Here is a 57671-nt window from a genome sequence, read left to right as displayed (position 1 = left end):
CAAGTACAAAGATCTAAATGGTGATGGTAAAATCGACTCGTTCGATAAAACGGTAATTGGCAGGGGCGATATCCCAAGTACCACTTATGGTTTCGGTTTCTCATTAACCTATAAAAACTTCGATTTTGGTCTGTTCTTCCAGGGACAGGATAATGCAGATATCTTATTGAACATCCCGTCATTCGCCAATTCGGGCGGTTTGGGCAACATGTTAGCAGTGGCTGCTGATCGCTGGACCCCAACTAATCCCCGTCAGGATGCAGTGTATCCACGTTTATCTTATGGTGGTACCAATAGCAACAACTACCAGCCCAGTACCTGGTGGAAACGTGATATCAGTTTCTTGAGGTTGAAAAATGCCGACTTAGGCTATACCCTTAAAAATGGGATCAAATCCATTGGTGTTAAGCGCATGAGGATTTATGCAATGGGCTATAACGTATTTACCATCAGCAAATTCAAACTATGGGATCCCGAATTAGGTACAGATAACGGTACCAGATATCCATTAACGTCTAATTATTCTTTGGGTATTACCGCTAATTTTTAAAATAAAAAGGATGAAAAAAATATTGATATATACAGTTGGCGCATTGCTGGTAGTAGGCAATTATGGCTGTAAGAAATTTTTAAACCAGGTGCCTGACGATAGGCTAACCTTCGATCAGATGTATCAGAAAAAGGCTACTGTGGAGCAGGCATTAGCAAACGTTTATTCTACTATTCCAGATCAGGATCAGGACCGTTCGCCATCGGCATTGGGTAATATTGGTCCTTGGACAGCAGCTTCTGATGAAGCTGATTATACTTTGCCAAACTTTAGCGAAAATGTAAATACAGGTGCATGGGATGCAACAAGTGGCTCCGTAAATTATCACTGGCAGAACTTTTACCGTGGTATTCAGGCAGCTAGTTCTTTTATGGCTAATGTAACCAAATGTACCGACTGTAATCTTGGTGGTATTGATATTGTTAACCGCTATTACAATGAGGCCAGGGCTTTAAGAGCCATCTATTATTACTATCTCGTAAGACAGTATGGGCCGGTAGTTTTGCTGGGAAATGATCCTATTGCGTCTGATGCACCATTAGCGGCAATCAGTAAACCACGTAATTCAATGGATGAGTGTATCGAGTACATCGTAAGTGAATTAGATGCGGTAAGCACTAAACTTCCAGCTACGCCGCAAGCGGCCGAAGACTATGGTCATATTACAGGCTCTGTTGCAGATGCTTACAAAATTAAAGCTTTGTTAACGGCGGCCCGTCCGTTGTTTAATGGAAATACAGATTATGCAAACCTTAAAAATCAGGACGGCAAGCAATTGATCAACCAAACCTATAGTGTTGCAAAATGGACAAGATTAGCTACTGCCGCTAAGGCATTTTTAAATAATGCTAATTATGCTAATTATGCGCTGTACAGTGTTACTTCTACACCTAATGGTTTGCAAAATAATGCTTTCAATAGAGCCTTTATAGCAACAAGGGATGTGTTTTTAAACGGATGGAACTCTGAGATTATTTTTGGTAGGGGAGGAGATGTAACGCTTTATCAATACTCATTAGCCCCGAATCATAGTGGAGCTTCAGGTGGTGATAAAGGTGGCTCTTTCCTTTCTCCATCTCAACAATTAGTTGATGCTTACTTTACTGCCAATGGTTTGCCAATCGAAAACGATCCGTCATATTCTGCTACTGGTACCTCCGCTTATCAGGCACCAGATCCCAACGATCAGGGGGCAGCAAGAGCAATTAGTAATATGTATGTGAACCGTGAGCCACGTTTTTATGCCAACATTACTTATTCTGGCCGTAAATGGATCAACACTTCTTCAAATATCATTACCAGTTTTGAGTTTAATGGCAATGCCGGAAAAAGTGGTATTCCTAATAACGATTATACCAAAACAGGTTACACTTCAAGAAAACACTTAACCGTTGCCGGTTGGACAAGTGGTAGAACCATTTTTACCATGATCAGGTTAGCTGAGATTTATTTAGATTATATCGAGGCATTACAGGAGTCGAATCCATCAGACCCAGATATTCTGGTTTATTTAAACAGGATCCGTACAAGGGCTGGTATTCCTGCTTATGGAACCGGTGGACTTCCAGTGCCAACCGATATGAAAGATGCGATCCGTAGAGAGCGCCGTGTAGAATTGGCTTTCGAATTAGACCGTTATTTCTATACCAGAGAATGGAAAATTGCCGAAACTACCGATACACAGATCAGGGGTTTAAATATTTCCCAAAATGCCCCTGGATTTTTCACGCCTGTGGTTACGGAAAACAGGGTTTTCCAAAAGAAACACTACCTATGGCCAATACCAAGTAACGAAATTCAAAAAGTTCCGGTAATTGTACAAAATACAGGCTGGTAAAATATAAAAAGCACCGGGTATTCTACTCGGTGCTTTTTTTGAACCCATTAATATGAAAACTATGAAAAACATTTTCCCATTATCAGCAATAATGTTATTTGCACTTTTGGCTTGCAATAGCAAAAATGCTCCTGTAGAAACGGCAGAACCTGCACCTCCGCTTGTAGAAGCAGTAGATCCGCCAGATGCACCGCCAAAAACCTGGAAAGAACATTGGTTTGAACACGTTCAGCTGCTTAACCGAGTGGCTTATGATACCAGTGTGGTGGTTTATTACGACGGTGATGTTAAACCCACCATTGTTTGGCCAAAAACCTATATGGCTGAGGCCTGGAATTACACTAAAAAAGCTTATGGTAAATTTGGTGATGATAGCCGTTTATTTGTGATTTATCATGCAGGTAAATATGGTGGCGGCCATCCGGGTACTTATCTTGATGCCGGGCACGATTACAGAAATGTAACCGATTGTGGTTCTAACGATTTAAATGCCTGGGTTACTGGCGTAGATAACGACATTGATTTATCAACCCACGAAATTGGCCACATAGTTGAGGGAGCATCAAAAGGTGTTAAAGAATCGCCAGCTTTCGATATCTGGCATGACAGTAAATGGATGGAGATTTATCAGTATGATGTGTATTTAGGTTTAAACAGAACCGCCGATGCACAACGCTGGTTGAACAAAATGATGACCACAACCGATAGTTACCCAAGAGGAGGTACACAATGGTTTAAAAACTGGTTTCTTCCAATTTATGAAAACTATGGTAAAACAAAGGTTTTAAACGGTTTCTTTACCCTGTTGTCGCAACAATTTCCTAAACAGGTTATTACCGTTCAGGGCAAAAGTTATCAGCAATATACCAGGAAAATGAATTTTGGCGAGTTTATCCATTTCTGGAGTGGCGCAGCCAAAGCAGACCTGGCGCCATTGGCATTATCTGCTTTCGGATCAAAAGATGAAAAAGGGGCAGACTGGGCGCCAATGCTGGCAAAAGCTAAAACCGATTTCCCAAATATTACCTATTAAATTTATTATAATGAAAGATTCAGAATGATAACTCTGGATCTTTCATTTTTTATCACCCACACAAATAAAACAAATGACCAGGAAATTTTTAACCCTTGCATTGGTGTCATTTTTAGCAACCAGTGCTTTCGCTCAAAACAGAGAATATAAAATTACCATTAACGACAAAGACAGTGCAACAAATGCCATTGTAGATGCTAAACTGAAAGCCGCTTTTTTTGAGGTTTACCCAGGCTTTGCCCAGGCAGATGGCTACAGAACGAAAAGAAATGTTGTGCTTGATTTTGTAACCGACGAAACACCAACCATTATCGCTAAAGCAGGAGAAATTAAAGTAAACGGCGAATGGGTTAAAAATAAATCTCAAAAGAAAATCCAGAAAGAGCTATTTACAGCACTTTCAAAAAACTGGGTTTCTTACAGTATAGAAAAACATAAGGGATATACTTTAACTTTCATTAGTAAAGACCCAAATTTAGATCCAACAGTTAGGAAAAACTTAATCTCTACTTATTTTGAGATTTATCCAACTTTGGTGAAAACATTTAACGATAAATCTACACATGATGTACTTTTTGTAGTAGATACCGCCTATAAAGCCGTAGCTGAGGCCAGTGGAAACAGGATTTTGTTCAGCGCGGGTTATATGAAGGCACATCCAACCGATATTGATGTAGTAACACATGAAACCATGCACATTGTACAGGGATATGGTTACAGCGCCGGTCCGGTTTGGTTAACAGAGGGTATTGCCGATTATGTACGTTATAAATATGGGGTAGATAATGTAGGCTCGAAATGGAGTTTGCCAGCTTACAATGAAAAACAAAATTATACCAACAGCTACCGGATTACCGCCCGCTTTTTTGCCTGGTTAGAACAAAATGTAAAACCGGGACTAATTGCCACATTAGATCAGCAATTAAGGGCGCATCAGTACACGGCACAATCATGGGAAACCCTAACAGGAAAAACCCTTGATCAACTTTGGGCCGATTATGGCAAAGAACCCCAAAAAGTAAGCCTTACGTATAGCAGTAAGAAATAATTACCTAAGGGCCGTCATCTCGATCCGATAGCTATCGGATGAAACGAAGTGGAATGGAGATCCTTCGACTCCGCTCAGGATGACAACTTTTTGCGGCGTGTCCGTCACCCTGAATTCATCTCAGGGTCTATGGTTGCACTGTCTTGGTTTAGACTTTCTTCAATCGTCGTCATCTCGACTGAAGCGCAGTCCCGAATATTCGGGAGAGAGATCTACCTCGAGATAGATTTCTCGGCTCCGTTGCACTTTGCTCGAAATGACGGTACCTTTTAAGCCTGTTTTGTAAAAATATTCATCACTAAAGTAAAATTTTTGATCATTTACTAAAACGTTTTACATAAAATATTTAATTTGCAGAATCAAACAGGCTAACCAAAAAAAATAATTTCCCATATCAATGAAAAAAATATCAATTCTTTCCGTTTTCTTAATGCTTGTTTCTGCTTTTTCATTGCAGTTAAAAGCGCAGGAAATCACTAAAAAGAGCGGTTACACTTTATCGTTCGAAAGCAATTTTGCGGCATTGGATCCGCAATTGAAAAAACGTTTAATCAAAACATTTTTCGAGGTTTATCCCAAACTGGCAAAAGAATACAATCCATCTACCATTAAAGAAGTGAAGTTTTTTGTGGATACAGCTTACAAAGGAGTGGCTGCAACTGCCGATGGTAAAGTAACCTTCAGTTCGATATGGATGGTTAAACATCCTGAGGATATTGATGTAGTTACCCACGAAGTGATGCATATTGTACAGGATTATGGTCGTAGTGTTGGCCCGGGTTGGTTAACCGAAGGTATTGCCGATTATGCCCGTTATAAATTCGGCGTAGATAATGCAGGTGCTAAATGGTCTTTACCTGCTTTAAAACCAGATCATTCTTATAAAAACAGCTACCGCATTACCGCTGCATTTTTTGCGTGGATCGAAAAAAGTGCAAAACCAGGTACTATTAAAGCGGTTGATGCTTCTTTAAGAGATCATACCTATTCTAAAGAAATCTGGACAAAATTAACAGGTAAAGATTTAGATGCACTTTGGGCAGATTACGTTAAAAATTCGCAAGTTTAAAAATAATTACACGCATATAAAAAAACACAAACACAACAAATGAAACGATTATTTATAGCCTTATTGGGTTTTGCAGCAACAACCAGCTTCGCTCAAACCATAGGCAAAGTTACAGATCCGGTAGACTGGATAAATCCTTTAATGGGAACGGCATCCAAACCGTCATTATCTAACGGAAATACCTATCCGGCAATTGGCTTGCCATGGGGAATGAACATGTGGACCCCACAGACCGGTAAAAGTGGCGATGGATGGGCATATACTTACGACGCCGATAAAATCCGCGGTTTTAAACAAACCCACCAGCCATCACCATGGATGAACGATTACGGTGCTTTTTCCATCATGCCTGTTACCGGAAAATTAAAATTTACAGATGACGACCGTGCCAGTTGGTTCAGCCACAAAGCAGAGGTTTCAAAACCATACTATTATAGCGTTTATTTAGCAGATGCTGATGTAACCACCGAAATTACCCCAACAGAAAGAGCTGCACAGTTCAGGTTTACTTTTCCTAAAACCGATAGTTCTTATGTAGTTGTAGATGCCCAGAACAAGGGATCGTACATTAAAATCATTCCGGCAGAAAGAAAAATCATTGGTTATACCACTAAATATGCCCGTGGTCCGCTGCCTAAAAATTTCAAAAACTATTTTGTAATCTATTTCAATAAAGATTTCAAACTGGCTAAAACCTGGGATGATAAAAAATTGAATGATAAAGATTTAGAATTAACTGTCGATCACGCAGGCGCTGTTATTGGTTTCGCTACACAAAAGGGTGAGCAGGTAATTGCTAAAGTTGCTTCATCTTTTATAAGCTTCGAACAGGCTGATTTAAACTTAAAAAGAGAATTGGCTAATGATGGTTTCGATGCTACTAAATCAAAAGGCAGGGCAATCTGGAACAAAACGTTAAGCAAAATTTCTGTTGAAGGGGGTACCATCGATCAGGCCCGTACTTTTTACTCGGCCATGTACCGTACGTTGTTCTTCCCGAACAAATTGTACGAAGTTGATGCACAGAACCAGATTGTACACTGGAGTCCGTATAACGGTCAGGTTTTACCAGGTTATATGTTCGCTGGTACTGGTTTTTGGGATACTTTCAGGGCATTATATCCTTTCTTAAACCTGGTTTATCCTTCTATCAATAAAGAAATGCAACAGGGTTTAATCAACGACTACAAAGAAGGTGGTTGGTTGCCAGAGTGGAGCAGCCCGGGTTATGCCAACATTATGGTGGGTAATAACTCTGCTTCGGTAGTTTCTGATGCCTACATTAAAGGCATGCGCGGTTACGATATCGAAACTTTATGGTCTGCTTTAAAACATGGGGCCAACAACGAAGGTCCTATGGAAGCTGTTGGCCGCGACGGGGTTAAATATTACAACGAATTGGGTTATGTGCCTTTCGATGTGAAAAAGAACGAAAATGCTGCTAAAACTTTAGAATATTCTTATGATGACTTTACCATCTACCAATTGGGCAGGGCTTTAGGTAAACCTGCATCAGAAATCGATATCTATAAGAAAAGAGCCATGAATTATAAAAATCTTTTCGATCCGGCTTCTGGCTTAATGCGTGGTAAAAACCAGGATGGAACTTTCCAAAGCCCGTTCAGTCCATTTAAATGGGGTGGTGCCTTTACCGAAGGTAACAGCTGGCACTATACCTGGTCGGTTTTCCAGGATGTTGATGGTTTAGCTAAATTAATGGGCGGTCACGATAAATTTGTAACCAAACTCGATTCAGTTTTCTCTATGCCTCCGGTATTTGATGAAAGTGCTTATGGTGGTGTAATCCACGAAATCCGTGAAATGCAGATCGCCAATATGGGCCAGTATGCACATGGTAACCAGCCTATCCAACACATGATTTACCTGTACAACTACGGTGGTGCGCCTTACAAAACGCAATATTGGGTGCGCGAAACCATGAACAGGATGTATAAAGCTACGCCAGATGGTTATTGTGGTGATGAAGATAACGGCCAAACTTCTGCCTGGTATGTTTTCTCGGCAATGGGTTTCTATCCGGTAACTCCAGCAGTTGATCAGTATGTTTTAGGTGCGCCATTATTTAAAAAAGTAACCATTACTTTAGAAAACGGTAAAACTGTAGTGATCAATGCACCGGCAAACAGCGATAACAACCGTTACGTGCAAACCTTGCAGATGAACGGTAAACCTTATTCTAAAAACTGGATCAGCCACAGCGGTTTGCAAAAAGGTGCGGTGTTAAACTTTAACATGTCGGCAACGCCAAATAAAACAAGGGGTTCAAATCCAGCTGATTTCCCTTATTCGTTATCAACAGAAAAATAGAAAAACAATAAAGAGGGTATATCATAAAATAGATAATTGTCATCCTGAGCTTGTCGAAGGACCTATCATAAAATTATGTAAGGCATTTCGACAGGCTCAATGTGACAAGTTTCTAGAGCAACTAAGCTTATTGATACAGCCTAATATTTAAGGAAACCTTAGTCCCAAAAAGGATTAAACTAACAAACCAAATATATGAACATCAACGTCTCTAAGACGGGGTTTACAGCCATCATCTGGCTATGCGGAACCCTGCTGGCATTTGGTCAGCGTATCGATCTCAAAGATCTTTCTGCCTTTAAAAATCCTTCAAATTCATGGTCGCTTGCTCAAAATGTTCTGGCAGATCTTAATGCCGGAAATGTTTTAAAAACAACCAAAGGCGAAGGTATTTTAGTCAATCAATCTACCGCGAAAAAAGCAGGATCTGATTTATACACCGCAAACGAATATGGCGATGTAGCCGTAGAGTTAGATTATTTAACCGCAAAAGGAACCAATTCTGGTATTTACCTTCAGGGAAATTACGAAATCCAGATTGATGACGCCTGGGGATTAAAAAACGCCAGTTCATCAAATAATGGCGGGATCTACCAACGCTGGGACGACAGCAAACCCGAAGCCGAAAAAGGTTTTGGTGGTGTTGCTCCCCGTCAGAATGCAAGTAAAGCACCTGGTTTATGGCAACATATCAAAATTATCTTCCAGGCGCCAAAATTTGATGCCTCCGGAACAAAAACTCAAAATGCAAAAATCATCAGCATAGAACTAAACGGTGTATTGATCCATGAAAATGTTGAACTTTTTGGCGCAACAAGAGGTGCTGCCGGAGCCGAAAAAGCAAAAGGCCCTTTACGTTTACAGGGCGACCATGGTTCAGTGGCTTTTAAAAATATCTCCATCACCGAATTATCAGATATCCCTAAGTCAGACCAAAGGGGAGGTGCCGATCCGATTTATATCGAAGCAGCAAGCAACAACATGATCAGAAGTTTTGTTGATGTGGTTCCGGGCGTACGTTCGGTACATGCCATTTCGGTAGGCGGACCAGAAAAAACAGCTTACAGCTACGATCTCGAAAACGGAACCTTATTACAGGGCTGGCACGGCGATTTCATCGATGCTACGCCAATGTGGGATGGCCGCGGTAACGGAACTTCACGTCCATTGGGCAGCATTACCCGCTTTACCAAAAAACCGGTTTTAGCGATTTCAAAACTGGCAAATGATAAGGCTGTCTGGATTGCCGATACAACAGGTACCGGCTTCAGAACCAAGGGTTACGTAATGGATAAACAGGATCGTCCGGAGTTTAAATACATCATTAACGGAACAAATGTTACCGATGCGGTTAAGGTAATGGAAAACGGACAGGGTTTAAGCCGCGAAATTTCGGTTGATAAAACATCAAAAGACCTGTATTTCTTATTGGCAACTGCTTCAAACATTGAAGAAGCTGGCAAAGGTTTGTATTTAATTGATGATAAAGCGTATTACATACAGCTTGGTGAAGGCACCGCAAAACCGATTATTAGAAATATTGATGGCAAATGGGAAATAATTGCAGCCATTGGAAGTAAGTTAAATTATACCATTTTGTTTTAATTGTGATGACAATGAGAAATGCATTCAAAAAATTAGCAATACTGGCATTAAGTTTTAGCTTTTCCGCAGTTTTTGCTCAGGAAACCCCGAAAGAAGAAGATTTTTTCAAAATAAATAAAGTACGCGTACCCGAAGGACCGATTTTAGAAGTTGGTGGTTTGATTACCATGCCAAATGGCGATTTAGCCATTTCTACCCGTAGGGGAGAAGTGTTTATTGTAGAAAACCCTACCAGTGCCAAACCTTACTGGCGCAGATTTGCCTATGGACTGCACGAAATTTTAGGTATTGCCTATAAAAATGGTGCATTGTACGTGGCGCAACGTGGCGAATTGACTAAACTGGTTGATAAAGATCAGGATGGCAAAGCCGATGTATACGAAACCATTTACGCATGGCCTTTAAGCGGGCATTATCACGAATATAGCTTCGGACCTAAATTAATGCCTGATGGTACCTTTATGGTTACCGCAAACGTTGCCTTTGGTGATGAAGAATGGTGGCGTGCCGAAAGTCGTGTTCCGATGCGTGGTTGGGCGATGAACATTACCGAAGATGGTAAAATGAGTCCTTATGCTGCGGGTTTCCGTTCTCCTGCCGGGATCGGTAGCATCGATGGTCAGTTTTATTATACCGAAAACCAGGGCGACTGGGTAGGATCAGGTGGTTTGTGGAAAGTAAACAAAGGCGATTTTATGGGCCATCCTGCAAGTTTAAGGTGGACTAATCTGCCTAACTCTCCTGTTAAACTACAATCCGATTTCTTCTATTCTCAAATGGACGAACGCCGTATTAAAAACGAACAGGGCAGATACATTAAACCAGAAAACAGGGTAAATGAGACCTTCAAAACCTTGTTCGAAATGAAAAAAGTATTTCCTGAACTGCGTTTACCTTCAGTTTGGTTGCCTTATGGTATTTTGGGTATCTCATCTGCAGAACCTGTTAAAATTCCTGCCAATACATTCGGCCCTTTTGCAGGACAGATTTTAGTTGGCGACCAGGGGATGAGTATCATCTCGAGGATTTTTATGGAGACTATAAAAGGTGAAGAGCAGGGTGCTGCCTTCCTTTTCCGTAAAGGTTTCCGTTCTGGTGTGTTAAGATTAGAGTGGGGTACCGATGGATCATTATTTGTGGGCGAAACCAATCGTGGTTGGGGATCGGCGGGTGATGCCAACGAAGGTTTGGAAAGATTGGTGTACAATAACAAAACCCCTTTCGAAATGAAAGCTGTAAGGGCAATGCCTGATGGTTTCGAAATAGAATTTACCATGCCTGTTGACCGTAAATCTGCAGAAGACCTGGCATCTTACAATGCAGAAAGCTTCATTTATAAATATCATCCGGTTTATGGTTCACCTCCTGTAAATACCGAGAAATTAAAAATCGCTGGTGTTAAAGTTTCGGCCGATGGATTAAAAGCAAGGATTATTGTGAAAAACCTTCGTCAGTATTACATTCATACCTTAACATTAGATGGTTTGAGGTCGCAGGATGGTTTTTATTCTTTGGTTCACCCGGTAGCTTATTACACGTTGAACCAGATTCCTGATGGAAATAAACTTTCTGCCAATGAGGTGAGCACCAAAAACTCGGCAGAAGCACCAGCTGCTCCTGCAAAGAAAACAGCTGTGCCAAAAGGAACTACAGGTAAAGCACCTGAAGCAAAAGGAGCAGCTGCAAGTGAAGCTAAACCAGCTACCACAATGGCAAAAGCACCTACTTTTAAAGAAGTGGAAGGTTTGTTAACCAAAAACACCTGTTTGGCCTGCCACAACCAGACCAAAAGACAGATTGGGCCACCGTTTGCAGAAATTGCCAAACGTAAATATTCACCAGAAAAAATATTTCAGTTGATCCATAATCCACAACCACAAAACTGGCCGGGTTATTCAACAGAAATGCCTCCAATGCCGCAGGTGACCAAAGCAGAAGCTTTAAAAATTGCGGGCTGGATCAATTCTTTAAACAAATAAGTTAGTTAGTATAGTTGTTAGGAACGGTTAGTAGAAATGCTAGCCGTTTTTTTAATTTTACAAGAAAAAGATGAAGAACATTTTACTGTTAATGGGCGCATTCCTGTTAACCTGCTTTGCAGCCGATGCACAGCAAAATAAAATATCAGGTACGATAAAAGATAATAAAAATGAAGCCATTGCCAGCGTAACCGTGCAGGTATTGAATACCAATTTATCTGCGGTAAGTAATGCTAATGGCGATTTCGAAATCACAAATGCTCCTGCCGGAAAATTGACCTTAAAATTTAGTGCCATAGGTTATGCTACTGCCATTAAAAATATCTCCGGTGATCAAAATCTGGACATTGTATTGGCAGAAAGTAATTCCAGATTGGATGAGGTAACTGTATCAGCACAAAAAACCGAAGAAAATGTACAGAACATTCCAGCTGCAGTTAGTGTGTTTTCAGCTTCAAAAATCAGCAATTACCGTATTCTGAATACCAGGGATTTAGCTACGTTAGTACCCAACTTATACAGCAGTAATCCTGGCGATGGCAGAAACGTGACTTCCATACGTGGAATCGGTACTACCTCCTACGATCCGGCTATTGCGACCTACATTGATGGCGTAAACCAGTTTGGTTTAGATACCTACATTTCTTCTTTATTTGATGTTGAAAGAATTGAAGTGCTTCGCGGTCCGCAGGGGACCTTGTATGGCCGCAATGCGATGGGAGGGGTGATCAACATCATCACCAAACAGCCCACTAACTCAACTACAGGTTTTGCCGGAATTGATGTGGGTAACTATGGTCAGCAACGTTATAGCCTGGGCATCCGCACTGCTCTGATAAAAGACAAACTCTTTTTTGGTGCTGCCGGATTGTACAACAAACAAAATGGCTTTTATACCAATACTTTTAATAACACAAAATTTGATAAGTTGCATGGCTTTTTGGGTAACTATTACCTGAAATTTTTGGCTTCATCAAAATTCGCACTCACATTAAATGTAAAACATAACGAAAACAGAAATAACGGAACTTTTCCTTTAACCGGTTCGGTGGACGAAGCCTTAGCCAATCCATTCCAACTATCCCAAAACTCGACGACAGAAATGGTGGATAACCTTTTTAATGCGTCACTATCAGCGAACTATGCCGGCGATGATTTTAATTTTACTTCGCAAACTGCTTATCAATCCAATTACAGATATTATAAACAACCAATTGATGGTGATTTCTCACCCGCCGATATCGTTTCTATTGTAAATAATTATGGTAAAGACTGGAATAAGGTGAAGGTATATACGCAGGAATTTAAATTCAGTTCGCCTGCTTCCAATACTTCAAAATTTAAATGGCTAGCCGGTTTATATGGTTTTTATCAGAAAAATCCGGTTAAACAAGGTTCCTATTTTGGTACTGATGGAGCCGTTTATGGTGCGGAACCCAATACAACAGCTGTAAATATTAATTCGGGGAAAAGCCATGGTTTTGCTGCATTCGGACAGTTTTCTTACCAGATAATAGAACATTTAACGGCTACTGCAGGCTTGCGGTATGATTACGAGCATAAAAGATTACTGGCTTCTGGCGAATACCTGATTCCGACAATGGATCCGATCATTACACAGGGTGATACTTTGGCCAAAGCAAATTTTAATGCCATCTCGCCCAAATTTAGCCTGGCTTATGCCGTAAGCAACAATAACAATGTTTATACAACATATAGCCGCGGTTACCGTGCCGGTGGAATAACGCAACTGGCTTCTGATCCAACAACAAAACCACTTGACACCTATAAACCGGAATACAGTAATAACTTCGAAATTGGTACAAAAAATACCTTTTTCGATCAGCGTTTAATCGCAAACATTGCAGCCTTCTATGTAAATGTAACCGATGCGCAAATTCCTGTCCTGATTTTACCTGATGCCCTTACCACCACACGAAATGCCGGTAAATTGGTGAGTAAAGGTGTCGAACTTGAGCTTTCCGCCCGCCCGCTTAAAGGCTTAAGTATCGATTATAACTTTGGCTATACAGATGCTTCTTACAAATCTTTAAATGTTTCTAAAAATGGCGCAACGGTTGATTTGGCTGGTAATAAACAGATTTATACCCCTGAAACCACTTCGATGTTTGCCTTGCAGTATAGTTACGAGATTGATAAAGCCTCAAAGTTAAATGCCATTGCCCGTGGAGAATGGTTATTTACCGGAAATCAGTTTTATGATCTAGGTAATCAGATTCAACAAAAAGGTTATAGTGTTTATAATGCGAAGATTGGTTTTTCGGCTAAAAAATACGATCTGTTTTTCTGGGGACGAAACCTATCCAATAAAACCTATATCGATTATGCCTACGATTTTGGAGCCGCCCATTTAGGCAACCCGAAAACTTATGGTGTGAGTTTGGCAGGGAGGTTTTAAATTTAATTAGTCGTTTTTGCCTGTCGTCGTCATTTCGACTGAAGCGCAGCGAAACGGAGAAAATCTATTTAAGCGATCCTTCGACTGCGCTCAGGATGACACAACGCTTATAAAAAAGAAATGGGGATTCCACATTGCAGAATCCCCATCATCTAAATTAACGCTCTCATATATACAAACGCTGTAAATAGGATTTATTGTATAAGCAGTAAATTTTTTTTTCATTATTATATATCGTCATTTCGACTGGAGCGCAGCGAAACGGAGAAATCTGTTAAAGAAATCCTTCGACTACGCTCAGGATGACATAACGCCTGTAAAAAAGAAATGGGGATTCCACTATTGCAGAATCCCCATCATCTAAATTAACGCTCTCATATACATAAACGCTATAAATAAGATTTATTGCATTGGTTGTGATTTTTTTTCGTCTTGGTTCGTGTCTCCACGAACCAATTATTTCCCAACATCTATTTTTTGCGATGTTATCATTTAAACCTATTTTTACTTTATGGCTACGATAGATAAAACCCAACAAGATGCAGAAAAACTTGCGGCAGCCCTTTCTGCAGTAAAATTTGTAAAAGATGGCGATGTTGTAGGCCTTGGCACAGGATCTACTACTACCTTTGCCATTAAAGAATTGGGCAAACGAGTAAAAGAAGGACTCAAAATCACTGCAGCTGCAAGTTCTATCCGCACAGAAGAACTCGCAAAATCTCTAGGTATCGAAATCCTCAGTCTGGGTAGTTTAAGCTCAATTGATATCAGTATTGATGGTGCCGATGAGTTTACCGAAACACTCGATCTGATCAAAGGTGGGGGTGGTGCGCTGTTCAGGGAAAAAATTATTGCCTCATTAAGTAAAAATGCCATCATCATTACCGATGCTTCTAAAAAAGTAAAAAAATTGGGCGCTTTTACTGTACCCATTGAAGTAATTCCATTGGCTTATCAATACGTTTTCGATCAGATTACTAGACTCGGCGGAAAAGGCCTGTTAAGGTCGGTAGAAAACAAAACATTCATTACCGACAACGGAAACCTGATTATTGATGCCGACTTTGGTCTTATTGATAATCCTGTCAAATTATCTTCAGAACTCAACCAAATTAACGGATTATTGGCCCATGGCCTATTCATCAATCTCACCTCGAAGGTAGTTATGAGTGAAGGAACGGATATTATTATTTTTGAATGAAGTTAGTTCATTGGTTCATTAGTCATTAGTTCATTAGTCTGGTTAATCGGTTAATTGTATAAATTGTTTAACTGTAAACTGCAAATTGTAAACTGGGTATTGGTCATTAGTTCATAGCCCAATCCGTCATTGCGAACCGAAGGTATGGGATAAGTGGGTAGTGTGAAGCAATCTTTTAATGGTTCATTTGTTAATTAGTATGGTTAATCGGTTAATTGTATAAATTGTTTAACTATAAACTGCAAATTGGATTATTGATTCAATAGCTTATAGCCTAATCCATCATTGCGAACCGAAGGTATGGGGTAAGTGAGGCAGTGTGAAGCAATCTTTTTATACGGTCACTTGTTTATTGGTAGGATTAATTCTTAAAATCGGTTAATCGACTCCAGACTTCGGACTGCCGACTCCTGACTAATCACCAATTTCACCGATAAATTCCTCTTCCTTCAAATTCCCCAAAATTTTTTACCGACAATTTTATTTCACTCACCGATAAAACCTCACAACTGAGGGAAAAGCCATTCCCTGGCGTGGGTTTCTGTGCTACATTTAAATCATAAAACAAGCAGTCATGGAAACTTTAATCAACAAAAATCGCGCAGATAAACAATTAGGTTTAGGCATTTTAATCTTAGTAATCGGTTCAGTGTTCTTCCTTAGAAGCACAGGGGTAGATGTTCCACATTGGATATTGAGCTGGCACACCATCATGCTGGGTGCAGGGTTATGGATGGGTTATCGCAAAAATTTCCAGGGAAATGGCTGGTTGGCATTAACCATTATTGGTGGCATATTTACCCTTAGGGACATCAGCATTTTTGATTTTGATTTATCAGGAATCAGTGTTCCAGTTGCCTTAATCGGATTGGGTTTATATGTAATCTTAAAACCTAAAAAAGTTCAAAACTTTGATCAGTATTTCCAAAAGAAACCAGTTGATTTTACTGAGAAAGAAAGCTAAAATTCTTAACTCCATCATATATCTTAAAAAGGGACATTTTTTAACAATGTCCCTTTTTTGTGCTTAATCGCAGAGGGTATTGAGCATGGAGCTCTGAATGCCTTTAGGCATTGCCCCATGCACTTTGCACACCTGCTAAAAAAAGAAACGGGGATTCCACCCTTAGGCAGTATCCCCGTCATCTAAATTAACGCTCTCACATACATAAACGCTATAAATGGAATATATTGTGTTGAACTTAATTTTTTTTTATTTTTTTGCTAAACCTGTAAAACAGGTGCCGCTTTATGGTATTTATTCCGGTATTCAATCGGGGTTAAACCCGTTATTTTTTTGAAAACATCCCTGAACGATTTGGTATCGGTATAACCAACATCAAACATCACTTCGGTAATATTTTTTCTGCTCGATTCGAAACTGCGTTTTGCTGCTTCAATTTTAACCCTTTGAATGTATTCGATTACGGTATTTTTAGTAGCACTTTTGAACCTCCGTTCGAAACTCCTTCTGCCCAGCGCCAGCATATCCGCCAGTTGATCTACCGTAATCCGCTCCTGATAATTTCCGTCAATAAATTCCTGGGCCTTTTTAATTTTTGCATCCTCATGCCCTTTTTGTCCCTGGAACATCATAAAAGCCAGCTGACTTTCGCGATCGATATCAATGGCGAAATATTTTGCCGCTAAAATAGCCGTGTCACGATCTGTATACTTCTCTACCAGGTATAAAAGCAGGTTCCAGTAAGAATTTGCCCCACCGCTCGAATATAATCCCTGTGCATCGGTAATAATGCTGCCATCAACCAATTCTACATCAGGAAACATTTCCCTGAACTGATTAGCAAATAACCAATGTGTAGAACATTTCCGTCCGTTTAACAAACCTGTAGCAGCCAATATAAAGGCACCTAAGCAAAGGGAGGCTACTTCTGCACCTTTTGCATGCTGTTTTACAATCCATGGAATCAGATCTTCGTTTGCCTCCATCGCATAACCTACATTGCCGCTTATTGCCGGGACGAAAATGAGATCGGTATGTTCCACCTCGTGCAATAGTTTATCAGCATGCACAGAGAAAAGGCTATTGTTCAGTCTTACCTCTTTTGTCATAGCTACAAGTTCAACTTTAAAAAGTGGCAACTTGCCCGACGCCTGTAAAAATTCATTAACAGCGGTAAATAAATAGCGTGGATCTGCTATGGCCTCAATCACGGCAGTCTCTGGAATTAAGATAGATACATGTTTCATATCTCAAATATAGCGAGCCTATTTGTCGTAAACAACCCCTGCAATTGACGTTTCTCCATGTTTAGCTTTTTGCAATCTCCGCGTATGTTTGTGTTATTAATGGGCTGATGCCAAAATGTATAATAGAGGAAACCGATTGCTGCAGGGCATCAAAAAAATAGGATCAAATGGCTAGTATAAATTCATACCTCACATTTAATGGCAACTGCCGGGAAGCGATGATCTTTTACCGGGATTGCCTGGGTGGCGAACTAACACTCGAAACCATTGGAGAATCGTGGGCTGAGGATAAAATGCCCAGTGTTATGAAGCGAAGTATTATGCATGCCATTTTAGCTAAAGATGAACTGGTGATTATGGGTACTGATATGGTCGAAGAACGCGGACTGATCAAAGGAAATTCGATATCCCTAATGCTCAACTGCAACTCTGAAGAAGAGGCAAAAGCTTATTACCATAAACTTTCGGCAGGGGGGAGAGCGTCACACCCGTTACAGGAAACCTTTGGGGGAGCACTTTTTGGTGATTTAACTGACCGTTTCGGGAATAACTGGTTAATTAATTACGATAAAAACAGATAAACATGAAAAAGTTAAAAACGTGGTATTGGATTGCGACCATTATTTTCGCATTAATGATGATTATGGATGGTTTTGGTGGAGTAACACAACAGGAAGCAGGTAAAGAAGTGTTTAAACACCTTGGTTACCCTATGTATATGCTTATTATTGTTGGCATAGCAAAACTGCTTGGCGCGGTATCAATTTTGCAGAATAAATATACTGCCATTAAAGAATGGGCTTATGCAGGTTTTGCCATCAATTTTATTGGCGCTTTTGCTTCAAGGGCATTTATTGGCGATGGTATATCCCTATTGATTCCACCCGTTGTTGCCTTATGTATTATGTTTATTCCCTACATTTTATGGAAGAATTTAGGAGGAAATGTTAAAAATAGTTAAAACTAAATAATTAGTTTTAATAAAGGCTTTTCAGAACCAAATATTGTTAACTTTGGGTATTGTAAACAAGCAAACACAACTGTGGAACTACCATGATTTCAGTTCGGATCATGATCGTTTCGCCATCCCTAAAAACAATTTATACGAATGAAAAAGAGCCTTTTATTCATAATCGCTTTATTATTTACCACTTCTGCATTTTCTCAAAATGTGATCCAGCTGTTCAACAGTGCAAACGATTTTTTCAAATTATTGCAGGAAGAGAAATTTACCGGTGCACATGCATTTTTTGACGATACCTTAAAAACCAAATTACCGGAAGAAAGCTTAAAGAAACTTTGGAGCGATATCGGCAATAAATTCGGTAAAGCAGAATCTTTTGATGCCATTCAGAGCAAGGCAGAAGGCGAATTTTTTGCCGTAACTGTTGAAGGTAAATTTGCCAAAGGAGACCAGAACTTTATTATTGGTTTTAACAAAATGCAAAAGATCGTAGGGATTTTTCTGGCGCCGTCCAAAAAAGTAACCACCTATTTAAAACCTGCTTATGTGGATACGGCTTTGTATGCAGAAAAGTCGGTTTATATCGGTCCTCCGGGAAAACAGTTGGCAGCCATTATTACCACGCCGAAAAATGTTAAAAACTTTCCGATGGTTGTTTTTGTACATGGCTCCGGACCGGGCGATATGGACGAAACCGTAGGTGCCAATAAACCATTTAAAGATCTGGCTGGTGGATTGGCTTCTAAAGGCATTGGTTCTGTTCGCTACGTGAAAAGAACACTCATTTATCCCAATGAATTTGCTGGCCCTTACACGGTAAAAGAAGAGGTTTTGGATGATGAGGCTGCTGCTATTGCTGCTGCAAAAACAACTGTTGGCGCCGATCCGAAAAATGTTTATGTATTCGGCCATAGTTTAGGTGGCATGCTGGCCCCAAAAATGGCAACGCTTTCTCCTGATTTAGCTGGGATTATTTTAGCGGCTGCACCGGCAAGAAAGCTAACGGATATCATAGTTGATCAAAATAAATACATGTTCGAACAGGCGAATGATACATCTGCCGTATTTAAACAACAACTTGCCAATGCCATTGTAGAAATTGATAAAAGCAGGATTTCGCAATTAGGAACAACCATAAAACCGGATTCGGTAATATTAGGTTTACCTGCAAAATACTGGGCCGATTTAAACAGTTACGATCAGGTAGCAGTAGCGAAAACTTTATCAAAACCAAGGATTTATGTCGTACAGGGAGGGAATGACTTTCAGGTAAGCAAAACAGATTTCGATTTATGGAATGAAGCTTTGAGCAAAAAGAAAAATGTTACCCTTAAATTCTATCCGGATTTAAACCATTTATTAAGTTCGCAGACAGGAAAAGGCACCATGGCGCAATACCAGGCTGCAGCAAGTGTTTCAGATGTTCTTGTGAACGATCTTATTACCTGGATCAAAGCAAAATAAATATATTTAAATCTTATTTAATTCATACAGGCTCCGGTTGTACCGGAGCTTTTTTTGTGGCCCTTACAGGATAATAAAAAACAATTCAAAAAATAAGCGGTTTAATTTACAGCATCTCACCTTAACCGTTTATTATGGCAAAGAATAAAATCACTTTAAAAGGAATATGGACTGTTTTAAAAGCTTCATTTACAGGGTTTAATGATCATAAAGTAACCAAATTAAGTGGCTCATTAGCTTACTATACCGTTTTTTCTATGGCTCCTTTGTTGGTGGTGATTATTTCTTTATGTGGCATATTTTTAGGTAGAGAAATTGCAGAAGGTCAGGTTTATGCGCAATTGGAAGGTTTTTTAGGAAGAGAATCTGCCACTTCTTTACAGCAGTTGATTAAAAATGCTTATTTGGATGGAAAAAGTACCATAGCCTTAATTATAGGTGTTTTTACGTTGTTGCTTGGGGCTACTACTGTTTTTGGAGATATTCAGGATTCCATCAATACCATCTGGGGTTTAAAACCAAAACCTAAAAGGGGCTGGGTAAAGATGCTGCAAAATCGTTTCCTGTCGTTCTCCGTGATTATAAGCCTTGGTTTTGTATTATTGGTATCACTCGCCGTAACTTCTGTACTGGATGCTTTTAGCGGCCGCTTACAGGCCAGGTTTGCAGAAGTATCGGTTATTGTATTTTACATTATTAATCAAGTAGTTACCCTTGCTGTTATCTCTTTAATATTTGGGGTGATTTTTAAAGTATTACCTGATGCAATTATTAAGTGGCGCGATGTTATTGCTGGTGCAATTGTAACAGCGGTACTTTTTATGATCGGCAAATTTGCCATTTCGCTTTATATCGGGCAAAGTAATGTGGGTGGCACTTATGGTGCAACAGGATCGTTAGTCGTGGTGCTCTTATGGACGTATTATTCTTCAATTATTTTATATTTTGGTGCCGAATTTACCAAGGCATATGCTGTTGCTTTTGGGTCAGAGATTTATCCTTCACATTATGCGGTTACCACCAAAGAAATTGAAGTGGAAACAGAAGGCAAGTCCATTCAGGATAACCACCCTGAAATTAAAGAAGAAGTAAAAAAATCATAAGGTTATTCTCCCCAGGCAGTAATAATCAATCGCCTTTGTCCGCCACGGTTGCGGTGTTCACAAAGGTAAATGCCCTGCCAGGTGCCAAGAGCCAATCTGCCATTTCTGATTGGAATTGTAACCGAGCTCCCTAAAATTGCCGATTTTAAATGAGCAGGCATATCATCTGATCCTTCGTAATCGTGCTCATAATCGGGATCATTTTCTTTAACGGTTTTATTAAAGAACATTTCAAAATCCATTCGGACCGTAGGATCAGCATTTTCGTTAATGGTAAGCGAAGCAGAAGTATGCTGGATAAAAACCTGGCAGATGCCAACATTAATCTCATCAAGCTGGGGTAGCGCATCCTCAACCTCATCAGTAATGATATGGAAGCCCCTTCTTCTTTCTCCAAGTGTTAAAGCTTGTTGGTATATTTTCATTGGTTTAGTAAATAATTCGTTATCTCTCCATTTCGCTGTACTCTGCTAACATTGACAGACTCCAATAGAAAACTCGTCATTGCGAGGAGGTACGACGAAGCAATCTTTCCTACCAGCGATTCTTGCAAGAAAGATTGCTTCGTCGGCTGAAAAAGCCTTCTCGCAATGACGACTCTTCGCGGCCTATCAAACGCTTTAAGATTCCCATCCGATAGCTACCTGATCAAGTTGGGTGATTTCCGAGGTAGCGTTTCGGAAATTTCTTCATTTTTGAATTCGTCAGACAGTGTCTGACCTTTTCCTAATTGCGCAGACACTGTCTGCGTAATTTAACTTGTAACATTCGGTGTCTCTTAGTGATAAGTTATATTAAAAAACTCGTCATCTCGACCGAAACGCAGTGGAGCGGAGAGATCTATCTCGAGACAGATTTCTCGACTACGCTGCACTCCGCTCGAAATGACGGCACCTGTATTTGAAATTACTACTTCAAAAACTCCACATTCCATATCTTCTCCGCTTTTCTGCCGATCAACCAAAAGGAAGCGGCTAACACAGAAAAGAATAAAGCTTTATGCCAGCTATCCCAAAAATATTCGAAATAACGTGTATACAGGTTGATGAAGAGAAATGTAATGCCGAATTCCCTTGCAATATCATCATGGTATTTTAAGCCAAATAAAGTGCTTCCTACACAGATTGCTGCCGAAATTAAGGCCCAATAAAACAAACTTAACTGCCTCACGGTATACCATTCTTCTAAGCTGGCGAAATTGCCGAACACCGATAAAGCCCAAAGTGATACAAACAAGTAAACCATCCCTGCCATATAGGTAACCTGAAAGAAGTTTTGCGTTTTAGGAATAGCTTTCATAATGAAAGATGCTGCGGTTAAGGTAGCACCAAAAACGACAAATCGTAAAGGATAATTCATGCCCAGGAAATAATAATTCCACCTGCTGAGGTACCCTGTTTCGGTACCAAACCAGGCGCCTAATGATATTAAGGCAAAAATCCAGATCAACCGGGAGTTGAATACAAAACCTAAAGCGCCATAAATAAATACTGAAGCCAGTATCAGAATAGAGAAATTGCCTGAACCATTATCAAATGCCTTTCCGAAATAAGCAACAGCATTTGCAGTAAGTAAAATCGCTGAAAAAACGATGGCTTCGTTGCTGAATTTTAAATGTGCCAGTTTCTTTTTCCGCCTGAAGCCAAGCATATAAAGCCATGCCGCCAATCCACCAGAAACAATAGCAATAACGATATTTGGTGTATTGTAAACCCTTTTTAAGTAGTTTAAAATTGAATTGTCAATTAATAGCGAACCAAGCGCAATAAAACCACAGGCCAGCGCTACCCAAAAAGCATATTGCGCCAGTCGAAGCCAATCGAAATTTTTAGCCTCATAACTTTTGCGGAGTTTATTTCCTGTTTCTTGGTTAATGATGCCGTCGCTTTGCCACTGCTCAATCATATCATCAAGAAATTCACTCTTTTCTCTGTCGACTTTCATAGGTTAGGTTATATACGAAGATAGCTTTTTTTAGTCTTTAGTCAAAAGTCCTCAGTCAGTAGTCTATATCGACTAAAAACTACGGACTAACTAAATCACCTCCTTAATCTTCTTATTATTCCCTACAATCCAGATGACATCGCCATTATCAAAGATAAAATCAGAAGAGGGATTCAGTATCCGATCTGTACCGCGCTCAATACCAACAATTAAAGCCTGTGCTTTTTCACGGATTCCTGCATTTCTAATGCTTAATCCATAAACCGGCGATTCGGTATGAACCACCACTTTTTGTAAGGTCATTTCCTTATTCGGGAAGTTATCTTCTTCGGCAATTTCTGGGGTGTCAATTTCTAACAATGCTTTAACAGCAGCCAACTGATCATCAGCGCCAATCACCAGTAATTTATCGTTAGGGTATAGCCTTTCGTCTCTTCCAGGCGTTGGAATGTTATTCCTTCCACGTTCAATTAAAGCGATGTTTACGCCATATTTTTCCCGGATCATCAATTCGGTCAATGTTTTTCCAACTACTTCCGATTCGGGAGAAACCGTAAGTTCTGTTAAGTGGGTATCCCAAGGCAAAATATCAGGTTTTTGGTTTTCACGTGCATTTAAATTTAACATAAAACGTCTTTCCAGTTTATCGTAAAAGGATTGAAGTTTTCTGGAGAAAATCACCATCCCAAGAATAATTAATCCGAGTGCAATCACGGCAGCAACCCAGGTATCGAAAAACTCATACATCAAAAAACCTACAAAGAAAATCCCCAATGCAACCCTGAAAAATTCGATCGCTATTAATGGTCCTCGGGTATATTTTTTATTTAGCCAAAGGTGAGAATAAGCCGTTCTTTGAATCCTTCGGATAGATAGAGCCCATAAAAATGGCGACATTAATATGAACGAAACGACAACACTGATGATAATAGAAGTTAAGCTATTTGCAATATTGCTCACAATAAAGGGCTGTACGTACCGATAAGCCAAAAATATGATCGCAATAATAATTACCGAGTGGATGATGGTATTAAATATGTACGACCGCAATAAAACCTTCCAATCGCTTAAGGTGGTAATCCCTTCGGTACTCGAACTGTACCTTTCAATGCCGTCTAACCATTTTTTTGGTAAAACGCGGTTTAAGTATTGATAAAAAGGCTCTGATAGTTTGATCAGGTATGGCGTGGTAAATGTAGTAATTGCTGCCGCTGCTACCGCGATAGGGTATAAGAAGTCGCTGGTTACTTTAAGGGTTAAGCCTAGTGAAGCGATAATGAAAGAGAACTCACCAATCTGGGCCAAACTCATGCCCGATTGTACCGAGGTTTTTAACGGCTGGCCAGATAATAATGCACCTAAAATGGTGAATAAGATTTTACCAAAGATAATAACCGTGGTAGCCACTAAGATTGGAACAGCATATTTAACCAGCATAGATGGATCAATGAGCATCCCGACAGAAACAAAAAATACAGCAGCAAATAAATCCTTTACTGATTTAGTTAAATGTTCAATCCTTTCGGCCTGTGTGGTTTCGGCTAAAATGGAGCCCATAATAAATGCGCCAAGGGCAGGAGAGAAGCCAACCTTATCGGCCAATAAAACCATTACTAAACATAAGGCCAATGATACCACGAGCATGGTTTCATCATTCATTAATTTTTTGGTGGCTTTAAGAAACGATGGAACTACAAATATTCCACCCAAAAACCATAGTACAAGGAAAAAAGCCAATTTTAAAATAGAATATAACATTTCTGTACCAGCTGATTGCTGACTAACCGCCAGGGTAGAGAACAGTACCAATAAGAGGATAGCAACTAAATCCTCCACAATCAAAACACCGAACACCAGACCCGCAAATTTTTTATGTTTTAAGCCCAGTTCTTCAAAAGCCTTAATGGTGATCATGGTTGATGAAATAGATAAAATCCCACCTAAAAACAAGCTGTCCATATCTTTCCAGCCCATGGCCTTACCCACGAGGTAGCCGGCCAGAATGATAAATAAAACCTTTACAATGGCTGTGATGGAGGCAGAGCCACCTACTTTAACCAGCTTTTTAAAACTGAATTCTAAACCTAAACTGAACAAAAGGAAAATAACACCGATTTCGCCCCAGATATTAATGCTTTTGGTATCGGTAACGGAGGGAAAAAAATCTAAGTGAGAACCAACCAATAGGCCAGCCAGTATATAGCCCAAAACGAGGGGCTGTTTAATTCTTTTAAATATAAGTGTGGTGATCCCTGCTGCGGCAAGGATTAAGCCTAAATCGGCAATTAAATCAGGTAAATGCATCTATAAAAAATGGGTAACGATGTTAAATAATATATTTCCGGACCTAATATGTGCCCGACATGTATTAAAATTCCAATAAAATGGAATTACTTACCAAAAAACATGTTTTGGATAGAGCATCTTAAACAGGCACCAATAATTATATTTTAATCTCTTGATTACAAATTGGTTGCTAACAGGTTTGTTCTTTAAAAAAAGGAACAGCAAAAAAGACAGGAGGATACAGGCACTTGAAGCTATTTTTACAATAGAACTGTTAATAAAATCCTTTTGTAAACTCTCATTGTCCTGATTAAAACCAAGATTGATCCGGGTGTTTTTTTTACAGGAAAAGAAACTGATTTTGGTGTTTTTTAATGTTGCATCATTTCTTTTTTCCTGCGATGCGATGGCCGCAAAATTTATGGAGATGGAAAGTAAGAAGATGATGTAAAAAAGCCTCATTGCCGCTAATATAACGAAAATAAGGCTTTTTTGAAAGAAAAAACTGATTAAAATGGACTTGAACTTTCGATATTGATACCCATTTGACATCGGATATAGACGTGTTTATTCTAAAAAATATTGATTAAATTTGTGTATACATCAAAAAATAAATCTAATGAAAGAAGTAACCATCAAATATAAAAGTAATAAAACACTGGAGGCGCTTAAGAAATTAAGTAAATATTTAAATTTCTCAGTTTCGGATCATACAGTTAAAAAAGTGACTGAAAAAGAAGCTAGTATCAATGGCATTCCAATTGTTGTTGGAGACCCTAGCGTCGATATTGGGAAATTGCATGATGTTTTTACAGGAAAGGACCTGAATGCTGAAGAATTGAGGAATGCGGCATGGCAAAGGAAAAAGTAATTTGTGACTGATGTATTGATAGATTATTTTGATAGAAATAAAAATCGAAATGCATCTGTAACGGCGATATTAGAAACGCATATCGGGTTGGATAATGTGATCATTTCGTCCATTACCAAAATGGAGTTGTTGTTTGGCGCTACCAATAAACTTGATCTTAGCATTATCAATAGAAAATTAAGCAGGTTTAGTGTCATTTTGATCAATGAAAGGGTAAACCTTACTGCCATTGGGTTAATGCAGGATTTTAAATTAAGCCATGGTCTTGCGATAGCCGACTCATTAATTGCAGCTACCGCAATTGAAACTAAATTAAGACTGTTTACTTATAATTTAAAAGATTTTAAATTCATTAATGATCTGACTTTATATTCAGAAAAATAAATCTACCCGTTAAAATAAGCTAAGGTCGATTCCTTATCTTTTTGTAATTGAATGGTTAAAGCCTCTAATCCGGTAAATTTTACATCATGGCGGAGGAACTTTAAAAAATTCATCTTGATATCCTGTCCGTAAATTTCCTGGTTGAAATCAAAAATGTTCACTTCGATATTCCTCGTCATCCCATTAATGGTTGGACGCTGACCGATGTAGGCCATACCTTTGTAAGTCCAAAGTCCGGAGTCCGAAGTCGGAAGTCCACTTGTCGATTGCAAATCCTCTTTAAATTCTGGGCTCATCTCAACTGTTACGGCGTAAATGCCATCGCCTGGAATCAATTTGTAGGTTTCTTCGACGAAGATATTTGCTGTAGGGAAGCCAATTGTTCTGCCGATTTTGTCGCCCTTGATTACCCTGCCGAAGATGGAAAACGGATAACCCAGATAATCGTTGGCCAAACCAACATCTCCGGCTAAAAGCGCCTGACGGATTTTAGTAGAGCTTACCGCAACATCGTGGATATCCTGCTCCATAATTTCCTCAACAGTAAAACCAAAGTGTAAGCCGGCAGCTTTTAAATCACTCAAATTACCCGAACGATCTTTCCCAAAACGGTGATCGTAACCAATAATGATGTGTTTGGTACCAATATTATCAACCAGGGTATTTTTGATATAATCTTCCGGAAGCTGGTTAGAGAAATCGCGGGTAAAAGGCGTAATAATCAAATGATCTACACCTAAACTTTTTAAAATTTCAGCTTTTTCATTAATGGTATTGATCATTTTCAAATCCTGATTTTCAGGGTCGATGATCATCCTTGGGTGCGGGAAAAAAGTTAAAATTACACTTTCACCATTATCGGCTTTTGCCTTTTCTACCAGCTGTTTAATGATTTTTTGATGTCCGAAATGCACACCGTCAAAAGTGCCAATGGTAACAATGGCATTATCTAATTTTTTAAATTCCGAAAGGTTATTGTATATCTTCAATGGGATAATAAATTAATGTAAAGCATGGCGTTTTACTACGCCGCCTTTTAAATCGGCAATTTGTTGCTGTATCACAAAAGCATCAGAATCGATCTGTCGGATAGCTGTCTGCAATTTGCTCATTTCTAGTTTGGTAACCACGGTGAAAATGATATCGATATCTTTCTTTTCTCCGTATCCGCCCTCACCTTTATAAATGGTAACACCACGTTTCATTTCGTTGATGATGAAACCTTTAATGGCATCCTGATGTTCTGAAATGATGGTTACACCAGTATATTGTTCTATGCCATTCACTATAAAGTCGATCGTGCTGGATGCTGATAAATAAGTTAAAATAGCATATAATGCCGTTTCGATATTCAGAAAATAAGCTGCGAAAGCAAAAATAATGATATTTAGTATCAGGATGATATTTCCAACGGTTAAAATGCTGTTTTTACTGATGTAAAGTGCTAAAACTTCTGTTCCATCAATTACACAGCCACCACGCATGGCCAGACCGATCCCTCCACCTAAAAACAACCCCCCAAAAAAAGCAATAAGCAATTTATCATGCGTAATGGGCTGGAAAGGCAGAAAAATCAGGGCTATGGAAAGTGCTGCAATAGCAATGGCTGTTTTAAGTGCAAAACCTTTGCCAATCTGCCGGTAACCTAAAATAACGAACGGGATGTTAATGATGGCAATCAGGTATGATAAATTCCATCCTGTTAATGTGCTTAATAACAATGAAATACCAGTAACTCCACCGTCGATAAAATGGCTCGGCATTAAAAAGCTTTTTAGGCCAAAACACGCCGAAGTTACACCCGCAATAATTAAAAGAATTTCTTTTATAAACCTGGTGTGCCTGTTTTTGATGTGGTTCATGCTTCTGCTTCAGTTTTGGCTTCTTCTTTCTTGCTACGAATATAATTAACAAGTTCTAATACCTCAAACGCATCTTTAAGTAAAAAGTTTCCGCTTCGGGTACGGGTAAGTTTAGATAGATAAGCGCCATTGTTTAAAGCCTTGCCAAAATCGGATACCAGCGAACGGATGTAAGTGCCTTTACTGCATACAATCCTGAAATCGATTTCCGGAAGTTCGATCCTGGTGATTTCAAATTCAGGAACATTTACAAAGCGTTTACGCAATTCAACCTCTTCGCCTAAGCGTGCTTTTACATATAAACGCTCTCCGTTTACCTTTACAGCAGAGTGTGCTGGTGGATATTGCTCGATATCGCCAATAAAAGGTTTGCAGGCAGCATAAATTTCTTCTTCGGTAATATTGCTAATGTCGAAAGTTTCGTCTACCTCAGTTTCCATATCGAAAGATGGGGTAGAAGCGCCAAGAACCATCGTTCCGGTATATTCTTTCTCCTCAGCCTGGAAGGTGTCTATCTGTTTGGTTAACTTGCCGGTACAGATGATTAACAGGCCTGTTGCAAGGGGATCTAAAGTGCCGGCATGACCAACCTTTAATTTTAGCGGTTTTAAAGAATTACGGATTTTGCCTACCACATCAAATGAAGTCCATTTATATGGTTTATTGATTAAAAGCAATTCGCCTTCAGCAAAATTGAAATCTTTAAATTTTGAATTTTCAGTACTCACAAATCTTTTTTGCGCAAAGATACGGATTCAATGTGGTTTACTTAATTTTTTTAACCACAGATAAAAAGGATGCACACAGATAAAAATCATCAATATAAATCTGTGCTTAATATTTTACGGATTATATAATCTGTAAGTTGTGGCCGCTCAATAACAAAATGATAATGATTAAACCTGCGGCAATTCTGTACCAGCCAAAAACCTTAAAACCATGTTTGTTCAGGTACCCGATAAAACTTTTAATAGCCAGGAGTGCTACCACAAAAGCAATAACGTTACCGATAATTAGAAGATTGGTTTGATCATGGGTAATGGTATGCCCTTCTTTGTAAAAATCGTACAATTTTTTCGCCGTTGCAGCAAACATCGTAGGCACTGCAAGGAAAAATGAAAACTCAGCAGCAACTTTTCGGCTTAATTTCTGACTCATACCACCTACAATAGTTGCCCCAGAACGAGATACACCTGGTAACATGGCGATACATTGAAAAAATCCGATTTTTAAAGCGGTTAGATAAGTTACCTTTTCTTCTTCGAGTACGGTTGGTTTATTAAACCATTTATCAACAAATAATAAGATAACACCTCCAACAAGCAACGAAATGCCAACGGCCATTGGGCTTTCCAATAATTCGTCGATTTTTTTGCTCAATAACAGGCCAAATACTGCCGCAGGAATAAAGGCAACGAGCAATTTAATGTAGAAATTTATTGACTTGAAGAATCTTTTAAAATAGAGTACAACTACAGAAAGTATCGCGCCAAGTTGGATTACAATGGTAAAAAGTTTTACAAATGGTTCTGATGCAATGCCCATCAATGATGATGCAATAATCATGTGACCAGTGCTCGATACCGGCAAAAATTCAGTTAATCCTTCAACAACTGCAAGGACAATGGCTTCAAAAGCGTTCATATTGTTTAGTTAATGGGTTATTCCCACTGTAATTTTACTTTATAGTTTTTTAATTTTTTGTCTCTTGAAATCAAGACCAAATCTTCTGAAATGGCTTGCGATACAATAATCCGATCAAAAGGATCATTGTTAATGAATTCGAGGTTTAGTAATGTTGTAAGATGGGTTTCATTAATGGAGACAATCTCAATTTGGTTTCTTTCTGCAAATCTAAAAAGCTCTTCAAAACCGATTTTTAAATCGAGCTTTCCAATCTGTTTTTTAATGGCAATTTCCCAAAAAGAAGCAATGCTTAAGAAGCAGGATATATTAATATCAGATAGCCTTTTTTTTACTGAAACTGGCAATTGATCATCACCTGATACAAACCATAAAAAGGTATGCGTGTCTAATAAGTAGGCCATTAAATGTAATCAGCAAACATTTCTAAAGGCTCATCAAAATCATCTGCTAGTTTGATCTTACCTTTTGCATACCCAAATTCACGTGATTTTAATTTCGGCTTGTTCTTGTGTTTTGTTTTTAAGAATTCAACAAAATCCGCAACTTCCTGCCTAAGGTTTAGGGGAAGCGAATTAATTTCAATCTGCAAATTTGTTGTTGTCATATTATAAAGTTAAAAAACACTTTACTGAATACAAAACATTTATTTTTTTAAGATAGCATAAATACCAAAAGCAAAACCTGCCAAAACCACTATCGGAGCCAATAAAGTTCTTCTGAAGTCGTATATGTCACCAGTGGTGCCCATCATCAGGATAAAACCAAATGCAACAATTGCAATGCTGATTAATAATAACTGGTAGTTTTTTTTGGTAAAAACCAATTCGCTTTTAACGTCCTTAACAACCGGACTTGTTTTTTTTTCTGCCATTATCTATAAAGATGATAAGATTTTAAACGTAAATATCTGCTTACTGCAAACCATGTACTAATGCCTGTTATAAAAATACCAACAATTAAAAGGCCGATAAATACAAAGCCAAATTCCTGGTAGTTATTTAAAATAATAATTTCCGGTACTTCTTTGCGGGCATAAATCAAGGTTGCCAATAAAATAATAATGGCTATAAACGCAGCAATTAGGCCGTGCAAAGCAGCGTACAGTAAGAAAGGACGTCGGATAAAATTTTTCGTTGCACCAACCAGCTGCATACTTTTAATTAAAAAGCGCTGTGAATAAATGGCTAATCGTATGGTGTTGTTAATCAGTGCAATAGAGATGATTAAAAGTAGTACTGCAAAAGCAAAAATAATCAACCCGATGGTATTGATGTTCTTGTTAACCATATCAATTAAAGAACTTTGGTAAACTACTTCTTTAACAACAGGGTTTTTAGAAATACTCGCTTTTAGTGCATCGATGCTTTTATTGTTCGCATATTCTGCTTTTAAGTACACATCGAAGGTAGAAGTTAGCGGGTTGTAACCTAAGAAGTTAACAAAATCTTCACCTAAATCCTGGGTTAAATTTCTGGCAGCAAGCTCTTTATTTACATATTGCGTCTGCTTTACAGCAGGGTTTGTATTTAATTCTTTCTGGAAAGCCAATACATCAGCTTCTTTTGCACCTTCATCAACAATAATGTTTAAAACAATGTTTTCTTTAACGTAGTTAGACAGGTTTTTGGCATGTACAAGTACCAACCCAAGTAGTCCCAGCATTAATAAAACCAATGCAATACTAATTATAGTAGAGATATAAACGGTTTTGGTTTTCTTAGATGCATCACTTACTTCGAATTCTTCCATGTATTTCATTTTTGTTTCTGCGAAAATATAAATTATACCTGATAAACACCAATTAATGATTGCTAAATGAATATTAACGGATAGGATTAGCTTTTAGTTTGAGGATCAGATTCTTCGTATAGATTTTACTTTTTCACTAAATACGGTACGAAATTTGTTAAAAGGGCGTTAAATAGATATTCTTAAAACAAAATTTACTATGAAAAGACAAATTACCATCCTTAGTCTGTTAATGCTCTTCACCTCAACCATTATTTCCTGCAAAAAAGATGAAACTTCGTTAAAAGCTCAAATGATGGGCCGTTGGACGTTAAATAGGGTTGTAACTACAGGTTATACTGATGATAAACTAAATGGAGATGTGAATTATGGCAAAACCACTGATTATATTGATTACAAATCGAATAATGACGATCAGGTGGAGATAAGTTTGTCCGGAAATAGGACAATTGGTGAATATTCGATCATTTATTCGGATCAATTCACTATGAGTATCAATGATGGTTTAAATTATTGCAGAATAAATAGTATTTCTGCGAATAAATTGCAATTTACTGCTAAAATCGATAAAACAAACGTTACTAAGGTGTATTATTTGACAAGATAAGAGCTTAATCCCCGATTATTTGCCTGCGCCATTGGTTTTAGATCAATGGCGCATTTTTTTATATTAAATTTGGATAGATCGTCATCCCCAACCCGATTGGGGATCGTAATGCTCTATATGCATTAAGATTCCCGCCTGCGCGGGAATGACGTAACGCTGAATAAATTTTCTTTAAAAAAATATATTTGAAAAAATACTTAATCAGTTAGATGGTAACATCTGACTCCGCAAAAAGACGATATTTTAAACTTAACTTCTTCTTATTCTGTATTTCTGTTGGCAAAATAATATCATGAATCTCCTTTTTTAAGCCCCTTAATTTCCGTATTTTCGCACCTTTAAAAATTTAAAACTTGCAATGGATTACCAATTCAAAGAAATAGAACAAAAGTGGCAGAAATTCTGGGCAGATCATCAAACATTTAAAGCCGAAAGCAATTCTGATAAACCAAAATACTATGTGTTAGATATGTTTCCTTACCCATCAGGAGCAGGTTTACACGTTGGTCACCCACTGGGTTACATTGCATCAGATATTTTTTCGAGATACAAACGCCTTAAAGGCTTTAACGTATTGCACCCAATGGGATACGATTCTTTCGGATTACCAGCAGAGCAATATGCGATACAAACAGGACAGCATCCGGCCATCACCACTGAGGCAAACATTGCAACTTATCGCCGTCAGTTAGATCAGATTGGTTTTTCTTTTGATTGGAGCAGGGAAGTGCGCACTAGTGAACCATCTTATTACAAATGGACACAGTGGATTTTTATGCAGTTGTTTAACTCGTGGTACAACATCGAAAACGACAGGGCAGAAGATATTACCACCCTGATCGAAAAATTCAATGCATCTGGCACAGCTGATGTAAAAGCGGTTTGCGATGAAGATACCAAAGCATTTATGCCAAGCGACTGGGCAACATTTTCGGATGAAGAGAAACAAATCGAATTGTTAAAATACCGCTTAACTTATCTTCGCGAGAGTACGGTAAACTGGTGCGCAGCTTTAGGTACCGTTTTGGCGAATGATGAGGTAAAAGATGGTTTCTCTGAGCGTGGCGGTTTTCCGGTTGAGCAAAAGAAAATGATGCAGTGGAGTATGCGGATTACCGCTTATTCAGAAAGGCTTTTGCAAGGTTTAGATACCATCGACTGGCCAGAGCCGATTAAAGAAATGCAACGCAACTGGATCGGTAAGAGTGTTGGCGCATCTGTTAAATTTCAGGTGGAAGGAAACGATAAACAAATCGAAGTCTTTACCACCCGCGTAGATACTATTTTTGGTGTTTCTTACCTGGTTTTGGCTCCGGAACATGAATGGGTTGCAGAATTGACCACTCCTGAACAAAAAGAGGACATTGCAAATTATATCGCCTTAACCAAAAAGAAATCGGAATTAGACCGTATGGCTGATACCAAAACGGTTTCAGGTGCTTTTACAGGTACTTATGTGATAAATCCGGTAAGTGGCGAGCGTGTTCAACTGTGGATTGCTGATTATGTATTGGCTGGTTACGGAACAGGTGCGGTAATGGGTGTGCCAAGTGGCGATCAACGCGATTGGTTATTCGCAACACACTTTAATTTACCGATTATCCAGATTTTGGACGGACAAAAAGATATTGATGTGCAGGCTGATCCAACAAAAGAAGGAAAGTACATCAACTCTGGCTTTATTAACGGATTAACTTATAAAGAAGCTGTAGCATTCTTGAATAATTGGTTAGAGGTTGAAAAAGTTGGAAAAGCCAAAGTGAATTTCCGTCAGCGCGATGCGATTTTCGGTCGCCAGCGTTATTGGGGTGAGCCGATTCCGGTTTATTTTAAGGATGGATTGCCTTATCTGGTTAAAGAAGAAGAATTGCCATTATTGCTTCCCGAAATTGATAAATATTTACCGACCGAAACAGGTGAGCCACCATTGGCCAGGGCCGAAAACTGGTTGCCAAATGATGGCGGTCATTACGAATTAAGCACCATGCCGGGCTGGGCAGGAAGCAGCTGGTACTGGTACCGTTACATGGATGCCAACAACAATAACGATTTTGCTTCAAAAGAGGCGGTTGAATACTGGAAAGATGTGGATTTATACATCGGCGGTTCTGAACATGCAACCGGTCACTTATTGTATAGCCGTTTCTGGAATAAATTTTTGAAGGATTTAGGTTATACCAAAGAGGAAGAGCCTTTCAAAAAACTGATCAACCAAGGGATGATTCAGGGTAGAAGTAATTTTGTTTACCGCATTAATGATGAGAACGGAAAACCTACCAATACCTATGTTTCTGCTGGCTTAAGAAAAGAATATAAAACTTCGGCGTTACATGTTGATGTAAATATCGTTGAAAACGATACTTTAGATCTGACTAAGTTCAAAGCCTGGAGAGAAGAATATGCCAATGCAGAATTTATTCTTGAAGGTGGAAAATACATCTGCGGCGTGGAAGTGGAGAAAATGTCGAAATCAAAATTCAACGTGGTTAACCCAGATGATTTGATTGAACGTTATGGTGCCGATACTTTGCGTATGTACGAAATGTTCTTAGGTCCGTTGGAGCAGAGCAAACCCTGGAATACGAATGGTATTGAAGGTGTATTTAAGTTCTTGCGTAAGTTCTGGCGTTTGTTCCACAACGAAGACTGGACTTTCCATGTAAACAATAACGTACCTACCAAAGCAGAGCTGAAATCGCTGCATAAAATCATTAAAAAAGTACAGGATGATATCGAGCGTTTCTCGTTCAATACTTCTGTATCTAGCTTTATGATTGCGGTAAATGAATTAACTGATCTGAAATGTAAAAACCGTCAGATTCTGGAAGATATGGTGATTATCCTTTCGCCTTATGCGCCACATATCTGCGAAGAACTTTGGGTACAATTGGGTAACGAAGCCGGAACTTTATCTTATACGGCTTTCCCAACATTTAAACCAGAATATCTGGTAGAAGATGAGTTTGCTTATCCGGTTTCCATCAACGGTAAAATGAAAATGAACCTGAACTTGAGTTTAACTTTAGCCCAACCAGAAGCAGAAGCAATTCTATTCGCAGATGAGCAGTTCCAGAAATTTTTGGATGGAAAACCGACTAAAAAAATCATTTTCGTTAAAGGAAAGATTATTAATGTAGTTGTTTAAGGTAGAAGGTATAAGGCGTAAGGTTTAGGGTTTTCCTTTCTCTTGCCTTAAAAATAGAAAAACCCGATTTGTCTTTTGCAAATCGGGTTTTTTGTTGAAAGTTATTTTAAGGTGGGTTTTCAGACCTTAAGCCTTCCTGCCTTAAACCTTCTACCTTTTTTATCTATCTCCTCTTTTCCTGTTTCCGCCGAACCTTCTGTTATTGCTGGCGTTGCGTGGTTTGCCGCTCATGTTGCCATCACCACTTTTTTTAGCGCCGCCGCCACCTTTAGATTGAGCTTGTGGTTTACGTTTAACCTGGTTTTTAGCCAACATACTTTCCCAGCTTAATGGATAAGGGTGGTCATCAACAACAGGAAGTGTGATTTTAATCAGCTTTTGGATATCCAATAAATACTCGTTTTCTTCCGCATCACAGAAAGAAATCGCAATACCGTTGGCACCTGCTCTACCTGTACGACCAATCCTGTGTACGTAAGATTCGGGGATATTAGGTAATTCGAAATTAAAAACATGTGATAACTGATCGATATCAATACCACGGGCAGCAATATCAGTCGCTACTAAAACGCGGATTTTCCTGTCTTTAAAATCGGTTAATGCTCTTTGACGGGCATTTTGTGATTTGTTACCATGAATGGCAGCAGCTTTAATACCGGCATGCGCTAAATCTTTCACAATCCTGTCAGCACCATGTTTGGTACGCGTAAAAACTAGAGCAGTCTGGATATTTTTATCTTCCAATAAATGGATCAATAACTTCTTTTTATCAGGCTTATCCACAAAATAAACCGATTGTACAATGGTTTCGGCAGTAGAAGAAATAGGGGTAACCTCTACTTTAGTTGGACTAGATAAAATGGTGTTGGCCAACTTCTGGATTTCATCTGGCATGGTTGCCGAGAAAAACAAAGTCTGGCGTTTTGTTGGCAATTTAGCCACCACTCTTTTCACATCATGAATAAAGCCCATATCCAGCATCCTGTCAGCCTCATCCAGTACAAATAACTCAATGGTGTTTAAGTTGATAAAACCCTGGTTCATTAAGTCTAACAAACGGCCAGGAGTAGCCACTAAGATATCGATACCTTTTTTAAGTGCTTCAACCTGCGAGTGTTGATTTACCCCGCCAAAAATTACTAAATGGCGTAAGTTTAAATTACGGCCATAAGCTTTAAAACTTTCTTCAATCTGGATGGCAAGCTCGCGTGTTGGTGTTAAAATTAATGCCTTTATGTTTTTGGTTGCTTTGGTATTGATGTGTTTTTCGTGCAATAACTGCAACATCGGGATGGCAAAGGCAGCGGTTTTCCCGGTACCAGTTTGAGCGCAGCCCAATAAATCTTTACCTTTTAATATCGTTGGGATGGATTGCTCCTGTATAGGTGTAGGTTGTGTATAACCTTCGGTCTCAAGGGCCTTTAAAATTGGCTCAATGAGGTTTAATTCTTTGAATAACATGTATGTTTCTATGTAATATTTATCGAAGAAGCTAGAACGATCATTTATTGAAGGACTAACTTGCGGAGAGAATATGCCATTCAGAATGGCAAGCCCTTATTCCTGCTTCAGCGGCAAAGATACAAATTAAATTTGGAAAATGTATATAGGTGCAATACTTGCCATTACAGCCTGGAACAACATTTTACTGCCATACATCAAATCATAATGTTTAACTGCTATTGTTTAAAGATAAAGTGTGATAAAATTTTGTGTATCTGTTGTTATTATTTTTTGTATATTTATTTTATGTTAAATGTATTTGTTACGTTTATTTTTTTGTATTATAAATTAATGAAGTAAATAATATAATTTTCTAACCAACTATCTAACCAATTACTACACGATGAAAAAAACAGTACATCCCATTTATGAGCATTCGATCCTGATTTATTTGCCCCAGATTTAAAAAGGCAAAAAACCGGTCAACCTTAAATTATTACTGAAAAAATTGCAGCAAGTTAAATTGTTGTGTGCTCCGCATTGCCATTTTTTTTAGTTCAGTACCCTAAGTATCATTAACTATCATTATAACCTATGAAACAAAAACTATCTTTCTTCAGGAGGAGTTATGTTCTCTTGTGCCTGAGTATGCTGTTCGCAATCAAGGCAAATGCCCAAACCAAAGTAACCGGGAAAGTTACCGCGAGTGACGACAAACTCCCTATAGTTGGGGCAACCATAAAAATCAAAAACGGTCCTGGCGGTACCACTACCGATGCAAATGGTACATTTTCTATTGCTGCAAAACCCGCCGACGTATTGGTGGTTTCATTTATTGGTTACGGATCAAAAGAAGTTACCGTAGGCAGCCAAACCAATATAGCGATTGTTTTATTGGCCGAAAACAACAAATTATCAGAGGTGGTAGTAACCGGTTATTCGAGCCAGCGAAAAAAGGATCTTACGGGTGCTGTGGCCGTGGTGAGCATGGGCCTGTTAAAAGCCCAGCCTGCCGCCAGTGCAGTAGAAGCTTTACAGGGTAAAGCTACCGGGGTACAGATTATAAACGACGGAGCGCCAGGTTCTACGCCGCAGATCCGCATCAGAGGTATTAGTACCATCAATAACAATGAACCACTTTATGTGATTGATGGTGTTCCTTTCGAGGGTAAATTATCCTGGCTTAACCAAAATGATATCGAAAGTATGCAGGTATTGAAGGATGCTTCCTCAGCCTCTATTTACGGATCACGGGCCAATAATGGTGTAGTAATTATCACTACCAAAAAAGGCGTGGCAGGACCACCAAAAATTACGCTCGATTCTTATTATGGTACACAAGCCCCACGAAAAGGCAGTTTCCCTGAAATGATGAATCCACAACAATATGCTCAATATGTATTTGATGGATATAAAAATGCCGGGAAAACAGTTGCCGCTGGTAAAAATTATGGTTCAGGGCCAACTCCTGTATTACCCGACTATCTGGTAGCCGGTTCGAAACTGGGCCAGGATGTTACCGCTGCAGATGCCGATCCTTCTAAATATAATTACAGCCGCGACCCTAATCTATTTTATCAGATTACAAGGGCAAATAAGGCAGGTACCAATTGGTTTGATGAGATTACTGAATCGGCACCGATCCAGAATTATCAGATCAGTGCTACAGGTGGTGGCGAAAATGCAACCTATACTTTTTCGGGCGGATACCTGGATCAGAAAGGAACGATCAAATACACTGGTTTTAAAAGGTATAATCTGAGGTCAAATACGAGTATATCTGCTTTTAACAAACATGTTCGTTTTGGCGAAAATGCGCAATACAGTTATTCGGAAGGTTATGGTTTTGGCGTTAATCCCAATACGCCCGGAAGTTATCAGGATCAGGGCAGTGCACTGGGCTGGGCTTACCGTATCCCTACCATTATCCCGGTTTACGATATTGCCGGAAATTTTGCCGGTAGCCGTGGAAGTCAGTTGGGAAATGCTGAAAACCCGCTTGCTTTCCTTTACCGCGCCAAGGATAATAAAAACAAGAGTAATTTCTTCTTCGGAAATGTTTTCGCTGAGGGCGACATCCTTCCAGGCCTTGTATTAAGAACCAATTTTGGTTTGCGCTATGAAAACTTTAATGGTCTGTCTATGCGTTATCCGAACTTAGAATTTTCTGAAGGTAACAACTCCAATAACCTGAACGAATATCAGGGATATAATACCGAATGGACCTGGAGCAATACTTTAAACTACAGCAAGGTTTTTAATGAGTTGCATCGTGTAAATGTACTGGTTGGTACAGAGGCAATCAGATCAAGATCCCGCCAGTTAAATGCGGGCAGAAATGATTTCTTTATTCTGGGCAATCAGGATTATTATTACCTGAGTACGGGTTCTTCCAATATCAGCAATACCAGTTTTGGCTCTATCGGTTCACTATTCTCTTTATTTGGAAAGGTAGATTATTCTTACCATGACCGTTATCTGGCAAGTATTACGTTCAGGCGTGACGGATCTTCGAACTTTGGTCCGAACAATAAATACGGTAATTACCCGGCGGCAAGTGTGGCCTGGAGATTATCGGAAGAGGAATTTATGAAGAGCATTAAATGGGTTAGCGATTTAAAACTTCGTGTAGGTTATGGTCAAACCGGAAATCAGCGGATACCGCCATACCAGTATATTAACCGTTTCCAAAGTTCTATCATCAATTCTGCTTATGCTGTTGGTGGGGCTAATGGCTTAACTACCGGGGTATGGCAAAATGCCTATCAAAATGCCGATGTAAAATGGGAATCGTTAAAGGCGCTAAACATTGGACTTGATTTTAGCCTTTTGGGTGGTGCTGTAGACGGATCGGTTGATTGGTACAGTAAAAAGACTTCCGATATGCTTTATAACCTTCCTTTACCATCTAGTGTGGTTGGTTTAGGCAGCTCACCATTTGTGAATATTGGTGATATGAGCAATAAGGGGATCGAATTTAATGTTGCTTATCATTATGGCATCAAAGACAATAATCCGTTTAAATTTGATATTGGACTGAATTTCTCTAAAAACAAAAATGAGATTGTAAGATTGGCCCCTGGTATTTTTAATCAGATTTATGGTAACTACAGAAGTTTACAAACCAGTGTATTGCAGGAAGGCGCTCCATTTGGTTCGTTTTTCGGGTATAAAACTGCCGGAATTTACCAAAGTACTGCAGATATTCAGGCTAATCCATCTTACGCAGGGGCCAGGGTTGGTGGTTTGCGTTATCAGGACATTAATGGCGATGGGGTAATCGATCCTAAAGACCGAACCATTATCGGAGATCCCAATCCTAATTTTACCGCTGGGATAAACTTAAACGCATCTTACAAAAACTTTGATATTGCTGCATTTATTTATGGCGTTCAGGGCAATGATATTTTCCAGGCTACACGCTACTTCACCGATTTCCCTTCTTTTGATGGCGCTAAAAGTACAAGATTGCTAAATGCATGGAGTCCTTCAAATCCAAGCAGTCTTACGCCTTCTGCTTATGCCGGTGCTTCAGATCTGGAGTTTGCCTCATCAAGCTATTACATTCAGGACGGAAGTTTTTTAAGGTTAAAAAATATACAGCTTGGCTACTCAATCCCTACTGCCAAAGCATTTGGTGCCAATTCGCCAATCAGTAAATTGAGGGTATATGTAAGTGCAACCAATTTATTCACAATAACGAAATATACTGGTATGGACCCGGAGGTGAGCCAAATTACAGATACTTTCTCTGCTCCAGGGGTAGATCAGGGTGTTTATCCTTCTCCCCGTCAGTTTTTAATTGGTATTAATGTTGGATTTTAATTAAAAGAAATAAAGATGAAACATATAAAATATATCCTGCTCTCCTTCCTGATCTTTTCTACTTTCTCGTGTAAGAAGGAATTTTTGAACCTGCAACCTCAAGGCGAGCTTACAGAATCGCAGTTAACCACACAAGATGGGGTAGAGGGTTTACTGGTAGGTGCTTATGGACTACTAAACGGTAATGTGAATGGTACTTATGGCAATTATGGTGCTGCACCGAGCCAATGGCTGTTTGGAGAAGTAGCTTCAGATAATGCCCATAAAGGCAGTAGTGTTGGCGATCAGCCCCCTATGAATGCCATTGAACAGCATTCGCCAACCAGTACCAATGATAATTTATCCAACCTTTGGGACAGGTGTTTTGAAGGTATTCAACGTTGTAACAACACCCTTAAAATATTGGCTAATTTACAGGCAGGTAATGGTTCAGCCAAGTTTGATGATGCCCGTGCTAAAGAAATCCAGGGTGAAGCCCGTTTATTACGTGCGCATTATTATTTCTTTTTGGTAAGGGTATTTAAATCGGTTCCTTATGTTACCGAAGCCACTAGTGGTACATTTGTTCCAAACGATAAAGACATATATCCAAATATTGTGACTGATCTTCAGTTTGCTGTAGCCAACCTAAGTACAACCAAACCAAAAAACCAAAAAGGAAGGGTTGATAAATATGCTGCACAGGCTTATTTGGGGAAAGTTTTCTTATATCAGAAAAAATATACAGAAGCTTATGATCTGCTGAATGCGGTAATTTTGGCTAAAGCAGATCTAACCACCATGCCTTATGCGGATAATTTCGATATTACCAAAGAAGACGGACCAGAAACCATTATGTCTGTTCAACATTCGGTTGGTACTGATGGTACAGGTGGTGATAATGGAAACGTTGGCGATATCCTGAATTTCCCTTACGGAAATACCCCGATCAATTGCTGCGGTTTCTTTCAGCCTTCTATTGATCTGGCCAATTCATTCAAAGTGGATATAGCTGGTTTGCCATTGTTAGATGGTAGTTACCGTACCAACCCATACAAATCAGATTTCGGATTAACCGGCGCTGCAAAAGACAATTATGTGGTAGATAAAACCCTTCCATTAGATCCGCGTATAGAATCGACTATTGGCAGGCGTGGTGTTCCTTACCGCGATTGGGGTATAATGGCCGGCGATACCTGGATTCGTGATGCTTCCAATGGAGGTCCGTTTGTTGCCGTTAAAAATACAATAGAGGCTGCGCAGATTGCCAGCGGAACTGCACCGGGTACCACCAATGTAACCGGATTAAATGTAAACCTGATCCGCCTGGGTGATGTTTACCTCATGGCTGCAGAGTGTGCAGTAGAAAAAGGCGATCTGCCAAGGGCTTTAACCTTAGTTAACGCTGTAAGAGCCAGGGCAGCTAAAATAACACCTCAATCTATAAACGGGGTGCCAGCTGCGGCTTACAAGGTTAGTCAGTATGCCTCATTTCCAAATGATACCTACGCCAGAAATGCGGTACGTTTTGAACGCAGATTAGAATTGGCTATGGAAGGCCATCGTTTTTTCGATCTTGTGCGCTGGGGCATAGCCAAACAAACGCTGGAGAGCTATTTCTCATTTGAAGGTGGATATTTCGACTATTTAAAAGGAATTAGTATAGAAAGCAGAGATGAGTATTTCCCTTTACCTCAGGACCAGATTGACAGGAGTAAAGGAACACTTAAACAAAGTCCGGGTTATTAGGATTTAGTTATGAATAAGGTACATGAGTGGGGTGATGGTCGTAAATAGGCCATCACTCTATTCATGTATTTTTTTGTTAGCAAACTCCAAACTTATTTTTCCTCTTTAAACCTGCTAAAAAATAACAATGCTATTAAGCAGAGTCCGAAACCTACAATTCCGTTCAACCGTAAGCCAAAATCATTTCCCGGATCTTTGCCATAAATGGTAAGCATAGCAAAAATGGCAATGCCAAAGGTTTGACCAAGTTTTACAAAAAGGTATTTCACTGCGAAGAACATACCTTCGTGGTTTTCGCCGGTTTCTAGAGTATCTTTCTGGGCAATATCGGCTAAGATAGCCGTAGGTAAAATACCCAGTGCTGCCAATGGAAAAGAAGCTGATAATACCAGGATATAAATCTGCGTATGCGGGCCAAATGGTAGTTTTCCTAAAAAGAAAATGGTGACGAAGATTAAGCAGAGTACCCCAAAAGCAAGCAAAACAAAAGGTTTTTTACCAATTTTAGCTGATCCAAAATTTACAATCGGGTAAAATAGCAAAGATGCTAAAACCATTGCGCCCATAAATTTCCCCCCTTCTGATTCGGGTAAACCCAATAATACGGTGCAGAAGAACAATAAACCACTCGAAATAATGCTCAGTGCTGTATAAAACGCGAAATCAGAGATCAGGTAATATTTAAAATTACTATTCTTAAAGGTACTCTTAATGGCTGGCCACAAAGGTATATGGGTAGGTTTGGCTACCGAAAATTCTTTTTCGTTAATGAAAAAAATCGGCAGTAACATCACCAGTCCGGATAAAATACACAAGCCCCATATAGCAATCTGAATGGCTTCGCTGCGGTTGGCTACATGAAAATTAGCGGCTACCAGATCGGCAAAATTATTGGTACAGGCGGATAAAATAATCCCGATAACAAAGCCGACCTGCTGGTAACTTGAAAGTTTAACTTTTTGCCTTGGGGTATTGGTTACTTCGGCTAGTAAAGCATTATAAGGAATAATATAAGTGGTTACCGATACGAAAAACAAACAAAGTGTGATGGTTAACCACCAGGCATTGTGAAGGCTTTCTGTTTTTTGGATGGGGTAGAAAACCAGTCCGCAGAAAACCATGGCCGGAATAATGGCCCATTTCATAAAAGGCATTCTTCGGCCGTTTTTATTGGTGCTGGCATCACTTTTAGAGGCAATAAACGGATCGTAAATGGCATCTACCAGCCTGCCCGATGCAGCGATAATGGAAAGGATATTAAAAGCACCCAATAAAACAAGTTGCGGCACCAATGGAGGTAAACCGGCATTGCTGGGTGGTAAGTAAAAATAGGGAAGCATTACGATGATAATGTTTGTCATCGTACTCCAGCCAATCATACCGGCAGCATAAGCAATTTCTTGTTTTAAGGAGAGTGTTTTGTTCATTAATTTTTTAAAAGTGTTTTCTAAACCTCTCAGGTTTTAAAAACCTGAGAGGTTTGAACCGTGAATAAACTATTTCTTATTAAACCACCTGCTCACAAAATAGATCGCCAGAAAGCCAACAAAAATATATAAACCATTCAGTGCAGCGTTCTGATCGTCAGCATAAATGCTAAAGGCAACAAAAGTGTAAGCCGCAATAAATATAATAGGCAATATAGGATATAATGGCACAGTGTAGATGGTTTTTTTATCAAGATGTGCCGTTCTTTTTCTCAGGATAAAAATGGTTGCTGCAGAACTGGCCATACTGATGCTTTCTAAGAAAATGGTGTAGTTTAAAATCTTATCAAAGGTTTTCGCATAAAAAATAATCACCACTGCAATTAAGGTGAAAACCGTTAAGCTTATGGTAATTACCTCTGTTTTTTTATTCATTCTGCTGAATATTTTCGGCAGGGCACCTTCTTCGCCCATGGCAAACATGGCTCTTGGGTTGCTCAGCAGGTTTACATTTACATAACCCATAACCGAGAAAAAGATGATCACGGAAAGTGCATTGAAGCCGGCAGGACCGAATATTTTGGATGCCAGTATCGCAGCTATACTTTCGGCCGATTTTAGTTCTTCGAAACCGATTACCTTTACATACACATAATTAATGGCCAGGTAAAGGATTACAATAATGGTTAAACCAATAATAATGGAGCGTGGGATTACTTTTTTGGCTTCTTTAACCTCGCCACCAAAGTTGATGGTTTGGGCATAACCCGCATACGAAAAAGAAACCGCGATTAAACACAAACCCAAAGCTTTCCCATAATCGCTCCAGGTAGGTAAAGCACCTGTTGCGGTTTTAAAAACAGGAGTAACCGTCTCTGTTTGTCCACCGAAAAATGCCGCGCAAATTAGCGTTAAAATCATCCCTATCTTAATTACCGTTAATACATTCTGCGTTTTAGAACTTGCTTTTAAGCCTAAAAGGTTAATGAAATAGAATGTTAAAATGGTGGTGATGGCAATGGCTACCCGATAAGTTTCTGTTTGTTTATCAAGCGGCAGTATAATTTTACTCAGGTATTCAGCACCAATAATCGAAATCGCCGCTACAGAAGCCGCACTCGAAATAATAACGATGCAGTTAATGGCAAAAGCAATGGAGGGATGGTAGGCCGAAGAAAATATTTTATAATAACCGCCTGTAACCGGATACCGCGAACCAATTTCGGCGTAGGTTAAGGCACCACAAAAGGCCACAAAACCACCGATAAACCAGGCGAGGTAAAAAAGTTCGGGAATTTGCGCTTTTGCAGCTACGTTTACAGGCGTACGAAACACACCCATTCCAATGACCAAACTCACCACAATCATGGATAAATCGAAGAGCGAAAGCTGTTTCTTTTGTTGCATTAAATAGAATTTTGAATAATGGGATGAAGATAGGGAAATTATGTAAAGATGTAAGATGGATGATGGGAGATGGATGATGAATTTATGGCAAATGGTTGATAGTCTATGGGTATATTGACAATCGACTACAAGAGAGTGATCCGTCAACTTCCAGACTATTAACTATCAAACCATGAACTATCAACCACAAAGTGATCACTAACTATTCAACTAATGACAAATGAACTATTGAACCACAATATACCTCTTCCATGCTTTTGTTGAAATTTTCTTTTGCGAGCCTCACAGAATAAATCTATTATTGTATAATAATTCTGGAGAGCTTATTTGAAATTATTTTTATTTCAATCATCAGGGTTATTTCTACAAATTCTTCATCGCTTTGCAAATCAAAAATGTAAAGTTTTCAAATGGAGAACAGATAAACACAGTATGGCAGAAGTAATTTATAACGACGACAGTATCCGTTCATTAGATTGGAAAGAGCACATCAGGCTTCGTCCGGGAATGTACATTGGTAAACTTGGCGATGGTTCTGCGCAGGATGACGGTATTTACGTATTATTAAAGGAAATTGTAGATAACTCCATCGATGAGTTTGTAATGGGTACCGGAAAAACCATCGAAATTACCCTTTCCGAACAGAAAGTTAATGTTCGAGATTATGGCCGTGGGATCCCATTGGGTAAAGTAATCGATTGTGTAAGTAAAATCAATACGGGTGGTAAATATGATAGCAATGCCTTCCAAAAATCTGTTGGTTTAAACGGGGTAGGTACCAAGGCTGTTAATGCGCTTTCTACCAGTTTTACTGTACAATCGTATCGTGATGGAAAAACGAAAAAAGTAGAATTTTCTAAAGGCGAAATTGTAACCGAGCAACCGATAATCGATACTACGCAGCGTAATGGTACCGCAATTACATTTTATCCTGACGAAACCATTTTCAGAAACTACCATTATATTCCTGATTTTGTAGAGAGTATGGTATGGAACTATGTTTTCCTGAACACAGGTTTAACCGTAAACTTTAATAACCAGAAATATTTTTCGGAAAGAGGGTTGTACGATCTGCTTTCTAAATTTAATAAGCCGGAAGAAATCCGTTATCCGATTATCCACATGATTGGGCCGGATATCGAAATTGCAATGACGCACGGCCAGCAATATGGCGAAGATTACCATTCGTTTGTAAACGGACAACATACTACGCAAGGTGGAACACACCAGGCGGCTTTTAGGGCTGCGGTAGTGAAGACTGTCCGTGAGTTTTACAAAAAAGAGTTTGATGCAGCTGATGTCCGTTCTTCGATCATCGCAGCAATTTCTGTCCGCGTGCAGGAACCGGTTTTCGAATCGCAGACTAAAACGAAGCTAGGTTCTCAAAACATGGGACCGGAAGGACCATCAGTAGCTACTTTCATCAACGATTTTGTTAAAAAAGAATTGGATGATTACCTGCATAAAAATAAAGATGTTGCTGATGCCTTAGAGAAAAGGATTCTTCAATCGGAAAGGGAGCGGAAAGATATTGCCGGGATTAAAAAACTGGCAAACGACAGGGCTAAAAAAGCTTCGCTACACAATAAAAAACTCCGTGATTGTAAAGTGCATTTCAATACCACACACGAGAAACGTTACGAAACCACCTTATTTATTACCGAGGGAGATTCTGCATCGGGTTCGATCACAAAATCACGTGATGTAGATTGTCAGGCGGTATTTAGTTTAAAGGGTAAGCCGTTAAACTGTTACGAGCTCACCAAAAAAGTGGTTTACGAAAACGAAGAATTTAACCTTTTACAGCACGCTTTAAATATCGAAGATGGCTTAGAAGGGCTGCACTATAATAATATCGTAATCGCAACTGATGCCGATGTGGATGGGATGCACATCCGTTTATTGATGATGACTTTCTTTCTGCAGTTTTTTCCTGATCTGGTAAAAGCCGGACATGTTTATATTCTACAAACGCCGCTTTTCAGGGTGAGGAATAAAAAAGAAACGATTTATTGTTACAGTGACGAGGAACGTAGAAATGCGATAGAAAAACTAGGCAATAAACCCGAAATTACCCGATTTAAAGGGCTGGGAGAAATTTCGCCAGATGAATTTGGATTGTTTATTGGAAAAGACATCAGGTTAGATCCTGTTATTCTAAAAGATCAGACCATTAAGAGCCTGCTCGAATACTACATGGGCAAAAATACACCAGACAGGCAACAGCACATTATCCGTAACCTGCGTGTTGAAAAGGATGAGGTACAGGAAGAACCTAAAGTAATTACGGAAGAGGTAGCTTAAAAAAGAAAGTCAAGTTTTAAAAAGAACTTGACTTTTTTGTTTTTGTACTTTGCTTAGAAATCGTCCATAAAGGGGTCGTCATTTCGAGGAGGAACTGCGAAACAATCTTTCCCGCTAGCGATCTTTGCTAGAAAGATTGCTTAGGTTCGCTCGAAACCAGCCTCGCAATGATGACATCTTGCAGCCTAACATTTGCCAAAAAAAAATGTCACTAATATTGAATTTTATGAAATAAATATTGCCTGCCGAGATATTTAAATTGGGGAATTGCTTGAAGAGAACTATTCTCCAGCTTCTTTAAGAATTTGTAAAGTCAACCAGTCAGAAATTCTGAAATTAGTTTCCTGTATCTTAATGATGTAAGGTTTAACAGCGGGAATAATGCCATTAAGTTTTGCGCTAAGTATCACGCCAATTGTACCAGTAATATTAAGTTCAAGCTTTTTAGCAAATCTCCTGGCTTTCGCATCATCTATAATAAGTAAATCTGCACGGATTTCTGTTGCAAGAACCATTGCACTCGCTTCCCCAATATCTACAGTTTCAGCATAGTCATACAACAGGTCACGATTCAATACCGCATTCACTTCAACCCAATCAGGTAGTCTTTTGCCAAATTCAGCAGCTATCTCGGGGGTTGTTATTACCTGCTTGTATAGGGAGTGGAGCAAATGTATACCATCTATTTTGTCCAGCGTAATGAAACAGCTGGCATCGGTAATGACAATTTTATCCGCTATGAGCATTTCTGAATGTTTCAAGATCTTCAGCCGCACTTTCATCTAGATAATGGACATTGTACTTGATCAGGATTTCAGCAAAATCCCATTTTTTCATCTGGCACATTTCAGCAGCTTGTGTTAAGGTAAGCTTACCTGCTTCATATAGTTTGGCTGCAATAAGACGCGTTGTCTCCTCATGCTCTTGCTCAAGGGCATCAGGAACTTGTATGGTCATTGTAGTCATATATAAAGATAGATATTATTAAAATTTAAAACAAGATGTATGCTTGTAGGTTTTGTATACCACTTTTAAAAGTAGGTTCAAATAGAAACGTCGTCATATCGACCGAAGTAACGCGGAGTGGAGAGATCTTTGAACCGTGTATATAAAATTTCTTTCTACCCATCAAATCGGAAGTCTTGGTTCGAGGAAACACGAACCAATTAATTATTCCTTATTCACTTCAACCGTATCTTCCGGGTGTTGTGGTGGCAGTACATCTACCTTTTTCTCTACAATAGTAATTTTGGTGAACACCGCATATTTACTAGGAGCGATGCCGTTATCATATTTTTCGGCATAAGCCTGGGTAAATTCTGCCCCAAAATACAAGATAATAGATGTGTAATAAATCCACAGTAAAATTACAATGATCGAACTGGCTGCGCCAAATGCGGAGCCTGGATTGCCTTTTTCGATATAAATTCCAATCAGGTATTTGCCCAAACTAAAAAGAACAGCGGTAAATAATGCCCCAATTATTGCCGATTTCCATCGGATGACAACATCTGGTAATACTTTAAAAATAACAGCAAATACAGCCGTAACAGCCGCAAGTGTAATTACATTGTTTAAGATATAAATAATCAGTGCCATGGTATCATTTGCAACCGGAATTACCTCGTCTATCTTACTTTGGGACAGCAGACCAGCCAATTTAGAACCTAAACCTACTACCACGCTATTTACTACAAGTGATACCAGTAATAAAAAGCCCATCGAAACAATCAATGAAAATGATAATAACCTGTTGGTAAGCATTTTTATCCAGCCTTTTTTGGGTACGGCTTTTACCTTCCAGATCATGTTGATGCTGTCCTGAATTTCGATGAAAATGGCCGTCGAACCGATAATCAGCACCACGATACCTACAATTAAACTAAAAGTAGATTGACCTGTTTTATTGGCGTGCTCTACAAAGCCCTGTATCTGGCCGGCAGCGTCTTTACCTACCAGTTCGGTAACCTGACCAAAAAACTTGCCTCTCGTTTCCTCATTTTTTGCATCACCCAAAAATAGTGTTGCAGCTGAGAGGAGGATAATAATTAAAGGTGTAAGCGAGAAAATAGTGTAATAAGCAAGTGAAGCACTTAATTTAGTTACCCTATCTTCAACAAAACCTTTTCCCGCAGCAATAAAGAGGTGATAAAGCGCTATAAAGAAGTTTTTGATCCTGGTGATTACTTTCATCGAAAAATTAAAACGGATATCCTATTCCTATGTTAAAAATTAAATTCTGTCTGCGCCAATCTTTGTTGCCAAAGGCAATATCATCAAATACCCATCTTTGTCCTTCGGGAAGGTAAGGTTTGCGCACAGGGAAGGCCACATCTAAACGTACTACAAAAATTGTTGCATCTACACGTAAACCTGCACCGGTACCAACGGCCAATTCGTTAAAAGTATTTTTTAACTTAAAGCCGGATCCGAGTCTAGCAGTCTCCGGTTTTCCAGGTTCTCCCAGATCTTCTTTTCTTAACCAGATATTACCTGCATCTACAAACAATGCACCATATAGTACACTCACGATTTTAAACCGAAGTTCTGAATTGAGCATTAATTTAATATCACCACCCTGATCGGCAAAAATGGCATTATCTGGTACCTTGTAAGTACCCGGGCCTAAAGTACGTGCCGGAAAGGCCCTGATATCGTTACTGCCTCCCGCAAAAAACTGTCTTACAAATGGTAATGAAGTACTATTGCCATAGGCATAACCATAACCCAGATTTAAGCGGTTTGCCCAGATCAGGTTGCGGTTAATTTTATAGAAATCTCTAAAATCAGCCTCTGCCCTTATAAACTGGGTAAGCGGTGTGTTAAACAAAGTTTTTTGTCCATTATCATTTTTAGGCGTAAACAGACCCCAAACATTACCACCTGTTTCTAAACCACCATAGAAATAAACATTGTTACGGCGGTTGGTTTCCATTTGGTTGGTATAGGTAAAGTTATAATTACTACCAATGATAAATTGATTTTCGAGTGTACTTCTTAATAATGGATTTGCTTTAAATAAACTATCTCTCCTAAATGTATCAGGAAAACTTGTAGAAATATAACTGATCGATATCGGGTTAAAGTTATGTTCTTTGTATTGATTTTCCTTGAAATTATAACCATATTCACCTTTTATGGCATGTAAGGTATATTCTGACCCACGGTTAAGCATCTGATAAGAAAGCGAAGCAATGGTTTTTGGTATGAAGGCCGTTGTGCTGTTCGGTTTGTAAAAAGGAACGATAAATCTTGGGAAGGTAAGTTTTCCTTCAGCCGTTAACGACAATGAATTCCGCCCTAAAGAAGTTCCCCTTACCTGTGTTTCAAAACCACCACTTACACTAATATCCAACTGCTCTGCACCCCTGAATAAGTTTCTGGTAGTTTGCGTTACTTTTACCTCCGAGCCCACAAAATTGTTCGATTTACTTGTACCTGTAACCGAAAAACTCAACGAGTTTTTCTTTAATGGAGTAAGGTATATATTCAGATCCAACTTATTGTTCTTGAAACTATCGACCGGTAAAAACTCTGCCCTAACATCTCTGAAAGCACCAATGTTTACCATTCTGTTTAACGATTGATTATGATCTTTACGGTTATAAGGTTCACCTTTCTGGAAAAAAACCAGACGGTCGAACAATCTTGGTTTAAAGGTATTGCGATCATCATAAATGTTAAAATCGTGATATTCCAACGGTTTTAGCTTTCTTAATATCGTATCTCTCCGCAAGCTATAGCTTGGATAAATATTGATGTTCCTGATGGTGTAAGGTTTCAATCCGGCATCAGGCGCAATATCTTTAACTTTAACTGTCACATTTACCAGGTTTTTACCGATAGTACTATCAATCTGCATAATCAGGTAATCCGGACTGAAATAGAAATAGCCCTGCTCTTTAAGGTCATTATCAATCCTGATGCGCTCGTTTTTGTAATTATCCAGATCGTAGTAATCGCCTACTTTTAGTAAGGTTTTATCTTTGTTCTGATTAATGATTTTGGTTAAAATTCCACTATCAGGTGGGAAAGTAACCTTATTTATTTTGTAACGGTTACCAGTTTCTGCGGTGTAAATGGCTTTGCCTTTTTTATCTTTCACCACAGTATCGCCGGTAACAGTAGCCTGTAAATAACCCTCGCTGATTAAATAGCTGGTAAGTACATCATTATTATATTTCAATTTTACCTCACTAACCAATACGGGTGGTTCACCTTGCCTGCGCAACCAATTTTTAAAACCTTTTGGCTTTTTAGGTTCACCCGCCAGGTTGTAAATGCCAAGTTTATATTTAATACCTAAAATGGATTTGTTCGGACGGGGTCTTGTTTTGCTCTCTAAATCACTTTTTACCTGTTTTTCATCATCAATTTTACCCGATGAGTCCGGATTGATCTTTACTTCAGCACCTGTATATAAATGTTGTCCCGGCTTTAACGATTTGGTAGAGCTACATCCAGCCCAAACTAAGCAGGCCATTGCGAATAAAATTGGTCTAGTTAGTTGTCTCATTTTTAGGTTTTTGTTCAATGTTTCTTCTGTTTCGTTTTTTCTGGAAAATCTCTCTGAATTTATTGTAATCTACAACAAGGGTGAAACCTAAGCCGGTTTCGATAATCTGACCCTGTACAATTACGTCATTTTGGTTGCGTCTGTAAGCCCTTAATCGATATCTTCCATCAGCCGATAAAGCATACTCAACATTTACGTTTCCGCCAATATCTGTCGATTTTTCGCCAGGTGCCTGTGGTCCCTCCAACGCGAATGAACTACCCACAGTTACGGTTAGCCTATCATTTAATAGTTTTTTAGATAAACCAACTTCAAGGTCTGTTTTTTGTTGAAGAGAGCCGGTAGAGTAATCTTCTGAAGAGTTTACTCCAAAGTTCAATTCTACACCTTGAATTAAATCGGAAGCAAGGTTATTTAACTGCTCTGTCAATAATTTACTTACACTCGATCTCGCCAGGGTAGAAACACCGCCGCCACCGCCTGCCAAACTCTCGAAAGGATTGTTGGCGATAAATCTGTTCAATGCCAATAGGGCAAAAACCTGTTTATTCAACTCGCTTTCATCACGGTTTACATTGATCAGTTTGGTATAAACCGTTCCATTTAATGCGCCACGTTCGTTTTCAGGTAAGTCGAGTTTGAATGAGATAATCGGTTTCAACAGCTCACCTTTCATCATTAAATAAACCTGAAAAGGCAACTTAGTTTTAGCTTGAATATTGTCTGGCTCATTGATCAGATCGATAGGAGCTGCGTTTACTTCGTATAAGGCTGTTAAATTTACATTTGCCGAAGTAGGCTCGCCGGTCCAGATAATGGTACTTCCTTTAACCAGTTTGAATGCTTTTTTGCCCAGCGGACCAACCGATAAATTGTAAGAACCATCAATAATTTCATAACGGCCTGTTAAACTGATTTTGCCGCTCGGATCCATGGTCGCATTAAGGTCTGCCTCGCCTTTAATATTCAGGGCATCGCCATTTGATGGATCAACTACTACATTCAGTTCGGCCTCAGGATCAATCGTAATGGCTGCAACGAGGTTAATTCCTTTCATTGCAGCTTTACTTATACTATCAACTTTTAAAGCTTTTTGTCCGTTAAATGGTGGTGCGTCGGCATCGATAAATTGCACAATTCCCTCCTGATCAATAATTGCAGGATCGCTTGATGGTAGGGCAAAGAAGAATTTTGTGCCTTTGTTTACCCTGATGTTCATGTTCACATCGGGTTGGTTCAAATCTCCGCGAACTTTAATATTACTGGTTAAAAATACCGTTCCATAGATCAGGTCATTATCCGCTGCGGTCGAATTGATTGCCCTGAAATTGTTCATTCTGATATCTAAACCAAAACGGTAATTTTTAAAATCGCTGGTGTAAACTTTCCCATCAATAGTAGCTTTTTGATTTAAGGAATCGATCAGTGTGAAGTTATTAAAACTAATGCCTTCGTTTGTAAACGAAATCTTTTCATTTGGCATGCGGAAATATGAATTTACATAAGCCACTTTGATGCCCGCATTATTAAAAGTTAGATCACCCAGTATTTTTGGAGCGGTTAATGCCCCTTTAACGGTAAGTGCCCCGGTTAGGGTACCTGTACCATTTTTAAGCTGACCAGCAGATAAACTCTCAATATTTTTCATTTCGATTTTATCGATATTCACCGTAAGATCTAAAGCACTTTGAGGTGCGGTATAATAGAATCCATTTACCCTTAACTCGTGCACGCCGGTTAATGCCACGTTTACTTCGAATGCATTTTCAGTGTTGTTGTTTACGGCTAAACGTAAGGTGCCCAACTGATCTTTCTGATAACGCAACTGATCGATGGTTAAGTTGGTTTCGAATTTTGGTGTACTGGCCAGATCTTTAACATTTGCGGTTCCGTTTAAACGGCCACCAACCAACGTAGTATCGGTTTCGGCAAATTTGGTCAAGGTTTCCAGTTGGAAATCTTTAAACTCTACAGCCAAAGGTGCATTAGGTTGGGTAGGATTGCTGTTGATGGATAGTGACTGCCCGCTATTGCTGATCTGAAATTGGTTAACCAATATACCCGATGCTCCAAACTGGATGTAATTATCCTGCGAAACTACCCATTTTTGATAATCGAGCAATAACTTCTGAGGATCTAAAGTGAATTTAAAATCTTTATTGATTGATTGGAAATTACCACCGATTACATATTTGTTTTTTCGTTGCCTGTCACGTAAGAAAATATTAACACCCAAATTGTTATTCGCAGCATCACCGCTTATTTCAGTATTGAAAAGCGCAATTGACGGACTTTGAAGGCTCTTAACGGTTAAACTATAATCTAATTTATTATTATCGTTATTGATGTTTAAAACCGTGGTATCTACTTTGAAATCACCATAAACTACCTGCGGGAAATTACCTTTAATCTGCAGGCTATCTTTTTGCGTATCGATCAATCCGTAAAACTGCGATTGTTTAAATACCGTTAATTCAGGTACAAAGCTCTTTAATAATTTAGAATCGTAAACCTGAACAAAAAACCTTAAACGCTGATCGGGAACCTTGGTAACGGTGCCAAAAGCATAATATTTATTGATTTCGTTGATTATTGCACTGCCTATTTTGGTCAGCTGGTATTTACCATCAATTTTTGCTGAAAGTATTTCAGATTTTAATGTCAGTTCGTTTTCTGTTGCGGTAGATTTTGCGCGGATCGAAATCGTATCTACGTTCACTTTTTGTTTGTCTTTTACCAATTGTAATCCGGTAACATCAACCGATCCATTCAAATAATCAGCATCGGCAGTGGCCAGGTCTACTTTAACCACTCCGGCAGCACTTAAAACCGTAGGACTAAAGTTTAAAGCCTGAAGGTTTACCTGTTTTAAATTCAGATCAGCTTTTACTGCCGGATATTTACCCGCCATATTTACTTTCGCATCTAAATTAAAGTTGGCGTTGCTATCGGGCATGCTACTTTTAATGCTGATGTTCTGGTTGCTATAATTTCCGGCAAGGCTTAAATTGCGGTAGGTATATTTATTATAATAAGCACTTAATACCTTTGCATTAAACCTGGCATTAATTTTTTTTGGATCGAGCCCTGTACCAGCCACATTAGCCTTAACCGAAACGCAACCCAGTTTAGGTTGCATTTTTAACAACCTGCCTACGTTGAAGTTGTTTAAACTGATATCTGCCTTGTAACTTTCCTTGCCTTTAGGGCCATTCATGCCCGCAACCACCACAGCACCACCCATATCGGTATTGATGTTCAGGTTGGTGTTGAAATCAGTCATTGAGCCTTTAAAATTACCTTTCGCATCGATTACGTTAGGTAGTTCGATTGAAGGTGGAAGTGACTTTTTAGGTACAGCCACCAAAATATCTCCTTTGGTAACGTGAAGTTTTTTTATGTTTAAATCGAGAAAAGTTTTTTTAATATCGGGCAGGCCTTTGGCTTTTCCACTGATATCAATCTGTGTATTTTTTAACCCGCTGATCTGCAGTTTCGGAATATTGAGGTTATTTAAATAGCCGTTAACATCAGCATTGATTTTTATTTTTTCATTGCGGTAATTGGCCGGTACGGCATCGCTAAAGTATCCGGCATCTTTTAAACCGATGGTGGTATTTTTAAGGGCAATGTTCAATTTTACGCGTTCAGGATGTTTGGTTAAATCCTCCATTGAGGTGAAATTTAACTCAGTTGCGTTCTCGATAGACGTATTTGGTGTTTTCAGGATAAAATTACTCAGCTTGATCTGTTTATCGTTATACACAGCATCACCGCGCAATTCGTCCAATACAAATCCGCTTTTTTCTTTTAACGATCCGTTTTTAACATTGGCTTTTATACCTGCTGCACTATAGCTTACATCACTTGCACCCAAATTAAGCTGGTTAATTTTTAGGTGGTTAAAATCCATTCCTTTAGGTGCCGGTTTAGTGGCAAGGTTATCGAACTGTACAGTATTATCGGCTAAACTGATATTTTTAATGATTAAACCCAAGGGCGATTTTTCTGGCACTACAGTATCTTTAACTTTCTTTAAATCGTTACTCGGGGCAGGTTTAAAGGCAAAAAGAATATTCGATTTGTTTAAATGTGCATCATCAACCGAGTATTTGCTGTTGGTTAAATCTACTTTCAGGTTAGCTAACCCCAGATCATTAACGGTAGCAATGGCTTTAGTGGTCGAGATCTGGTCGTCGTAATTTACCTTTACATTACTAAAAACAAAGTTTTGCACTTCAATTAGTGGTAATTTTCCCTGCTCTTTCTCCACACTATCCACACTATTGGTAATATGCTGAACCAATTTAACCAATGGTTTTTGCTGTAGATAACGAAGCGAAGTATTCACCAGGCTTAGTTCTTTAATTACATAATGTTGGTTGGCCAGATCAAAATCTTTGATCTTTGTTTTAAATGCACCTAAATACAATTTCACATCGTTACCAGCAACATCATCGCGGTAATTAATGCCTATATCTTCGAACGAAACTTTATCAACAGAGAATTTGAGGGTAGAGGTGGTATCTTTTTTTACCTTTTCCTCTGATTTTTTCTGATCGCTTGCAAAAGCATCCACCAGGAAAGAAAAATTAAATGTTGTGTCGGGACTAATACGCTTCACATTCGCACGTACATTTTTTAGTTCAATGTTATTAATCTCAACGGTGTTTTTTAACAGCTTAAATAAGCTGATGTCGACAGCCAGTTTTTCGGCGTATAATAAGGTATCGCCTTTGCGGTCTTCGATGTAGAATTTGTTTAAAACCACATCTTTTGGCAAAGCAATTTTAATGCTTTCTAAACTTACTTCTGTCTTGGTTTTGCTTTTAAGGTAGTTTATGGCTTTGCCTTTAACAAAATTCTGAACTGCAGGAATATTTAAAGACAGGGCTACAGCCACCACCAGAATGATGATGGAAGCAATTACCCACAATAAAATTTTGAGACTTTTACGTACGTATTTATTCAAAGCTAAGCGTGTTTGGTGTCAACTAAATGCTAAAAGCATGCCATTAATATTAAATTTAAGGCAGTTTTTAATAATTAATACAAAAAATAACCTAAATTGTTCGCCCGCTATAAAAATTTAACATAGGCGGTGATGTAAATAGTTAAAAATGAAATCAATAAATCTAAATATATCCTTTGAGCAATATACCGGTATCGCAGAATTAACATTAGCAGACAGAACGCTTTGCGAACTTTCGGAAAAAGCTTTAGCCAGTTCTTATTCACCTTACTCGAAATTTAGGGTAGGTACAGCCATCCGTTTGGCCTCAGGAGAAACAATACTGGGCAGTAACCAGGAAAATCTGGCCTATCCATCTGGTCTTTGTGCCGAACGAGTAGCACTTTTTAGTATCGGTTCCACATATCCAAATGCGGTAATAGAAAGTATGGCAATTACGGCCCAAACCGATAATTTTGAAATTTTAAAACCCATTACTTCTTGCGGAGGCTGCCTGCAGGTAATGGCAGAATTTGAACGTAAACAAAACGCACCGATTGAGGTAATTTTTTATTGTTTAAATGGTGAGGTATTAAAAGTGCCGAGTGTAAAGAGTTTATTACCTTTTGCTTTTGTGGAGGATAGGTTGGAGCGGTAGGGAAGTAGTATCTTACGACAGATCGTCATCGCGAATCCAATTTTTCATTGGATGAAGCAATCTTTGTAGAAAGAACTATGAGAAAATAGATTGCTTCGTCGGCTGA

43 protein-coding genes (1 of these 43 running past the window's edge) are annotated in these 57671 nt (G+C 39.0%); 23 read left to right on the top strand and 20 right to left on the bottom strand.

Translation table 11 applies throughout. From position 1 onward, the window contains the following. From U859_RS0120045 to U859_RS0119995, 11 genes are all read left to right on the top strand, one after another. A protein-coding gene (locus tag U859_RS0120045) for a SusC/RagA family TonB-linked outer membrane protein (protein WP_240183079.1) crosses the window boundary here: on the top strand, positions 1 to 550 show its 3' end. Its footprint begins 2672 nt before the window's first position; 550 of the gene's 3222 nt are visible here — the last part of the coding sequence; the start codon falls outside the window, past its left edge; the stop codon is at positions 548 to 550. A gap of 10 nt (positions 551 to 560) precedes the next feature. Then, on the top strand, positions 561 to 2387 hold the full coding sequence (locus U859_RS0120040; RefSeq protein WP_025145103.1) for a RagB/SusD family nutrient uptake outer membrane protein: 1827 nt from the start codon (positions 561 to 563) through the stop codon (positions 2385 to 2387). Positions 2388 to 2448: 61 nt separating this feature from the next. Beyond that, positions 2449 to 3420 (top strand): hypothetical protein, encoded by a 972-nt coding sequence (locus tag U859_RS0120035; protein ID WP_025145102.1) that lies wholly within the window; start codon positions 2449 to 2451, stop codon positions 3418 to 3420. Between the two features lie 73 nt (positions 3421 to 3493). Next, the gene (locus U859_RS0120030) at positions 3494 to 4468 is read left to right on the top strand and encodes a basic secretory protein-like protein (RefSeq protein ID WP_025145101.1); all 975 of its coding nucleotides are present in this window, start codon (positions 3494 to 3496) and stop codon (positions 4466 to 4468) included. A 397-nt stretch (positions 4469 to 4865) separates the two neighbouring features. Continuing rightward, positions 4866 to 5537, top strand: coding sequence for a basic secretory protein-like protein (locus tag U859_RS0120025; RefSeq protein WP_025145100.1), 672 nt, complete (start codon positions 4866 to 4868; stop codon positions 5535 to 5537). Between the two features lie 39 nt (positions 5538 to 5576). Beyond that, positions 5577 to 7865, top strand: coding sequence for a GH92 family glycosyl hydrolase (locus tag U859_RS0120020; RefSeq protein WP_025145099.1), 2289 nt, complete (start codon positions 5577 to 5579; stop codon positions 7863 to 7865). 195 nt (positions 7866 to 8060) lie between these two features. After that, positions 8061 to 9470: a DUF1080 domain-containing protein gene (locus U859_RS0120015; protein ID WP_025145098.1), complete on the top strand. Its 1410-nt coding sequence runs from the start codon at positions 8061 to 8063 to the stop codon at positions 9468 to 9470. An 11-nt stretch (positions 9471 to 9481) separates the two neighbouring features. Further along, positions 9482 to 11449, top strand: coding sequence for a membrane protein (locus U859_RS32245; RefSeq protein ID WP_025145097.1), 1968 nt, complete (start codon positions 9482 to 9484; stop codon positions 11447 to 11449). Positions 11450 to 11519: 70 nt separating this feature from the next. Next, a complete protein-coding gene (locus tag U859_RS0120005; protein ID WP_025145096.1) occupies positions 11520 to 13868 on the top strand; it encodes a TonB-dependent receptor in 2349 nt (782 codons plus the stop codon). 511 nt (positions 13869 to 14379) lie between these two features. Further along, positions 14380 to 15069: a ribose-5-phosphate isomerase RpiA gene (gene rpiA / locus U859_RS0120000; protein WP_025145095.1), complete on the top strand. Its 690-nt coding sequence runs from the start codon at positions 14380 to 14382 to the stop codon at positions 15067 to 15069. 574 nt (positions 15070 to 15643) lie between these two features. Further along, entirely contained in the window at positions 15644 to 16033 is a 390-nt protein-coding gene (locus U859_RS0119995; RefSeq protein WP_025145094.1) for a LiaF transmembrane domain-containing protein, read from the top strand. A 260-nt stretch (positions 16034 to 16293) separates the two neighbouring features. Here U859_RS0119995 and U859_RS0119990 read toward each other — a convergent pair whose 3' ends face one another. After that, complete coding sequence (locus tag U859_RS0119990; protein ID WP_025145093.1) at positions 16294 to 17280, bottom strand: GlxA family transcriptional regulator; 987 nt, start codon at positions 17278 to 17280, stop codon at positions 16294 to 16296. A gap of 167 nt (positions 17281 to 17447) precedes the next feature. On the opposite strand from U859_RS0119990, the gene U859_RS0119985 reads away from it, so the two are divergent. The 4 genes from U859_RS0119985 (at position 17448) to U859_RS0119970 (ending at position 20811) form a co-directional block, all read left to right on the top strand. Beyond that, positions 17448 to 17861, top strand: coding sequence for a VOC family protein (locus tag U859_RS0119985; protein ID WP_025145092.1), 414 nt, complete (start codon positions 17448 to 17450; stop codon positions 17859 to 17861). Between the two features lie 2 nt (positions 17862 to 17863). Next, a complete protein-coding gene (locus U859_RS0119980; RefSeq protein WP_025145091.1) occupies positions 17864 to 18241 on the top strand; it encodes a DoxX family protein in 378 nt (125 codons plus the stop codon). Between the two features lie 147 nt (positions 18242 to 18388). Continuing rightward, a complete protein-coding gene (locus tag U859_RS0119975; protein WP_025145090.1) occupies positions 18389 to 19708 on the top strand; it encodes an alpha/beta fold hydrolase in 1320 nt (439 codons plus the stop codon). A gap of 134 nt (positions 19709 to 19842) precedes the next feature. After that, complete coding sequence (locus U859_RS0119970) at positions 19843 to 20811, top strand: YihY/virulence factor BrkB family protein (RefSeq protein ID WP_025145089.1); 969 nt, start codon at positions 19843 to 19845, stop codon at positions 20809 to 20811. A 2-nt stretch (positions 20812 to 20813) separates the two neighbouring features. Here the strand turns inward: U859_RS0119970 and U859_RS0119965 are convergent, their stop codons facing one another. The 3 genes from U859_RS0119965 to U859_RS0119955 all read right to left on the bottom strand — a co-directional run bounded on the left by U859_RS0119965 (position 20814) and on the right by U859_RS0119955 (position 25059). Next, entirely contained in the window at positions 20814 to 21236 is a 423-nt protein-coding gene (locus tag U859_RS0119965) for a secondary thiamine-phosphate synthase enzyme YjbQ (RefSeq protein WP_025145088.1), read from the bottom strand. Between the two features lie 484 nt (positions 21237 to 21720). Beyond that, a complete protein-coding gene (locus tag U859_RS0119960) occupies positions 21721 to 22755 on the bottom strand; it encodes a DUF2157 domain-containing protein (RefSeq protein ID WP_025145087.1) in 1035 nt (344 codons plus the stop codon). Between the two features lie 90 nt (positions 22756 to 22845). Further along, entirely contained in the window at positions 22846 to 25059 is a 2214-nt protein-coding gene (locus U859_RS0119955; protein ID WP_025145086.1) for a cation:proton antiporter, read from the bottom strand. A 601-nt stretch (positions 25060 to 25660) separates the two neighbouring features. On the opposite strand from U859_RS0119955, the gene U859_RS0119945 reads away from it, so the two are divergent. Both U859_RS0119945 and U859_RS0119940 read left to right on the top strand, forming a co-directional pair. Continuing rightward, positions 25661 to 25912: a hypothetical protein gene (locus tag U859_RS0119945; RefSeq protein WP_025145084.1), complete on the top strand. Its 252-nt coding sequence runs from the start codon at positions 25661 to 25663 to the stop codon at positions 25910 to 25912. Between the two features lie 3 nt (positions 25913 to 25915). Next, positions 25916 to 26296 (top strand): type II toxin-antitoxin system VapC family toxin, encoded by a 381-nt coding sequence (locus U859_RS0119940; protein WP_029985989.1) that lies wholly within the window; start codon positions 25916 to 25918, stop codon positions 26294 to 26296. A gap of 2 nt (positions 26297 to 26298) precedes the next feature. Here U859_RS0119940 and U859_RS0119935 read toward each other — a convergent pair whose 3' ends face one another. From U859_RS0119935 to U859_RS0119900, 8 genes are all read right to left on the bottom strand, one after another. After that, positions 26299 to 27285, bottom strand: a complete 987-nt coding sequence (locus tag U859_RS0119935; RefSeq protein ID WP_025145082.1) for a bifunctional riboflavin kinase/FAD synthetase — start codon at positions 27283 to 27285, stop codon at positions 26299 to 26301. 12 nt (positions 27286 to 27297) lie between these two features. Next, on the bottom strand, positions 27298 to 28158 hold the full coding sequence (locus tag U859_RS0119930; RefSeq protein ID WP_025145081.1) for a YitT family protein: 861 nt from the start codon (positions 28156 to 28158) through the stop codon (positions 27298 to 27300). Next, entirely contained in the window at positions 28155 to 28886 is a 732-nt protein-coding gene (gene truB, locus U859_RS0119925; protein ID WP_025145080.1) for a tRNA pseudouridine(55) synthase TruB, read from the bottom strand. Before truB ends, U859_RS0119930 begins: the two co-directional genes overlap by 4 nt. 121 nt (positions 28887 to 29007) lie before the next feature. Further along, entirely contained in the window at positions 29008 to 29802 is a 795-nt protein-coding gene (locus U859_RS0119920; RefSeq protein WP_025145079.1) for an undecaprenyl-diphosphate phosphatase, read from the bottom strand. A 17-nt stretch (positions 29803 to 29819) separates the two neighbouring features. Further along, positions 29820 to 30206 carry a type II toxin-antitoxin system VapC family toxin gene (locus U859_RS0119915; RefSeq protein ID WP_025145078.1) on the bottom strand — a complete coding sequence of 129 codons (387 nt, stop codon included), beginning with the start codon at positions 30204 to 30206 and terminating at the stop codon, positions 29820 to 29822. After that, positions 30206 to 30409 carry a DUF2281 domain-containing protein gene (locus tag U859_RS0119910; protein ID WP_025145077.1) on the bottom strand — a complete coding sequence of 68 codons (204 nt, stop codon included), beginning with the start codon at positions 30407 to 30409 and terminating at the stop codon, positions 30206 to 30208. The genes U859_RS0119915 and U859_RS0119910 overlap by 1 nt, the downstream gene beginning before the upstream one ends. A gap of 39 nt (positions 30410 to 30448) precedes the next feature. Beyond that, positions 30449 to 30676 (bottom strand): DUF3098 domain-containing protein, encoded by a 228-nt coding sequence (locus tag U859_RS0119905; RefSeq protein WP_025145076.1) that lies wholly within the window; start codon positions 30674 to 30676, stop codon positions 30449 to 30451. Continuing rightward, positions 30676 to 31554, bottom strand: coding sequence for a cell division protein FtsX (locus tag U859_RS0119900; protein ID WP_025145075.1), 879 nt, complete (start codon positions 31552 to 31554; stop codon positions 30676 to 30678). The genes U859_RS0119905 and U859_RS0119900 overlap by 1 nt, the downstream gene beginning before the upstream one ends. Before the next feature lie 199 nt (positions 31555 to 31753). Here U859_RS0119900 and U859_RS0119895 point away from each other — a divergent pair, with 199 nt between their 5' ends. Together U859_RS0119895 and leuS are read left to right on the top strand one after the other, a co-directional pair. Beyond that, complete coding sequence (locus tag U859_RS0119895; protein ID WP_025145074.1) at positions 31754 to 32161, top strand: hypothetical protein; 408 nt, start codon at positions 31754 to 31756, stop codon at positions 32159 to 32161. Between the two features lie 358 nt (positions 32162 to 32519). After that, complete coding sequence (leuS, locus tag U859_RS0119890; protein ID WP_025145073.1) at positions 32520 to 35306, top strand: leucine--tRNA ligase; 2787 nt, start codon at positions 32520 to 32522, stop codon at positions 35304 to 35306. Between the two features lie 159 nt (positions 35307 to 35465). Here leuS and U859_RS0119885 read toward each other — a convergent pair whose 3' ends face one another. Beyond that, positions 35466 to 36767: a DEAD/DEAH box helicase gene (locus tag U859_RS0119885; RefSeq protein WP_025145072.1), complete on the bottom strand. Its 1302-nt coding sequence runs from the start codon at positions 36765 to 36767 to the stop codon at positions 35466 to 35468. Positions 36768 to 37343: 576 nt separating this feature from the next. Between U859_RS0119885 and U859_RS0119880 the strand changes: the two genes are divergently transcribed. Then, complete coding sequence (locus U859_RS0119880) at positions 37344 to 40574, top strand: SusC/RagA family TonB-linked outer membrane protein (protein ID WP_025145071.1); 3231 nt, start codon at positions 37344 to 37346, stop codon at positions 40572 to 40574. Between the two features lie 15 nt (positions 40575 to 40589). Then, complete coding sequence (locus U859_RS0119875; protein WP_029985988.1) at positions 40590 to 42302, top strand: RagB/SusD family nutrient uptake outer membrane protein; 1713 nt, start codon at positions 40590 to 40592, stop codon at positions 42300 to 42302. Positions 42303 to 42394: 92 nt separating this feature from the next. On the opposite strand, the gene U859_RS0119870 is transcribed toward U859_RS0119875, so the two are convergent. Both U859_RS0119870 and U859_RS0119865 read right to left on the bottom strand, forming a co-directional pair. After that, positions 42395 to 43729 carry an MFS transporter gene (locus U859_RS0119870; RefSeq protein ID WP_025145069.1) on the bottom strand — a complete coding sequence of 445 codons (1335 nt, stop codon included), beginning with the start codon at positions 43727 to 43729 and terminating at the stop codon, positions 42395 to 42397. A 69-nt stretch (positions 43730 to 43798) separates the two neighbouring features. Next, complete coding sequence (locus U859_RS0119865) at positions 43799 to 45136, bottom strand: APC family permease (protein WP_025145068.1); 1338 nt, start codon at positions 45134 to 45136, stop codon at positions 43799 to 43801. A gap of 432 nt (positions 45137 to 45568) precedes the next feature. Here U859_RS0119865 and U859_RS0119860 point away from each other — a divergent pair, with 432 nt between their 5' ends. Beyond that, positions 45569 to 47440 carry a DNA topoisomerase IV subunit B gene (locus U859_RS0119860; RefSeq protein ID WP_025145067.1) on the top strand — a complete coding sequence of 624 codons (1872 nt, stop codon included), beginning with the start codon at positions 45569 to 45571 and terminating at the stop codon, positions 47438 to 47440. 281 nt (positions 47441 to 47721) lie between these two features. Here the strand turns inward: U859_RS0119860 and U859_RS0119855 are convergent, their stop codons facing one another. The 5 genes from U859_RS0119855 to U859_RS0119835 all read right to left on the bottom strand — a co-directional run bounded on the left by U859_RS0119855 (position 47722) and on the right by U859_RS0119835 (position 56928). Further along, complete coding sequence (locus tag U859_RS0119855) at positions 47722 to 48186, bottom strand: DUF3368 domain-containing protein (RefSeq protein ID WP_029985986.1); 465 nt, start codon at positions 48184 to 48186, stop codon at positions 47722 to 47724. Beyond that, complete coding sequence (locus U859_RS0119850) at positions 48170 to 48397, bottom strand: UPF0175 family protein (protein WP_240183078.1); 228 nt, start codon at positions 48395 to 48397, stop codon at positions 48170 to 48172. The genes U859_RS0119855 and U859_RS0119850 overlap by 17 nt, the downstream gene beginning before the upstream one ends. A 213-nt stretch (positions 48398 to 48610) precedes the next feature. Further along, the gene (locus tag U859_RS0119845; RefSeq protein ID WP_025145064.1) at positions 48611 to 49633 is read right to left on the bottom strand and encodes a YihY/virulence factor BrkB family protein; all 1023 of its coding nucleotides are present in this window, start codon (positions 49631 to 49633) and stop codon (positions 48611 to 48613) included. Between the two features lie 7 nt (positions 49634 to 49640). Next, positions 49641 to 51956: a BamA/TamA family outer membrane protein gene (locus U859_RS0119840; RefSeq protein WP_025145063.1), complete on the bottom strand. Its 2316-nt coding sequence runs from the start codon at positions 51954 to 51956 to the stop codon at positions 49641 to 49643. Beyond that, positions 51940 to 56928, bottom strand: a complete 4989-nt coding sequence (locus U859_RS0119835) for a translocation/assembly module TamB domain-containing protein (RefSeq protein WP_025145062.1) — start codon at positions 56926 to 56928, stop codon at positions 51940 to 51942. The genes U859_RS0119840 and U859_RS0119835 overlap by 17 nt, the downstream gene beginning before the upstream one ends. 148 nt (positions 56929 to 57076) lie before the next feature. Between U859_RS0119835 and U859_RS0119830 the strand changes: the two genes are divergently transcribed. Continuing rightward, positions 57077 to 57565, top strand: coding sequence for a cytidine deaminase (locus U859_RS0119830; RefSeq protein WP_025145061.1), 489 nt, complete (start codon positions 57077 to 57079; stop codon positions 57563 to 57565). Positions 57566 to 57671: the final 106 nt, after the last annotated feature.

Origin of the sequence: Pedobacter jeongneungensis (genome assembly GCF_000633455.1) — a bacterium.
In the GTDB taxonomy this organism is placed as follows: domain Bacteria; phylum Bacteroidota; class Bacteroidia; order Sphingobacteriales; family Sphingobacteriaceae; genus Pedobacter; species Pedobacter jeongneungensis_A.
This window is presented reverse-complemented; position numbering and strand designations above follow the sequence as displayed.

What these genes read in the sequence shown, in the direction of transcription:
- rpiA (WP_025145095.1), top strand. Translation starts at nt 14,380, where the DNA reads ATGGCTACGATAGATAAAACCCAACAAGATGCAGAAAAACTTGCGGCA.
- U859_RS0119970 (WP_025145089.1), top strand. Translation starts at nt 19,843, where the DNA reads ATGGCAAAGAATAAAATCACTTTAAAAGGAATATGGACTGTTTTAAAA.
- U859_RS0120035 (WP_025145102.1), top strand. Translation starts at nt 2,449, where the DNA reads ATGAAAAACATTTTCCCATTATCAGCAATAATGTTATTTGCACTTTTG.
- U859_RS0119930 (WP_025145081.1), bottom strand. Translation starts at nt 28,158, where the DNA reads ATGAACCACATCAAAAACAGGCACACCAGGTTTATAAAAGAAATTCTT.
- U859_RS0119975 (WP_025145090.1), top strand. Translation starts at nt 18,389, where the DNA reads ATGAAAAAGAGCCTTTTATTCATAATCGCTTTATTATTTACCACTTCT.
- U859_RS0119895 (WP_025145074.1), top strand. Translation starts at nt 31,754, where the DNA reads ATGAAAAGACAAATTACCATCCTTAGTCTGTTAATGCTCTTCACCTCA.
- U859_RS0119885 (WP_025145072.1), bottom strand. Translation starts at nt 36,767, where the DNA reads ATGTTATTCAAAGAATTAAACCTCATTGAGCCAATTTTAAAGGCCCTT.
- U859_RS0120025 (WP_025145100.1), top strand. Translation starts at nt 4,866, where the DNA reads ATGAAAAAAATATCAATTCTTTCCGTTTTCTTAATGCTTGTTTCTGCT.
- U859_RS0119840 (WP_025145063.1), bottom strand. Translation starts at nt 51,956, where the DNA reads ATGAGACAACTAACTAGACCAATTTTATTCGCAATGGCCTGCTTAGTT.
- U859_RS0119960 (WP_025145087.1), bottom strand. Translation starts at nt 22,755, where the DNA reads ATGAAAGTCGACAGAGAAAAGAGTGAATTTCTTGATGATATGATTGAG.
- U859_RS0119845 (WP_025145064.1), bottom strand. Translation starts at nt 49,633, where the DNA reads ATGAAAGTAATCACCAGGATCAAAAACTTCTTTATAGCGCTTTATCAC.
- U859_RS0119870 (WP_025145069.1), bottom strand. Translation starts at nt 43,729, where the DNA reads ATGAACAAAACACTCTCCTTAAAACAAGAAATTGCTTATGCTGCCGGT.
- U859_RS0119860 (WP_025145067.1), top strand. Translation starts at nt 45,569, where the DNA reads ATGGCAGAAGTAATTTATAACGACGACAGTATCCGTTCATTAGATTGG.
- U859_RS0119945 (WP_025145084.1), top strand. Translation starts at nt 25,661, where the DNA reads ATGAAAGAAGTAACCATCAAATATAAAAGTAATAAAACACTGGAGGCG.
- U859_RS0119880 (WP_025145071.1), top strand. Translation starts at nt 37,344, where the DNA reads ATGAAACAAAAACTATCTTTCTTCAGGAGGAGTTATGTTCTCTTGTGC.
- U859_RS0120020 (WP_025145099.1), top strand. Translation starts at nt 5,577, where the DNA reads ATGAAACGATTATTTATAGCCTTATTGGGTTTTGCAGCAACAACCAGC.
- U859_RS0119865 (WP_025145068.1), bottom strand. Translation starts at nt 45,136, where the DNA reads ATGCAACAAAAGAAACAGCTTTCGCTCTTCGATTTATCCATGATTGTG.
- U859_RS0119900 (WP_025145075.1), bottom strand. Translation starts at nt 31,554, where the DNA reads ATGGAAGAATTCGAAGTAAGTGATGCATCTAAGAAAACCAAAACCGTT.
- U859_RS0119965 (WP_025145088.1), bottom strand. Translation starts at nt 21,236, where the DNA reads ATGAAAATATACCAACAAGCTTTAACACTTGGAGAAAGAAGAAGGGGC.
- U859_RS0119875 (WP_029985988.1), top strand. Translation starts at nt 40,590, where the DNA reads ATGAAACATATAAAATATATCCTGCTCTCCTTCCTGATCTTTTCTACT.
- U859_RS32245 (WP_025145097.1), top strand. Translation starts at nt 9,482, where the DNA reads ATGAGAAATGCATTCAAAAAATTAGCAATACTGGCATTAAGTTTTAGC.
- U859_RS0120005 (WP_025145096.1), top strand. Translation starts at nt 11,520, where the DNA reads ATGAAGAACATTTTACTGTTAATGGGCGCATTCCTGTTAACCTGCTTT.
- U859_RS0119985 (WP_025145092.1), top strand. Translation starts at nt 17,448, where the DNA reads ATGGCTAGTATAAATTCATACCTCACATTTAATGGCAACTGCCGGGAA.
- U859_RS0120040 (WP_025145103.1), top strand. Translation starts at nt 561, where the DNA reads ATGAAAAAAATATTGATATATACAGTTGGCGCATTGCTGGTAGTAGGC.
- U859_RS0119850 (WP_240183078.1), bottom strand. Translation starts at nt 48,397, where the DNA reads ATGACCATACAAGTTCCTGATGCCCTTGAGCAAGAGCATGAGGAGACA.
- U859_RS0120015 (WP_025145098.1), top strand. Translation starts at nt 8,061, where the DNA reads ATGAACATCAACGTCTCTAAGACGGGGTTTACAGCCATCATCTGGCTA.
- U859_RS0119990 (WP_025145093.1), bottom strand. Translation starts at nt 17,280, where the DNA reads ATGAAACATGTATCTATCTTAATTCCAGAGACTGCCGTGATTGAGGCC.
- U859_RS0119920 (WP_025145079.1), bottom strand. Translation starts at nt 29,802, where the DNA reads ATGAACGCTTTTGAAGCCATTGTCCTTGCAGTTGTTGAAGGATTAACT.
- U859_RS0119915 (WP_025145078.1), bottom strand. Translation starts at nt 30,206, where the DNA reads ATGGCCTACTTATTAGACACGCATACCTTTTTATGGTTTGTATCAGGT.
- U859_RS0119980 (WP_025145091.1), top strand. Translation starts at nt 17,864, where the DNA reads ATGAAAAAGTTAAAAACGTGGTATTGGATTGCGACCATTATTTTCGCA.
- U859_RS0120030 (WP_025145101.1), top strand. Translation starts at nt 3,494, where the DNA reads ATGACCAGGAAATTTTTAACCCTTGCATTGGTGTCATTTTTAGCAACC.
- U859_RS0119955 (WP_025145086.1), bottom strand. Translation starts at nt 25,059, where the DNA reads ATGCATTTACCTGATTTAATTGCCGATTTAGGCTTAATCCTTGCCGCA.
- leuS (WP_025145073.1), top strand. Translation starts at nt 32,520, where the DNA reads ATGGATTACCAATTCAAAGAAATAGAACAAAAGTGGCAGAAATTCTGG.
- U859_RS0119855 (WP_029985986.1), bottom strand. Translation starts at nt 48,186, where the DNA reads ATGCTCATAGCGGATAAAATTGTCATTACCGATGCCAGCTGTTTCATT.
- U859_RS0119995 (WP_025145094.1), top strand. Translation starts at nt 15,644, where the DNA reads ATGGAAACTTTAATCAACAAAAATCGCGCAGATAAACAATTAGGTTTA.
- U859_RS0119910 (WP_025145077.1), bottom strand. Translation starts at nt 30,409, where the DNA reads ATGACAACAACAAATTTGCAGATTGAAATTAATTCGCTTCCCCTAAAC.
- U859_RS0119830 (WP_025145061.1), top strand. Translation starts at nt 57,077, where the DNA reads ATGAAATCAATAAATCTAAATATATCCTTTGAGCAATATACCGGTATC.
- U859_RS0119905 (WP_025145076.1), bottom strand. Translation starts at nt 30,676, where the DNA reads ATGGCAGAAAAAAAAACAAGTCCGGTTGTTAAGGACGTTAAAAGCGAA.